Genomic DNA, 55878 nt, shown 5'->3' on the forward strand with positions numbered 1-55878 from the left:
TAGGTGAAGGAGAGTTTTTTTCATCTTATTTACATCGGAAGACCATTTTGACCATTTGAACTAACATCAAAATCAAAATCATTAAAAAAAGCTTGTAGAGGAACCGGGGGTTCCTCTACAAGCTGAGAGCTGCCGACAATCGGCAGCTCTTTCCAGTGCTTGAAGCTTACTTCGCGATGGCTTCTAGCTCCACTTCCATATTACCGCGCGTTGCTCTTGAGTAAGGGCACGTTTGGTGCGCAGCTTCAACAAGTTCCTCAGCAGTGGCTTGGTCAACGCCAGGGATCGTCACATGTAGTTTTGCGCTAAGGCCAAATGCGCCATCTTCTTCTTTTCCGATCGAAATGTGGGCTTCTACGACCGTATCTTTGATTTTAATACGTTTCATGCGTGCAACCATATTTAAGGCACTATCGAAACAAGCAGCATAACCTGCTGCAAACAGTTGTTCAGGGTTTGTTGCTTCTCCACCCTGACCACCAAGTTCTTTTGGCATACGAAGATCCATGTTGATCACGCCGTCTGAAGATTCTACTTTACCTTGTCTGCCGCCGTGAGCGGATGCTTTTGCTGTGTATAACGAATTCATAATTAATTCCTCCTTCGAATATTAGGTTGTGCACAATTTAATTTTACAAGATCAAATATAACTCATCACTTTTTATCTGTCAACAAAGACGATCGCGCTCTTTTTGTCAATCTTTAGGAAGCACTCATATTGACAATATGCCAAAATCGGGATAAGTTGATTGTGCACAACTTATTGTAAAGAAGGGGTTACCATGGACCATAATGAACAATTAAAACTAGAGAATCAGCTCTGTTTTTCGGTATATGCCTGCTCAAGAGAAATTACGAAGATGTATCGTCCTTATTTAGATCAGTTAGGTCTTACGTATCCACAATATCTTGTCTTACTCGTACTTTGGGAACACCACGAAACCACAGTAAAAGCGCTCGGGGCCGAGCTTTATTTAGATTCCGGTACATTAACGCCGCTTTTAAAGCGGATGGAAGAAGCGGGTCTGGTGAAAAGAGAACGTTCAAAAGAAGATGAGCGGAGGGTGATGGTTCATTTAACATCAGAAGGGGAAGAGTTAAGAGAGAAAGCATCGATTATTCCCGATGCGATGGCGGCCAATAGTGGTTTATCAAAGGAAGAATTCAAGAAAGCACTAACAGGATTTCAACAACTACTTGATCATATCCATTCTGTAAACGAAAAATAGTTACCTCTTATTAGAAAGAGTTGACAGAGGGAAATGGGTACAAGTATAATTATCTCGAATTCAAGATATTAGAAGTTAAGGGTGAACGTGATGAATGAAAAAGATCGGGAGCTTTCGTTAAAGCTATTTATTGTTCTTGCAAGGGCCAGTCGCTCCGTGACAGATCATATTAAAACAGATATTCAACGATACGGACTAAATCCAACGGAATTTGCTGTGCTTGAATTGCTTTACCACAAAGGCAATCAACCGCTTCAGCAAATTGGTGAGAAAATTCTACTCGCAAGTGGAAGCATTACGTATGTGGTCGATAAGCTTGAAGGGAAAGGCTATTTAAAACGTAATCCATGTCCAAATGACCGCCGTATCACACATGCTGTGATTACCGATGAAGGAAAAGAATTAATGGATCGCATCTTCCCTGAACACGAAATCCAAGTGCAATCGATTTTTGCTGGATTAGAGGAACAGGAGAAAGAAACGGCCATTACTTTATTGAAAAAGCTAGGTCATTATGCGGAGGAGCTGTAAAAGCTTCTCTTTTTTTTATCCAATTTTACCCTTTGTAATGTTTGAAAAACGAAGAAAAGGGTATATCTCGAAATAGAGATAAATGAATTCGAAGTAAATGGCATCCCTTACTAAAAAAGGAGTGGAAAAAATGAGTACAAAGATTTTAATTCCGTATTATAGCGCGTATGGTCATATTTATGAAATGGTGCAGTCTGTAGCTGAAGGTGCAAAAAGTGCTGGAGATGTAGAAGTGAAAATTGTGAAGATACCTGAATTTGATGTCGTAAAACAGGCAATGTCAGAGCAGCCACCTTACGTCAAAGCGCAAGAAGCACAGGACAATATTCCTGAAGCAACGCTTGATGACTTACGCTGGGCTGATGGGATTGTTTGGGGTGTTCCAACTCGCTATGGTTCCATGCCTGCTCAAATGAAACAATACCTTGATTCGGCGGGATCACTTTGGATGAATGGTGAATTAGAAGGAAAAGCGACGGCGGTGGTGACAAGTACCGCTTCGATTCATGGGGGACAAGAGACGACCGCACTTACAACGTTTGTGCCGCTCATGCACTTTGGTTTGATCTATGTTGGACTGCCCTACGGTGAAAATCCAGAGCAGCTCACAACAGATGGAATTGGAGGCTCTCCTTATGCAGCTTCAACTCTTGCCGGAGCCGATGGCTCCCGAACGCCAGTTGAAGCTGAATTAACGATGGCTTCCCGACTTGGTGCGCGCGTAGCAAAGGTTGCAGGCGCCTTAAAAAATATAAAATAGGCGTAAAACCAGCTTCTCACATGGAGAGGCTGGTTTTTTTTACTTGTTTCGTCTCCTGCATTGCTGTTACGCCAAGTAACCCAAAGAGTGAGAAGCCAAATGTATTAATAAACCCATGAAAAAAGACCATTAAAGGAATGCCGAGGATGACGGTTTCGTTAATGTGAGCAAAACCATAGATCATCGCAGAGCTCATTGAAAATAGGAGAGAGGCAAAAGAAATCGATAACAGCATTTGTACCGAATACTCAAGAGTTGGGACGAAGTAAACAAGACAAAGAATAGAAAAGACAATGAGCGGCGTCACAAATTCAACGACTGAAATAAACTCAAGGACGGGTAATGAATCCGATAGTGTAATGCCAGTTGCGATAAATGGAGGTCCAAATAAGACAAGAATGGCGATCAGTTTAAACCAGGACTTCAACGCTGGCACTTTTGCAAGCAGACGTTTTCCGATAAACGCCATCGTGATTGGTGTAATAAATGCAGCATAATGAAAATGAATGGATGTAAGGAGCACAATGACGTCGCTAAAATGTAAAATTTGCATTCCCGATCGATGCAAAACGAGCCAGAGGCCACCGATGCTAATATACATTAATCCAAGTTGAATTAAGACATCGAAAACCGTGCTTTTTTTCCACGTTTGTAAGAGGCGGGTTAGACCGTATAGAGCAATTAAAATGGTCGTGAGAAACCATGGAACAGCTAACAATACCGCGATGGTTCCTTGTTCGAGAAAGAAGGAAATGCCCGCTAGCACCGCTGACATAAGCTGTAAACGAGTAGCATATCGGAAGAAAGCATTCTTATTTTGCGTTACAAGATTTAGTGTCAACGGTACGAGTACCAGGTAAGCGAACATTAATAAAATCATGACATACTGAAGGGTATCGATCGGCGTTGTGATTAATTTTGTCACAACGAACGCGATCCAAAGAAATAGACCAGCAAAACTACTTGTTTTCATTAGGATTTCACCTCTCTTTTAGTGTACGATGAAGAGAAGGGATAGAAAAGGAAATTCTGGGAAGAGAGGCGATTGATATGGAGAAGAAGCCAGTACTAGGATTTATTGGAATCGGTGTTATGGGAGAAAGCATGGTGCGAAACTTGATTAACGCCGGGTATCGTACGCTTATTTCGACACGAACGAAAAGGAAAGCTGAAGCACTTATTCAAGAAGGGGCAGAATGGTACGACGAAGTGAAGGATGTGGCAGCAAACGCTGACGTCATTCTCACCATGGTCGGCTATCCGAAAGATGTGGAAGAGGTTTACATAGGCGAGAATGGACTGCTCGAACACGCACGAGCCCATTCGATTTTAATTGATATGACAACCTCAAGCCCAGCGCTAGCGGAAGAAATCTATCAGTATGCTTTATCAAAGCAGCTATATGCGCTAGATGCCCCTGTATCGGGAGGAGACGTGGGTGCCAAAGAAGGCAAGCTATCGATTATGGTCGGTGGCGAATTAGAAGTCTTTGAAAAAGTTCAGCCTATCTTTGAAGTGATGGGACAAAATATCGTGCTTCAAGGACCGGCTGGAGCGGGTCAGCATACGAAAATGTGTAACCAAATTGCCATTGCAAGCAACATGATTGGTGTTTCAGAAGCGATCGTTTATGCCGAAAAAGCTGGATTGAACCCGACTACGGTCCTAGAGAGCATTGAATTTGGTGCTGCTGGAAGCTGGTCGCTAAGCAATTTAGCGCCAAGAATGATTTCGAATCGCTTTGAGCCAGGATTTTATGTGAAACATTTTATTAAGGATATGACGATTGCTCTTGAGTCCGCCAAACAAATGGGGATGCTAACGCCAGGACTTGAGCTTTCGAAGCAGTTATATGAAGATCTTGCTGAGCGCGGAGAAGAAGATAGCGGTACGCAGGCGCTTGTGAAGTTATTTCGCGACGCAAACTAAACGAAGACCCGGGGCGCTAGCCCCGGGTCTTCGCTAATGATAAAAGGGAAGTTTCCATCTTCTATCGAATAAACTCTATAAAACGATCATTTCTCTTTTTTTGAACGTTTTTCAACTTCTTCTGATACGACAAAAGCAAGATCATCATTTCCAAATAGGGAAAGAACGCCGATGACCGTTTGATCTGGAATATGCTCTGATTCCTCTTTCGGTACAACGAGTTCGATGCTTTGTTTCAGTGCAGGGTTATGGATTTGATCTGGATAAGCTTTCTCGTATAGCGTCTCAGGATTCAGGTCATTGTTCACGCACCACTGGGCAAATACAAGAATCATCATGTTTTCATCACGCTGATAGTTTTCGATTACTTTATTTTGAATGTCATTTTGGTCCATAGGACGACCTCCGTTTCATCACTCTACCGCTAGTGTACTCGCAGCAAGAATGTGTGGCAAGTGTGCACGTTGTAAAAGGTTAATGAAGAATCTTCCAGTCAGCGGAATGATGCGTTAAGACCTGCTATGCTGAAAGAAAACGAACTTCATGGGGGCAAAAAGATGAGGAAAAAAGAGATTCGTAGCTGGATGATGTATGACTTTGCAAACTCTGCATTCGCAACAACGATGATGGCGGCTGTTCTACCTGTTTTTTACTATGATGTTGCTGCTAAAAATATTGATCGAAGTCTTGCTACTTCTTATTGGGGCTATTCCCAATCCATTGCTGTTTTGATCGTCGCCATTCTAGCCCCAGTTCTTGGCGCAATAGCCGATTACTCCAATTCGAAAAAAACATTTCTGCGCTTTTTTGCTTATATGGGCATGATGGCAAGTCTGTTAATGGCGTTTGTTGGAGAGGGTGGCTATCTTTTTGCTTCGATTCTATTAATCTTCGGAACCATCGGTTTCTCGGGTAGCAACGTCTTTTACGATGCCTTCTTGCCGGAAATTGCAAAAGGAGAAGAAATCGATCGCATTTCAGCACGGGGCTATGCGTTTGGTTATATTGGTGGCGGACTACTTCTTCTGGTGAATCTGATGATGATTCTGAATCCTACCTGGTTTTTCCTTCCGAACACGCTTGTTGCGACACAATTATCATTCGCAAGCGTCGGCGTATGGTGGTTTGTTTTCTCAATTCCAATGTTCAAAAACGTGAAAGAAGTGTCGCATCCCCAGCCAAAATTAAGCGGGTCATACGCAGCGATCGGGTTTAAGAGGCTTCGCACAACCTTCAAGGAGCTAAACCAATACAAGCAGCTTCTTCTGTTCCTTATCGCCTTCTGGTTATTTAACGATGGCATTTCTACCATCATTAAAATGGCAACAATTTATGGGAGAGATATCGGAATTGATGCGAATGATCTAATCGCCGCACTCCTCATTACGCAATTTGTCGGGATTCCGTTTGCATTTTTGTTTGGTTACCTAGCGAAAAAAATCCGACCAAAGCGAGCGCTGATGCTTGCACTATGGATTTATGTTGGAATCGTCCTTCTCGGTTATTTTATGACAACGGCTACCCATTTCTATCTACTGGCCATTCTCGTTGGTTTTGTTCAGGGTGGCGCTCAAGCCTTAAGTCGATCGATCTTTGGAAGCATGGTGCCCGATCACAGACACGCAGAGTTTTACGGTTTCTACGGCATTTCAGCCAAGTTTTCAGCAATTTTTGGGCCGTTTCTCTTCGCCTTTGTGGGTCAAGTAACCGGATCAAGCCGTCTCGGTATCGTTTCGCTCGTCGTCTTTTTCTTAGCGGGCATCTATTTACTTAGCAAAGTAAACATTGATCAAGGGAAAGAGCAGGCGAAAGTGGTGATGGCGAATGAAGGTGTGGATGTGTAGGGAAGGTATTGATGGAATCGAGGAAATCATGATAAATTCGCGGAATTATCAAGAAAATCGCGGAATTCCACGATTTTCGAACGTAATAGTTAGTACCCAGGCCTAAAATGAGGCTCAGAGCAGTATATCCATCTGCTATGAGCCTATTTATATGATGAAAACCCTTACACAATTGGATCGAAATGCTTTAGTTCAAGAGGAAGTGTGCAATCTTTTCCTGTGTCATAGGAGCGGTTGCCAATTTGTGTTTTTAGTTCAGTAATACAATTTTCTTCGTTATGCCAGTAGTCATGAATCAGAGGCAGGATCGTGGTTGCTTCTTCTTCCGCTTGTTCAAGCAGCTCCTCAAAAGTCGCAGTTGATTCCTCGTCTTTAATAGCGGGGTGAATCCATGTTGTGCCTTCTCTATTTAAATAATCTTCATCGCCGATTTGTTTGCGATAGGAAAAGGAAGAGACTTGTTTTTTTAAAAGCTGATTCTTCCATCCGTGCGGATCGAATAAAATTTTGAGCGCAAGCACCATATCACGATAAGATTGATTGATAAAGTCCTCGGGCATGCGTTCAGCCGTCTCTGGATAGAACGACTGAATCAATTCATAGAGCATGAGTTCAATGGGGGGATAAAGCGATTTTCCAATTTGAATTTCGGCATAGACGGGGGTTTTCCACGTTTCCACATCTTTATATTCTTTCATTAAAATGGTATCGATGATGATTTCTAATTGCTGATGACGATTGCCCTCAAGTCCGGAACGGTAGTGAATATAGGGATGGGTGTTTCGATCAAGGATATGGTGCGTGACGAACCCAAGGATATAGGCGCGAAGCATCGGATCGTCTTGTTTTCCATATTCAATCATTTCCATGAGGAATGGGCCGCAATGATCTTGATGGAGTACAGATCCTACTTCTTGAACCGGCTTATTCTTTTTCCACGGCCAGAAATGATGATAAAAGAAAGGGTCAGGTCCCTGTGCACCAAGTCGAAAAAAAGGCAGGTCACCTTTGATCGTGTTCCATATGCCGGCTTCCATCGCAGCTTCTTCACCGAATAAAATATGTGTCCAGACATTTGGCATCGATTGATCCCCTCCTTATGTGTCTTTCTATTAGTATACCTGATCAGAACCTGTCTTCTTGCCACTTTCTTATGAAAAGAAAATCTCCTTCTACTCTATTTCCCTTATTCGTGTAAAGATAAGCAAAAAAGCCCGGCGTTAGCCGAGCTTTTCCAACATCTTATTCACTTAAGAAGACTTTCTTAATATCATCAAGCATTAAATTGGCTGATAAAACGCCGCCGGATGTATTCCAAATGGCGTCACTTACTTCATGGACATTTCCGTCTTTTACAACCTGTAAATTGTTCCAAAGCGGATCATTCGTCCAATCTTCAGCAGTGGAATTTGCTTCACCGTCTCCAGCTTCATACGTGAAGTAGAAGAGGACGTCGCCATCCATTTCGGGGATGCGTTCTTTGGTTACTTCTGCTGCAAAGTCATCTTTCTGCTGGGACTCTGGACGGTCGAAGCCGAGCTGCTCAAGAATAACTCCTGAGAAAGAATCTTTGTAGTAAATTCTCGTTTGGCCCGCTAGGAAACGTACAACGGAAACCTTCTTGTCCAGCTGATCACCAAGCTCTTCGCTCATGGAATCAATGCGATCACTATAAGCATTCATTACTTCTTCGCCTTTATCTTCTTTGTTTAGTGCCTTCGCATAAAATTCGAAGTTTTCCTGCCAGTCGCCTTTTAACGTTTCAGAATAAACCGTTGGAGCGATCGCGCTAAGCTGATCATAAATATCTTCCTGACGAAGCTTATTTCCGATAATGAGGTCAGGTTTTAGAGCGGCAACCGCTTCAAGATTCACTTCACTTTCCGTTCCAACCACTTCAACATCTTTCATGTCGTCTGAAATATGGTCATACCAAGGATCCCCGAGCCAGGACTGCACAGCACCAACCGGTGTTACATCCATGGCAAGTAATGCTTCTGTTCCTTCGTTTGTTAAGATGACAACTTTTTCAGGATTTTCTGGTACTTCCGTTTCTCCCATGGCATGGGTTACTGTACGAGTACCTTCCTCTTCTTGTTTATCATCTGAGCCGCTGTTTCCGTTATTTCCGCTCGTTCCGCAAGCAGCTAGAATCATGAATGCTGCTAGGCAAATGATAAGCCAGCTTTTTTTAATCATATGTAAACCCTCCCTGTTAGTGATAATCGTTTTCATTTACGATGTAATCATACTGAATTGTCACACAAGAGTCAACCATTAAATGAGATTGATTCTCAAAATCATTGACACGTTTTCATTCTTTTTTTACACTTAAAAAGGATGATTAGGAAAGGGATTAACCTTTATGACGCATAAATTACATTCATTGAATAGAAAATGGTTTGGAATCGTGATTGGGCTGCTTCTCGTTATGATGTTAATGGTAGCGAGCGTTGTGTATGGGCTAACGAGTATTACATGGGCAACAGCATGGCGGGCGTTTACACAATATGATGGAAGTAATGCTCATATTATTATTATTGAAAACCGGGTTCCGCGCGCGCTAATTGGCGCGGCTGTTGGGGCGAGTCTCGCTGTCGCTGGTGCACTGATGCAGGCGATTACGCGAAATCCTCTCGCCTCACCGTCGATTTTGGGCGTAAATGCAGGGGCGAGCTTTGTGATTGTGATCGCAGTGACGTTTTTTTCGGTATCTTCACTTGTCACTTTTAGCTGGTTAGCGTTTCTTGGAGCGGCACTTGCATCAATCCTTGTATACGTCCTCGGTTCACTTGGAAGAGAAGGGCTGACGCCGATGAAGCTCACACTTGCCGGTGCAGCGATGGCAGCGATGTTTTCCTCGTTAACGCAAGGAATGCTTGTGTTAAATGAGAAGGCGCTAGAAGATGTCCTTTTCTGGCTTGCTGGGTCGATTGAAGGCCGCAGTCTCGCCATGCTCTACGCAGTGCTTCCGTATATTGGCGTCGGTTTAGTCGGGGCGCTTCTGATTAGCAGGAAAATTAATACGCTTGTCATAGGAGAAGACGTCGCCAAAGGCCTTGGTCAACGTACACTTCTTGTGAAAGCTGGCGCTGCACTATTGATTGTTTTTCTTGCCGGTGGCTCGGTGGCGGTTGCTGGTCCAATTGGTTTTATTGGCATAGTGGTTCCCCATGTAGCTCGCTACTTTACGGGCCCAGATTATCGCTGGGTGATACCATATAGCGCGATACTAGGGGCTATCCTGCTCCTATCGGCAGATATTGCGGCCCGCTATGTCATCATGCCGCTCGAAGCGCCTGTTGGGGTATTAACCGCTGTCATTGGAACGCCGTTCTTTATTTACATTGCTCGAAGGGAGTTTAAACAGCTATGACGAAATATACTTCCTTTCGAATGAAAGCTATTTCTTTTTTACTTGATCGCCGTGCGCTTTGGGTAATCGTTGGTCTTATTGGGGCGGTTCTTTTAACCGCGCTTCTTAGCATTGGTCTAGGTGAGATTTTTATGACGCCTGATCAAGTGGTAAAGGCGCTATTCGGCTACGGTGATGAGATGAATGAGCTGGTTGTGAAGCAGTTTCGCTTCCCGCGAATTGCCATGGCGGTGTTAGCAGGTGCAGCCCTCGCTGTTTCAGGAGCGATTCTGCAGGGAATGATACGAAACCCGCTGGCATCACCTGATATTTTAGGGATAACGTGGGGTGGTGCTCTAGCGACAATTGGCTTTTTAACGGTATTTAGTGATAAGGCGAATGCCCTAACCGTCCGCATTCAGTGGATGCCGCTTGCGTCGTTTGCTGGAGCCGTTTTGGCAGGGTTTCTTGTGTTTATTTTATCCTGGAAAAATGGGATTTCTCCGATTCGGTTAGTGCTGATTGGAATTGGCTTAACGGCTTTGCTGCAGGCGCTAACGACACTCTTAATGATTGTAGGCCCAATTTATCGAGCATCTGAAGCAAACATATGGATTACAGGAAGTGTTCACGGCACGAATGGACAGGACGTGTTGACGCTTTTGCCGTGGGTAGTGATCTTACTGATCGTGCTGATGGTTTACTCGAGAAGAGTGAATTTACAAGAGCTTGGGGATGATGTTGCAAGAGGAGCAGGGGCTATGCTTTTAAAAGACCGCATCGTGCTGCTTTTAATTAGTACGGCCCTTGCAGGAGGCGCTGTCGCATTCGCCGGGGGAGTTGGCTTTGTTGGATTAATGGCTCCTCATATTGCAAGGAAATTAGTAGGTTCTTCTTTTGGTGTACTTGTTCCCGTCTCTGCTCTTGTCGGCAGCATGCTCGTCATGGTTGCGGACTTAATTGGACGTACGGTTTTTTCACCGCTTGAAGTTCCGGCAGGTGTGTTTACGGCAGCGATTGGTGCTCCGTATTTTATCTATTTATTGTATCGCTCAAGAAACAAATAAGGAGTTGGCGACATGTATGCACTGCAAACGAAAGACCTAACGCTTGGATATGGAGAACAAACGGTCATCGATCAGCTGAACTTACTTATTCCAAAAGGAGAGATGAGTGTCCTAATCGGTGGCAACGGCTGTGGCAAGTCAACACTTTTACGAAGCCTTGCCCGTCTATTAAAGCCACATTCAGGTGGTATTGTATTAGACGGAGAGGCGATTTCGAATAAGCCAACGAAAGAAATCGCTCGGAAAATGGCCATTCTACCTCAATCTCCTGTCGCTCCTGAAGGCCTCACGGTGCTGCAGCTTGTTAAACAGGGACGCTACCCGTATCAATCGTGGTTTAGTCAGTGGTCAGAGGACGATGAAATTGCCGTGCAAAAAGCGCTTAAGGCAACGCACATGGAAGAATATGCTGAGAGAAATGTTGACTCCCTTTCAGGAGGTCAGCGCCAACGTGCATGGATTGCGCTTACCCTTGCTCAGGATACGGACATTATATTACTAGATGAGCCGACAACCTATTTGGATCTTGCGCATCAAGTGGAGGTGCTCGATCTCCTTTTTGAATTAAATAAAGAAGATAACCGGACCATTTTAATGGTTCTGCACGATTTAAATCTGGCCTGCCGCTATGCCGATCATGTTATTGCTGTAAAAGATAAAGGCATTTACGATCAAGGGAAACCTGAAGACATTGTCAATGTTGAACTAGTAGAGCGTGTATTTGGCCTTCAGTGTGATATTATCCAAGATCCGCTATTTGGGACGCCACTATGTGTCCCGCATGGCAAAGGGAGGAGGGTACATCTTGCAGGAACAAAGGATGTTTAACGAAAAGGAGAAAGAAAAACTGGAGCAGCTTCGCCTTACCCTTGCTGGAAAAGGCGAGTATACTGTTCAACAACTTCTGGATCCGGATCAATTAAAAGGAGTACTTGAACGACTAGTTTCGGAAGGACATTTTCCATCGGTCATCGTCGCAGGGTCCCAGTTTATGAAGCGATATGGTTTTATGACATTAGCACCGATCTTATATGCGTTTACGATGTGGGAGAAACCGGTTCTTGCAGGACCTGACGAACTTGAGATCGATCTAAATACGCAGGCAGCCCCCTTCATGATGCAATTAATAACGCCGAATTCGTATATGAAAAACAAGCAGGATCGTGAGGCCACGAGAGCAGAACTTGCGAATAAGCTCATTAATGAAAACCTTGCCCCTTTCGTGGAGACAATGGTAAAAGCTACGAAACTATCTGCAGCGATACTATGGGAGAACGCGGCAATCTACCTTTTTTGGGTCTATGAAACCCTTATTCCTACCGAAGGAAATGCGGAGCAAGTGAGTCGAGCGAAAGAAGACTTTCATTACTTACTCAGAGAGTTTAACTGCACAAGCTTTACTTGCGGGGCAAACCCGTTTATGCCGTATTACTCAGACAAAGTGGAGCGAGAAGCAGGGGCAATCCGGTTCCGTCGCACGTGCTGCTTATATGATCAAGTCTCTGAAGGCGGCGCGTGCTGTAAAACGTGTCCAAAAGCTCGCGGGTGACAGGCACCACCCGGTTTAAATCGAATGATGTCGAAACAGCGAGGCGCACCCTTAAGGGTGCGCCTCGCTGTTTTTTGGTTTTCTTTTGTATGCGTAGCTTCGGATAAAGAGATAAAGCCCCGTAATGATAACTCCGCCGCCGATCCACTGCATCACATGTAACGTCTCGCCAAGGATAAAGTATGCGAGAATACTAGCCCCAATTGGTTCAAACAGAATACTCATCGAAATCACATTCACGCTCACCCACTTTACCGCCCAATTAAGGAGGGAATGTCCGAGCAACGTAGGGAAAATGGCGAGTAAAAGGAAATATCCCCAGTCTGACCCCGGGTAGGAAAAGAAAGGATAGCGAAGAACAAGGTTATAGATCACAAGCGTTAGCGCTGCGATTCCGTAAACGATAAAGGTATAGGGGATCAGATCCAATCGCTTGCGAATGTTTTGTCCAAAGAGAAGATAGCCGGTAACCATGGCACAGGCAGTAAGGGCCAGAAGGTCTCCCCATAAAGCCATACCACTAATGCGAAAATCCCCCCAGCTAATCACGATCGATCCTGCAACGGCTGTCACCCCTCCAGCTATTGCTAGAAGGGTGAGCTTTTCTTTAAAGAATAAGTAAGTGCCAATGAAAGCAAAGAGCGGTTGCAGTGTAACGAGAACGACTGAGCTCGCAACAGAAGTGTAATTAAGTGACTCAAACCAGAGAATAAAGTGAAACGCAAGACTGATGCCTGCAAGACTACCAAATCCCCAATCTGACTTTTTGATGTGCCTAAAGGAACCGCGATAATTTCGAATAACAATCGGTACCATAATAAGAATTGCAAACGCAAGACGGTACATCGCAATGACCGCAGCGGGTGCTGAAGCGAGCTTAACAATGACAGCGGAGGTTGAAATAAATAGAATGGCGATCATAATCGCGAGATAGGGCTTCGTATGTTGATTCGTAAACAATTCGTAGTCAATCCTCCTGTTAGCTTAGACGAGTTCTACCTCAACTTTTTCGTTTTTAACATCATGTTGAAGACAGCGCTGATAACCACCGATTCGCTGCTCAATCTGTTCACCTAGTTGAAAGAGTGCTTCTTCATGACCAACCCGGCTAACGAGCTGGACACCAATTGGAAGGCCTTCCTTACTCGTTCCAATTGGAATGGTCAGAGAAGGAAGTCCCCACACATTGGCATAGGCAATGTATGGCATATAGTTTAAGAACGTTTTCCGAATCGAGAACAGCTCTTGATATAGTTCGCCATGCCGCGGGGCTGGAGAATGATAAACAGGCAGAATTAAAATACGGTCATCCAGGTAGTCGTCTAACATTTCATCTCCACGTTTTAGTGAAGCGTGAAGTTGCTTGATTTGTTTTTGATTCGGTTTAAAAAGTCGTGTGCCGATGAGAGCCCAGGAGAGATAAGGATGAACATCTGAACTTCGGAAGAGCTTCTCTTTCATATATTCTCCGAGAGGACTCGCTTTCTCATTGTCTGACATGAGTTTTGCCATATCAGCTCCGCCATCAACCGACATCATTTGTTGCCACATAAGGGCGGCTTCTTCAAAAAAAGGAGGATTCGCCTGTTCTTCACCAAGCTCTCCATCAAACGCGTCTCTTATCCCTGCGATCAGTTGAAAGGTTTCTCGGTTTATCGGATAGCGATGATGAGGGACGGGATAGACGAGTTTGAAATCATCCAGCTTTCGTGCGGAAGGCGGCTCATGAGCGATAATCTCGTTCATTAACCGCGCATCCTGAACAGTCTTACTCATCGCGCCAATGCCTAGCATACGTTCTTGCTCCGGCTTATCGACGTAAGGGAAATTTCCCTCTTGTGACACCTGTCGATTACCAGATTTAAAGCCGACAATGCCATTAAAATGAGAAGGGAAGCGAATGGAGCCGCCAATATCAGCTCCAAGGCCTACAGCAGCACCACCTGAAGCAATTAAAGCCCCTTCACCTCCACTTGATCCCCCGGAGGTTCTTGTGACATCCCAAGGATTGTTCGTTCTACCATAATGCTTATTATCGGTTTCCTGACAAAAACAAAGGGCTGGTGTATTGGTTTTGCCGAGTATAATGGCCCCTTCTGCACGAAGGCGTCTCACTACTTCAGCATCTTCTTTTTCCCGTGTAGACGCGCGGTAACTCAGTCCTCCGGTTGTTTTCATGTTTGTCACATGAAAACACTCTTTCACACTAATTGGAACACCGAACAATCGACCTTTTGCATCTCCAGTCGTAAGGGTATAATCGGCTTTTCTCGCTTCTTCAATCGCTTCGTTAAAACGATCTTCGACAAGGCAATTCAGGACAGGATTAATTGCATTCAAATGATTCATGTACGTTCGAACGGCATGGTACGATGAAATTTCTCGGTTGGAAATCTTCTTCGACAGGGACAGGGCATCCATTTCTAATAATCTCATGCTATCCCTCCATAGGTTACCGGCCTATCCTCCGGTATTGGTTAATTATCCTATTCGTCTTGAAGACACAAAATCCTCTAAATAATGAATCCGCTCATTAGAAAAGGCATTTCGCGTCCATCGAAATGCCTTCAACTATTCTTACATCGCAACAGACGTTTCTGAAGGAAGTTGGCCATGAAAGAGGTGACGCTCATTTGTTTTAGGATGATAGTAAACGAGTAAAAGGGTTTGCGCAGCCTGACCGTTTTCAGCGTCTGGTAACAGTTCTATGACAGTATGTTTATGAAGTTCTCGTTCTGATAACTGTAAGGATTGATAGTCCTCCCCAAGCAAATCAGGCTGTTCGTTGATCAATTTTAAAAGCGTTCCTTCTTTTTCTTTGTCTAAGCGATCGCTCCACCAAACCGTCCGTGGTTTTTTCTTTGACTTTGCTAAATAGTCGATTTTCATAAGTGTGGATACACGTGCATGGTGATCAGGCGCATGTATTTTAATAAAATCAGCGAGACGACTGAAAAGATCTTCAAGCTGATGGCCGATGCGTGACCATCCTTTGCCTTCCCAATAGCTACCGAAAGCCTGGAAGAAATCAAATGGCGATGGAAACACTTCTGTTACGAGATACTCAATTGTTGGATCCATTCGGTGATCATTCCAGTATTTTTCGAGCACATCTTCTACCTGTTTAATGCGAATAACGTCATCAAATGAAAGCACGTTATTGCCGAGAATTTCATAAGGAGCATTGTCCATGTACAGATAGCCATGCTTTTCCGCACTTAGCCTTACCCCGGTTCCGCGAAGCATTTTTAGAAAACCGAGCTGCAGCTCTTCGGGACGAAACGAGAAAACGTCGTTAAACGTTTTGCGGAACGACGCATAATCTTCTTCAGGAAGCCCGGCTATTAAATCGAGATGCTGATCAATTTTTCCACCGTCTTTTACCATTGTCACCGTTCGGGCGAGCTTTTCGTAATTTTGTTTACGCATCACGAGCTCATTTGTTGCATCGTTCGTTGACTGTATCCCAATTTCAAAGCGGAAAAGACCTGGTGGTGCTTCGCGATTCAGAAACTCAAGCACTTCCGGGCGCATGATGTCCGCAGTAATTTCAAATTGAAAAACGCAACCAGGGCGATGCTCATCAATTAGGAATTGGAACATATCAATGGCATAATTGCGTCGAATGTTAAACGTTCGATCGACGAATTTAATCGTTTTTGCACCATTGTCCATCAAGTAACGGAGCTCATCCTTCATTCGCTCTGCTGGAAAATACCTTACGCCAACTTCGATAGAAGAGAGGCAGAACTGGCAGGAATAAGGACAGCCTCGACTCGTTTCAACATAAGTCACACGGCGACCAAGATCAGCCCGATCTTCCTCAAAACGAAACGGGGATGGAATGTCGCTTAAGCTCAGCTTCGGTGCTGGTGGATTGATGTGGTTTTCCCCACCTTTTCGGTATGCAATGCCTTTGACATCCTCTACAGATTCGCCTGTTTCAATGGAATGAAGAAGCTCTTTAAATGTATGCTCTCCTTCTCCCATTACAATGTAGTCAGCCTGTGGAATGCGGTCGAGCCACTCATACACATCATATGACACTTCTGGTCCCCCAAGTACAATTCTGAGGGATGGGTTTACTTTTTTTAACATTTCGATAACGGGAATGGTTTCTTCAATGTTCCAGATGTAGCAGCTAAAGCCAATCACATCAGCTTTCATGCTGTGTAGGTCACTTACAATATTCATAACTGGATCTTTAATCGTATATTCTGCCATCTTGATCTCATAGTCAGGGGCAGCGGAGGCTTTTAAATAACGTAATGCGAGACAAGTATGAATAAACTTCGCATTTAACGTACTAACAACAATCTTCATTCTTTTCCAACTCCTGCTTTTGTTAATCTTTTCATTATATCACCAGAATGGTTGATTTCCCTAAAAAAAATACGTCTGATTATTCGGAAAAACATTTGTAATGTAAGCGTTATCATGAGAAAATAAACAAAAACTGGGGAGTGACGTAATTGGAACTTGCTTCAATAACGCCTGAACACCCTTTCACTGAACAGGATTTTGAGTATACTGCGCTAATGCCAAGCTATCGTGTTGATTTAAGAAACCCTCGAAATGAACAGATGGATCGTTTTGTGAATGCGAATGTTGTGAGTGACTGGTCAGCGCTTTCGTGGAAACAAGTCGGAAGGCCGTTTGAAGTAAAGAAGCTTGCGAAAGAACGACGGGACTGGGAAGCGGAGCATCAGCAGGACATGCCTGTCAAAACGTCGTGGGAGTACTTTAACCGTTCGTTTCATCAGCTCTTTATGCAGGACGTACCAGCGGAACAACAGCGAGTGAAGTCTTCACTAAAAGATAGTTTTAAAGGCTTTCATATACGTGATGTGAAGCATGGACTGGGGGAGATGGTACGTCTGTCACTATGGAACTATGTGCACCGCATTGAAGATGGTATCTGGGATCCAAGAGGGAAGCGGGCTCTCTTTGAAGGGCTGGATGTGAAAAATCCTCGTATTCTCTTTCTGGGCGCGGCGGAAGGTTATGAAGCCATGCAGCTTCATGCGATGTATCCTGGTGGAGAAGTCGTTATGGTCGATTATGATGCGTTCTGTAAAACGGATCGCTTTGGGCATTTTCCAAATACGTATCCTTTTCTTGGGACAAATCCACAAACTGGTGGACCAAAAGTTTGGTACAAAGATCAAATGAATATTAGCTATCTCGTAAAAGATATCCGGGATCTCGATTTTCATAAAGAATTTGATATTGTCTTGAGCGTGGGTTTGCTTGAGCATGTTCCAGATGAGCACAAGCCAGCGATACTCGACTGGCATCGAAAGTTTGTGAAGGATCATGGGTATGTGATTATGACCACGCCTCGTAACCAGATGAAGTCACGTCTTTATTATCACGTCATGGCCGATATGATGAACCACACGTATCGAGAGCTGATGGATATCCGTCAGATGGGGCTTTATGCCTATGAGAACGGGATGGATATTGTCAGACACGGCTATATCAAGGTGCATAATGGCATCATTGCACGAGCGCGCTAAATGCTAGCACTTGATTCAGAACTATGATAAAAGTGAAGGGAGACAATGACTAGGAGGGATAACATGAGTGTACATTCATTCACTGCAGAAACGCTTCAAGGGAAAGAAATCCCGCTTTCAGAATATAGCGGAAAGGTACTTCTGATCGTCAATACGGCAAGTAAATGTGGATTAACACCGCAATACGAAGGGCTTCAGGAATTATATACGTCACTTGAAGACAAGCCGTTTGAAATTCTTGGTTTTCCTTGTAATCAGTTTGGTGAGCAGGAGCCTGGATCCAAGGAAGATATTGAGGAATTTTGTTCGATCAATTATGGTGTCAGTTTTCCAATGTTCGCTAAAATTGATGTAAATGGTGAAAATGCTCATCCTCTTTACAAGTATTTAACTAAGGAAGCGCCAGGCGTTGAACATGCCGAAATTCCATGGAACTTTACGAAATTTCTTGTAAATCAAAAAGGGGAAGTTGTGAAACGCTATGAACCTACAACTGAACCGGCTGATGTAAAGACAGATATTGAAGAAATGCTCTAAAAAAGGTTCAGGTATTGTCGAAACGGGGTATATCATTTCTGAGGTGATGATTCAAAATGAAATGGTGGATTCCGTTTTGCTATATGATTGGCACGTTTTCAGGAGCGATGCTCAGTGGGTGGAGCATGGACCGTGAATGGGATGTGTTTCCTTCATTTGCGATGGCAATTACAGCATTTTTTATAGGGATATGTTATATTGTCGTTCGCGACGTCGTTCCAAAAGTCTTTGATGAGACCCTACGTAACTAATACGCAGGGTTTTTTTGTATGGTTATGTGTTAACAGCTCAAATCAAAGGGGTGAAACGGAGGTTCCGCTTGATAGAGAAACTTCGATTTTCCTTGCTGCCATTTCCAGGCGGCATACGCAGCAAGACAAGCATCAAAAGAGTGTGAAGACTTAAGTGCTTTGTTTGGAATGCCGATCACACCCTCACTCTCGAGAAAGGTTTTGAGCTCCTCGCGTAATTCCATATTTGTTTTATAGCCGAGAACAGCTTCCAAATGTGGCGCACGCAAACCAATTGCTGCTCCAGGGTGAACCTCGACGATATGTGCGTGACCAAGACCTCTCGAGAGTGAAATACCTCTTAACGTTAAATACACCATCCGCGTCATCGTGGGTGTCATAATTGAGCTACTTCGCATTCCTGCTTTTACAATACGCCGTCGAAGAGAACGGTCTGAAGGACGATCCCCGCCACCCGGCTGATATGATAGGGGCGCATCCATGCCGATGAAAGTCTCCTTTTTATCTTGGAAACGTTCATAGATTTCTTCATCTGTAACGCCTTCCAATAGCTGAACAAACGTAAGGTGCGTATCGCTCCCCTCAAAAATCGCTAAAGAAGTATCCTTCGTATTTGATGGACCAGATAAGTCAATACCCGCATACTGTTTCATCACTGCCGCTCCTTCTATCCGAATTAAGTAAACAATAAGTGGAAAATGGGTTCATGTAAACCCCCTGTGTACGTTATAATGAAGGAATAGAAACGGACTGATACGAATGATAGACATAAGGCATAAAGTATTTAAATTTGTTGGTGGACGTATTTTAAAAACAGGACTGGCGGCGTTTCTGACCGCCTGGATTTGTGATGCGCTTGGATTACCTGTCCTTTTTGCGGTGATTACGGCAATTGTAACGGTTGAACCGACCGCATCTGATTCCATTAAAAAAGGACTAGTGCGCTTTCCTGCTGCGGCAATCGGTGCCGGATTTGCGATGCTGTTTGAAGCTTTTCTACATCAATCGCCCTTCACGTATGCATTAGCCGCAACCTTCACGCTAATCGCCTGTCATAAGCTTGGTCTTGATGACGGGATGCTCGTCGCAACCCTTACGGCAGTGGCGATGATTCCAGATACAACTGGTGATTACATGACCTCTTTTGTTGGACGACTTAGTACGACGTTAATCGGAATTGTCGTTTCAACTGCTGTGAACTACTTTGTGATGCCACCGAAATTTCATACAATGATTAATCAAGGCGTTAAGAGACTGTACCGCAATGCTGGTGATTTATTAGATCAGATTATCATTGATCTTCCTCATGCGAAAAAACAAACGCTCGTTTACCAGCGACTCAGTCGCGATCTGGAACGAACGTATAAATTAATTGCTTACCAGCGTGAGGAATGGAAATACCGCAGACACAGCATCAATGAAGTACGTAGCTTCTCAGTTGTACTTAAAAAGCTCGAATACCTTCAAAAGATCCTTTATCACCTTGGAAATATGTTGTTCACCGAGACGAAAAACACCATTGATCAAGAAGACCATCGCATTATTATTGAAGCAGGGCGTTCGATTTCAAAAGCGTTTCATAACCCTTCCACACAGAACTCGAAAGCTCATCTAGAGAGTATTGAAAAGCTTGATCAGCTCTTTCATGACTTGGACGACATAAGAGATGAAACGACAGATCCGCGCCATCATTTTACCGGGAAAATGATTGTTATTTTTGAATTGCTTTCTTTAAATGATGTGATTGATGATCTCTATATCTTAGAACAGAAAGAAAAAAGGTACAAAAGCAGGGGGAATAAGCGTGACGCTGATCTTTGAGGAAAAATGGGATCGAACGATTGCGGAACGTGATCGTCAAATGTATGAGGAGATCTACGCAAAAAATCCGATTCAAGAAGGTAAGATCCAGTTTATTCCAGTTCGAATTGCTTTCAACCATCGAAATGATTTGCTTGCTTCAGTGTGCATCGTTAATGGGACGGATGACTGGATCCTAGAAAACCGTTTGCTGTCTTATTATGAAGACCGTGTACTCGTAGCCGAGAAACGTTTTACGCACAAGCTCACCGTTCCAGCCAACACGGCTGTACCATGGACATTTATTTTTACGCCTGACTCGATGATTCGACAGGCAACGCTAAAAAACTGGGAAGTCTCGAACTAATTTGATAAAAATGCACAAATTGAAATCCATGTTTTTACGACATTTCGCTTTCTTTCGACAGCATTTTGGCCAAGAGCCTTAGTCGAAAAAAAGCGAATGAAGTAAAAACGTGGTTTTTTTTGTATTAGTACAGTTCGGGTATTTTGACAGCTAATTGAACAGCCTGTACCAATTGCAGGAACAATATGGTATAGTAAATTTGAAATTTTCTAATAATTGAAGGGGGCGAAAGTCGTGGGAAAGAAAAAAATTAGCTTATTCGTCATCGTGTTATCGATGGCTATGATCCTCGGTGCGTGTGGAGGAGGATCGGAATCAGGGGGAGAAGCGAACGGCTCACCTTCAGAACTTAGTTTATTAACGGGTGGTACAGGAGGAACGTACTTTCCTCTTGGCGGGGAACTAGCCAATATTATTCAAGACGAAACGGATATTGAAAGTGCAAATGCACAATCCTCTGGTGCTTCCGTAGAAAACATGCAGATTCTCCAGGATGGAGACGCGGACATTGCGTTTACGCAAACAGACATAGCGGCTTATGCGACAAATGGGGAGCTCATGTTTGAAGATGGAAAAGTGGACAATATCCAGGCAATTGGAACGCTATATCCTGAAACGATTCAAATCGTAACGCTTGAGGAAAGCGGGATTGCTTCGGTTGATGAATTAAAAGGAAAGAAAGTATCGGTTGGAGCTCCCGGGAGTGGGACATATGCGAATGCGGAGCAAGTGCTCGCAGCTCATGACATTACGATGGATGATATTGACGCACAGCACCTGGCCTTCGATGAATCTACGGAAGGCATCCAGGACGGCACAATTGATGCGGCCTTCATTACATCTGGTACGCCAACAGGAGCGGTAGAAGGACTTTCTGCTCAAAAGCAAGTTCGCATCCTTCCAATCGAACAGGATAAAATTGATAAGCTCATTGAAGAGCATCCTTACTATGCAGAAGATACGGTGAAAAGTGGAACGTATAAAATTGAAAGTGACGTTAAAACCGTGGCGGTTCTAGCGATGCTTGTGGCTCGTTCTGATCTCGATGAAGATTATGTGTATCAAGTAACGAAAGCGATCTTTGATAACTCTGATAAAATTACCCATGCCAAAGGAGAGTTCATTACGGCAGACTCTGCACTTGATGGTGTAGGTATTGATCTTCACCCTGGTGCAAAGAAATACTTTGATGAAAAAGGTGTCGAGTAAGTAGGAATCTACAAAAAAAGGATGTGATGGACGCAGGTGAAAAGCCTGCGTCTTCTTACGATGAAACCTTCTGATTCAACAAAACAGTTCATTTATCAAACGTCAATTGCCCTTGTCCTGATCTTAGTTGTTTTTCTTTATCCATTTTTTCCTGTTGTGGCACTTGAGAAAGGGGAGTCAGGAAAAGTCCTTGCTTATGTACCATTCGAAGATGATGCAGCGAACTTTGACATTCGCTATACGCATTCTGTTCACAAAACCCCCGTACAGGAATCTTATTATGTATCGGAGTCAGGTGAAATCGTGCAGTATGAGCTCGCTTATGAGAATTTTGCGATTGGCATGCCTTCTAATGCAGATGCAGGAGAGCGCTTTGTGCAGGATAAGGATGGATATAAAATCAAGGACATGAACCGAAAATTCCCGTTTATTGACCTTAGGACCGGACAAGTTGTCGCGAACCACGTACTCCTTGTGCAAGATAAAGAAATTGAATTAAGTCGGATTATCGAACCCGGGTCCTGGCTCCATCTAGAATCAGAAAACATTAGCTTATGGCAGTGGATGAAAGGAGTGAACGTACTTGAGTGAGAAAAATCAGCCTCCGAAAACAAAGGAAGACAAAGAGCAGATGACAGACGAAGAAACGCAGGAATTAATGGCAAAATTTGATCCTGAAGCAGGCCATCGAAGGCTGACAGGAATAATTGGATGGATCGCTCTTGCCGGGCTCGTTGGATTTTCTGTTTTTCAGCTGTATACGGCGATATTTGGTGTTTTTACAGCCCAGCTGCAGCGTTCCATTCACTTAGCGTTTGCCCTCGGACTTATTTTTCTTTTATTTCCGGCTTCCAAAAAGAAGCTTCGTGATAAAACAAAGGGTAAATTTCAAGTCGCTTGGTATGATGCACTACTTGCGCTAATCGGAGTTTATGTTGGAATGTACTGGCCGCTTAACTTCGATGAATTAGTTTTTAGAGTGGGACGGTTAACTACGCTCGATTTAATTGTTGGTCTTCTGGCGATATTGCTTGTACTAGAAGCGACTCGTCGCGTTGTAGGCTTACCGATTACTGTGATTACATCGATCTTTTTGCTTTATGCTTACCTTGGTCCCTACATGCCGGGCTTCTTACAGCACCGAGGGTTAAGTATTGACCGAATTATTCGCTCGATGTATTACACGACAGAAGGGATTCTTGGAACGCCACTCGGGGTGTCTTCCACCTTTATTTTTCTCTTCCTTCTCTTCGGAGCCTTTCTCGTTAAAACAGGGGTTGGGCAGTATTTCAATGACCTCGCTCTTGTGATTGCAGGGAAACGCGTGGGTGGTCCTGCAAAAGTAGCGATCTTCTCAAGTGCTCTTCAAGGAACGATTAGCGGAAGTTCAGTTGCGAACGTCGTGACGTCAGGTTCCTTTACCATTCCGATGATGAAGCGCCTTGGATACCGAAAAGAATTTGCGGGTGGTGTAGAAGCAGCCGCTTCCACTGGAGGCCAGCTAATGCCACCAATCATGGGCGCAGCTGCATTCTTGATGGTGGAATTTATCGGAGGGATTACGTATTGGGAAATCGCCAAAGCCGCTGCGATCCCCGCCGTTCTTTACTTTACCGGAATCTGGATTATGACGCATTTTGAAGCAAAGCGAATTGGCTTACGTGGATTAACAGAGGATGAGATGCCAAATCGTAAAGCGGTACTGGCAAAAATTTATCTCTTATTTCCTATCGTTGCCGTTATCTTTTTTTTAATGTCCGGGACATCGGTTACCCGTGCGGCGCTGTACGCCATTTTATCAGCGATTGTCGTCGGCGCGATCAATAAGGAGACGCGTATGGGCATTAGAGACTTTATTGATGCTCTGGCAAATGGGGCGAGAACGGCGCTTGGTGTTGCGGCTGCGACAGCTGCTGCTGGGATGATTGTTGGTGTTGTAACATTGACGGGACTTGGGTTAAAGCTTGCCAATAGTCTTGTTTCTCTTTCCGGAGAAAATTTACTGCTAACGCTTTTCTTTACCATGATTGCATCCTTAATTCTTGGGATGGGGTCACCGACAACCGCCAACTATGTCATTACTTCAACCATTGCGGCACCAGCATTAATCGTGCTATCCGTGCCAGAACTTTCTGCGCATATGTTTGTGTTTTATTTCGGAATTGTGGCTGACATTACGCCCCCAGTTGCGCTCGCTGCCTTTGCGGCGGCTGGTGTGTCTGGTGGTGAGCCTCTGAAAACAGGGGTACAATCGGCCAAGCTTGCGATTGCCGCGTTTATCATTCCCTACATTTTTGTCCTCTCACCAGAGCTCATGATGATTGATACAACGTGGCAAAGTCTGCTTTGGGTTCTTTTTACATCCTTAACGGGTATGATTAGCATTGGCGCAGGTATGATTGGTTACTGGTACCGCCGTACGTACCTTATTGAACGAATTGCTGCCGTAGCGGCAGGTGTCATGCTGATTTATCCAGAGGGATCAACCGATCTATTTGGACTGGGTCTATTTATCGGGCTACTTACGCTACAGTTTATGATTAAGCTAGATGATCAGAAAAAACAGTATATAAATGCCTAGAGAACCGCTCCAACAGGAGCGGTTTTTTTATGGAAAAATAGAGCAATCTCCTGATTCCCGCTAGAAGGAGAGTGTGTTATGATGAAAGCGTCGTCATAAAAAGAATGATTAAGAAGAGAAAGGACTTCTCTTCTTTTTATCGAAGTGGAACCTGTTAGCTTATACTCTGAAGGAGGATCACAATGGATTATCGAATTGAACGAGATACAATTGGAGAAATCAAAGTACCAGCAGATAAAATGTGGGGTGCTCAAACGCAGCGAAGCAAGCAGAACTTCAAAATCGGCAATGAGCAAATGCCGCTTGAAGTCGTAAAAGCATTTGCGATTTTGAAAAAGAGCGCAGCGCTCGCAAACCAGCGTCTTGGTAAGCTTGAAGATGTAAAAGCGGAAGCCATTGTGAAAGCAGCGGACGAAGTGATTAACGGCGATCATAACGAACACTTCCCACTTGTGGTGTGGCAGACAGGAAGCGGCACGCAGTCTAATATGAACATGAATGAAGTGCTCGCATTTCGTGCGAATGAACTTTTACAAGAACAGGGAAGTGAAGAGCGTATTCATCCTAATGATGATGTGAACAAATCTCAATCTTCCAATGATACATTCCCGACAGCTCTGCATGTTGCGGCGGTTCTTTCTGTTGAGGATCACCTCTACCCTGCTCTAATTGAGCTTAAGGAAACCCTCTATCAAAAAATGCAGGACAATGAACATATTATTAAAATCGGACGTACGCATCTTCAGGATGCAACGCCACTAACGCTTGGTCAGGAAATTAGCGGCTGGCATCGCATGCTTGTGAAGTGCGAGAATATGCTTCTTGAAAGTGTAAAATACATGAAGGAACTTGCGATTGGTGGAACAGCGGTTGGAACGGGGCTAAATGCTCATCCGAAGTTCGGAGACATGGTCGCTGAAGAAATTAGCAAAATGACGGACAAGACGTTCGCATCTGCACAAAATAAATTCCACGCGCTCACAAGCCATGATGAAATTGTTCACGTCCATGGCACGTTAAAGGCGCTTGCGGCAGATCTTATGAAAATTGCAAATGATGTGCGCTGGCTTGCGAGTGGACCACGCTGTGGCATTGGTGAACTGACGATTCCTGCGAATGAGCCGGGAAGCTCGATCATGCCAGGTAAAGTTAACCCTACGCAGAGCGAGGCACTTACGATGGTAGCGGCACAAGTGATGGGAAATGACGCAACAATTGGTTTCTCAGCAAGTCAGGGGAACTTTGAGCTTAACGTCTTTAAACCTGTCATTATTTATAACTTCCTTCAATCTTCTCGCTTGCTCGCAGACGGCATGAAGTCATTTAACGATAACTGTGCAGTCGGCATCGAGCCGAACGAAGAAGTGATTCAAGATTACTTGAAAAACTCCCTCATGCTTGTTACAGCATTGAACCCGCATATCGGTTATGAAAATGCGGCGAAAATCGCGAAAAAAGCACATGAAGATGGCACAACGCTGCGCGAATCTGCTCTTGAGAGCGGCCTCCTGACAGCGGAACAGTTCGATGAAATCGTTCGTCCAGAAGATATGATTGCACCAAAAGAATAACGCAAAAAGCGGGATCATAGCGATCCCGCTTTTCGTTTCTTTCAGGAGTGGAAAGCGTTTACACTTTCCGAGGTATGATAGCCATGATGCCTTTGTAGATCAAGACAAGTGCAAATAGCAGCGCTGCTAGAAAGCCAACAACTTCGAAGACCGGATTAAGACTCTCGAGGAATGAATCTGCTTCAGACAAACGAAGTAATGCAAACCCAGCAATCATAGCGGCTACGAAAAGCAATGTTCGATCCAACATATCAGCACTCCCTTTGAAAGAAATATTTTTATTGCCCTACAAATATATGCGGTGAGAGACGAGCGAAGAACAAGTTTTTTTGAGGGGGGTCTGGCTCCTCTCTGACCCCCATTGCATACATTTGTCCTTCTACAAAAGACAACGCCACTTAGACGAAATTTTTTTGTTTTCTTGACGGAATGAGCGGGCGAGAAGCGTCTATATCAGTGAAAGCTCTTGTGAGGTGAGACAGGTTGAAGCAATCGACTTTAGAGTGGCAAACAGAAGAAGGTTTTCGTGAGGTGATAAACAGGTATTCGAACGCGCTCTATGCCGTTTCCTATAGCGTTCTTGGGGACTACCATCTTGCCCAAGATGTAGCGCAGGAAGCGTTTATAAAATCCTACTTAAAGCGACACACCCTTGAAGATCCCGAGAAGGTAGGGAGCTGGTTAACGAGTATTGCGCGGAATTTAAGCTTAGATTTAAAAAGAAAGCGTAAGCGAATGGTGCAGGTAATGGAGAGTGCTTTTCACGAAAAAACGCATCAGCTGCTTGAGATGAGGGATAGTGAAACAAGCGAACTTGTTTGGCTAGCGCTGTACGAATTGAAGGAAGAAACTCGAACCTCTGTTGTTCTTTACTACATGGGCGGCTATTCCATGAACGAAATTGCTTCCATGTTAGCCTGCTCCACCTCTGCCGTTGAAAGTCGGATTCGAAGAGCTAGAACAAAGTTGAAAAAGGAGATGAGTGAGTTGGTTGAGAAAAATTTGAAAGAACAAAATGTTGGGGAAGAATTTGAGCGGAGAGTATTCAAGGAACTGCGTCTTCGCAGTGCATTATTTGATCAAGTTGAGTTAACGAACGCGAATTTCCTGAATTCGAACTTAGCGCAGTCCATCTTTTCGGATGCCTACATGGTGGAAGCAACATTTAAAAATATGAACATGAGTGGGATTTCGTTCCGTGATATTGATCTGAGTGATCTTAAAATTGAGGATGCGCAAATGGGTGGGGCAGTTTTTCGAAATATTGGATTGCCGCCTGAAGATCATCTCGCAGCCGGACGAAGAGAGGAGCACATGCCGCTTCTTTTTGAAAAATGTGACCTACATGGAAGCACGCTGACTGATTGTAACCTAAAAGGTGTGAAGATTGAGAAGTCAGAGATGGAAGGCATGACGATTGACGGAGTTTCTGTGGAAGAATTGTTGAAAGTTTATAAGGAGAAAAAGAGTGAGTGAGCTTAAAGTCTCAATTGAGTCTTATCGTGGCTGTTCCTTTGAGATCGGTGAAGGCGTGGGTGCTCATCAACAAATGAAAGTCGTACAGAAGCGTTGTCAGCATTTTGTTCAGCCGATTGATATCGAGAAAGCCCGAACGGTCTATCAACGCTTTGCCCCACATCTATTGGATGAAATCGAAGGAATAAGTAAACCATTAGGAATTACGCCGAGTGATGCGCTCTCTCTATTTAGTGGGTATGATTTGCCCAAACTCGAAGGATTAGGTTGTACAGCAGTGATGAAAGAGGAAGGATATGTGAGGAATTATGATTTTGGTCCTGACTATTATGATGGAAGATTCATTTTAAGACAGTCCTCCGAATGCTATGCAACGTGTGGTCATAGTTTATTTGGAATCGGGCTACATGAGGGGATGAATGAACATGGTCTTACGGCAGGACTCCATTTTGTATCAACACGCTATCATCAAAAAGGATTAATGGCAGGAATCATAGTCAGAATCGTACTCGACACATGTCGAACGGTTGAAGAAGCCATTTCGTTAATAAACGTTTTGCCCCACGCTGACGAGTATAATTACTCTTTAACAGATCGTTCAGGCCAATCAGCGATTGTTGAAGCTGGCCCATTGGATAGCGAAGTGAAACGTAGCAAAACACTGTATTGCACCAATCATTTTCAAGTCTCTAACACCTTCAAAGCAACTGAAAACTCACTTCAAAGACTAACCTATCTAGAAAGCCATACTGTCGTTGAGTTAGCGAACTGGTTTGATGAATTTAGAAATCCGGATTCCCCGGTATTTTTCAACGATTATGGCAACCTGTTTGGTACGCTTCATACGGTCATGATGAAGCCAAAGGAAGGAATACTTAAAACAGTGATAGCAGGTAGCGACGAGGTCATTACGGTCGATTTTAAGGAATGGCTAAATGGCGTCGCAGTAAACAATCGTTCCATTAGTGCAGCACTTTAAAGCAGTGGGGGTCAAATCAGTGGGGGTCAGGTACGTACCTGACCCCCCACGGCTCTTTGTCAGTCTATCATTTATTTAATCCTTACTTCCAATTCGTTACTTTATCTGTATCTGTTACAAACATGAAAATCTTACCTTTATCCATTTCTTCTTCATAACGCTCAGATTCTTCTTTTGAGAATCCGATTTCCTGCATCTTGCTGCGCAGTTCGTCACCTTTTTTACTAAAGACGTTCTTCAGGCTGCTAATTCCCATTTCTTTTTTGCCGATCGTGTTTGCATCAACGCCGTCTGCAACGCGCTCTGTGCGGTCGTCATCATGGGAAAGGACGTAGATGTCATCTTTTGAGACGCCGATATTGCTTAGCTCCTCGATATCACTTTTTAGTTTCTCATCATTTTGATATTCACGTACAACTGGTCTACTCACAATATTGCCTCCTTCAAAGATTAAAATCCTGTTTTTTTTGATCACAGAAGTACTATTCACGCTTTATGAATGATCTAAACGAGAAATTTGCACATCAATGTGCTGCTTTTTTCACACATTGTCAGGCATAATAAGTTCAAGTGGAGGAATGAGAGGGTATAGAAAGAATAGAAACATGATAACAGGAGGCGATTGACGTGAGTTCAGAACAATTAGGTGTAAAAGAAGGGAAGCTTGCTCCCTGTCCAGATAAACCAAACTGCGTATTGAGTCAAAGCAATGACGAAAAGCACGGCATGGACCCGATCCCGTATAAAGGTACGGCTGAAGAGGCTCTCGCTAAATTAAAAACGATACTAACGAATCGGAAACGAACAGAAATTGTCGAAGAGGGAGCGCACTATCTACGAGCAGAGGAGAAGTCAAAGCTGTTTAAATTTGTGGATGATATTGAATTTTACATTGATACCGCAAGCCAAGTGGTGCATTTTCGGTCCGCCTCTCGTACTGGGTATTCGGATATGGGCGTTAATAAAAAGCGAATGAATGAGATGAAAGAAGAGTTTCAGAAAGCATAACGAAGAACAGGTGCCTTGATTGGCACCTGTTCTTCGTTATGAAAAATCATTCGCTTCATCATTTTCCTCTTCAAGCATATCTTCGTTCTCGTCTTCTCGTTCTGTTTCCTTTCGTTCTGAAGATAAAAACCACCCGCCAAGGGCAATGGCAACAAGGACGCCCCAGAACGTGATTTTCCACGCAGGTTCTTTCGGAAAATCTTCTGCCAGGATGCCGAGGTTTGGATGCGCAAGAGTGTAAATGGCAAGCTTCACCCCAACCCAACCAACGATAACGAATGCAGCCGTTTCTAAACCAGGCTTACGATGGAGAAGCTTCACAAAATAATTAGCTGCAAAACGCATGATGATTAGCCCAACGATTCCCCCTGTTAGGATGACAAGGAATTGTCCGCCATCCATTCCCCCGATTTTCGGTAATGTTGTATTCGGGAGCGTTAGCGCTAACGCAACAGCGGCTAATATTGAATCGACCGCAAACGCAATATCAGCAAGCTCAACTTTTAAAACAGTTGTCCAAAAACCAGCCCCTTGCTGTGGCTCTTTTTCCTTTTTGCTTTCTTTACGATCGCTAAGGAAAAACTTCTTCACTAGATGATTTAAACTAAGAAACAGCAGGTAAATAGCCCCAATCGCCTGAACCTGCCAAATATCGACGAGAAAGGAAATGATAAAGAGAGATCCAAAGCGAAAAACAAAGGCTCCGCCAAGTCCATAAAACAACGCTTTTTTACGTTTTTGTGGGTCAAGGTGCTTTACCATAATGGCCATGACGAGCGCGTTATCTGCAGCTAGCACCCCTTCAAGACCGATTAATACGAGAAGCACCCAACCATATTCCAGTAAAAGACCAACATCCATGGTTATCTCTCCTTTACCTTCTTATTAGTATTCCCATACGGACAGGACCATACTAGAAAATACATGCTTCAAAAGGGAGTTCTATCCTGAAATAGGTGATTCGTTTTGATTTGAACGAAAAATGGGTTAAGGTAAGAAGTGGAGGTGGAAGGATGCGTTTAGAAAATAAGAAAGTCATTAGTCTCGTTCATCATGAATTTGAAGATCTCGAGCTCACATACCCTTACTATCGTTTAATTGAAGAAGGCGCAACGGTTCATTACGTTGGGGAAAAAGCAGGAGAAAAATATGTTGGGAAATACGGCGTGCCAGTCGTTTCCGATTATGCTTATGAAGACATTAATCCTGCTGATTACGATGCGATTCTTGTACCGGGTGGATGGGCGCCCGACAAAATTCGTCGTTTCCCTGAAGTGCTGAAAATGGTCCAGCATATGGAAGAAAACAAAAAACCAATCGGTCAGATTTGCCACGCCGGATGGGTGCTGATTTCTGCGAAAGTGCTAGAAGGAAAGAAAGTAACGAGCACGCCTGGAATCCGTGATGACATGGAAAATGCCGGGGCTACTTGGATTGATGAACCCGTTGTTGTTGACGGACATCTCGTATCTGCTCGTCGGCCACCGGATCTTCCACAGTACGGAAAAGCTTTTGCTGATGTGTTGGCAAAATAGCCTAAAAAAAGCGCTCTCCTCAATGAGGAGCGCGCTTTTAATGTTATTCTGTTACTTGATCTAGTTTTCCAGTCGCAGGATCAATCACAAGTCCATGAACCGGTAGATCTTTTGGAAGAAGAGGATGATTTTGAATCATCGAAACGCTATCGCGTACGCCATCTTGTACAGTGGTAAATCCTTGGAGCCAAGAATGAAGATCGATTCCAACGTGTTTCATGGAAGCAACCACTTCTTTTGTGACGCTATCTTCTATTTTATGAAGAAGCTCATCCGGATTGACTTTCCCCATGCCACAATCGTGGTGGCCAATAACCCATACTTCTTCAGCTTGAAGTTCGTACACCGCTACGACGATACTGCGCATAATACTTCCGAATGGGTGACTGACAACGGCGCCGGCGTTTTTAACAATTTTCACATCACCATTTTTTAAATTCATCGCGCGTGGAAGAAGTTCAACAAGACGTGTATCCATGCAGGAAAGAATGACGATTTTTTTATCTGGAAGGCCAGTGGTTTCAAAAGGAACATACTCCTTGTTTTTCACAAATTCCTCATTAAATTTCAGAGCTTCTTGAAGAGTATCCATTGTTTAATCTCCTTCTCATTTAATTTTTTTCATTTGGTTTGTAGTTTGGTACACTAGGGACAAAAGATCCTTCACTAAAGGAGTTAACTGAAATGAAAGATATCCCAATTGATCAGCTGATTCAGCAAATGAATGCACGAATGAAGCAGCTTACGTATAATGTTGAAGAAAATGATGCCGACGTTGACGGCATTCGGGAAGAGCTAATAGCCATTAAAACCTATTGCGACATGCTACTTCAGGCATCAGGAAGCAGTCGATCGAAGCCCATAGCCCCATCAGCCAGGCCGCTTCAACAACCGGTGGCAGCTCCCGTTCAACAATCTCTGTCTTCCAAACCGATGAAAGACGATGATGCGAACGAAGATTCCATTTTTGACTTTTAACAAAGAGCCGCAGGGGCGGCTTTTTGTATGCCGTTTTTACACGCCAAACGCTTTCGGATAAACCACTTCTCCGCTAATCTCTTTCAGCGCGTCTTCTTTAAGTTCTTTCACCATGAAGGCATCTCCTGCATCAAATGGGCCAGAAAGGTTTTGCTCAGAAGCAGGAACGAAACCGAATCGCGGGTAAAAGTCTTTGTGACCCAGGACCACGACGTGTCGATAGCCAAGCGAAGTCGCTCTCATCATGCCATCTTTGATCAACATACTCCCAATGCCTTCTCCCTGTAATTCGGGAACAACTGCGACAGGAGCTAGCGCAAGAGAAGTAAGGTTTTCTTTTTCTGTTGAAATGGTGATTTCACTTAAAAGAATGTAACCGACTGGATCACGTCGATTATGTAGCGCCACAAGAGAGAGTTCAGGGACAAAGTGGTCAGACTTCCGAATCTCTTTAACCAGCGTAACCTCATCTTCTCCACCAAACGCTTTTTGTAAAATGGTTAAGATTTCCTCATGATCCTGTGCCTTCTCTTCACGAACTTCAATCATGCTTCCATCTCCTTCTCCCTATCTATTTTTTCAAAAATGAAAATAAAAAGCAACAAAATAGCCGTTTCAGTATTCTCCCACTATTTCCCGGGTAACCAATTCGGCTAGCACACTAAAAAAAGCCCTCGAACGAATCGAGGGCTTTCAACTATTTATTGGAAAAATGGATACTGACGACGTTCTTGTTGAACGGAAATCCATTTCACCATTGTAAATTTATCGAGTGCCCATTCGCCACCAAAGCGGCCAAGACCAGACTCTTTTTCCCCGCCAAAGGCCATGTGTGCTTCATCGTTTACTGGCTGGTCATTAATGTGGACCATGCCTGTTTCGATTTGCTGAGCAACCTGTACTCCGCGGTTTAAGTCGCGAGAGTGAACGGAGCCACTAAGCCCATAAGGAGAGCCATTTGCAATTTCGATTGCTTCTTCTACTGTGCTAAATTTAATGATTGGGGCAACAGCACCGAAAATTTCGTCTTTTGCAATCGGCATGTCGTTCGTCACATTCGTTAAGATAACCGGATGCATGACGTTTCCTTCCACTTCGCCGCCGAAAATTTTCTCAGCACCTTGCTCAAGTGAAGCGTTAAGTGATTCTTGAATACGTTCAACAGCATCTTTATTGATCAATGGACCAACGGCTGTTTTCGCGTCAGATGGATCGCCAACTTGAAGGGAAGCCACTTTTTCTTTAAATGCTTCCACAAATTTATCGTGAATGCTTTCATGCACGATAATGCGGTTAATCGCCATACAAATTTGACCTTGGTGCAAGAATTTACCGAACGCCGCTGATTCAGCTGCCTGATCGATATCCGCATCATCAAGCACGATAAACACGTTGTTACCGCCGAGCTCGAGCGCTGTTTCTTTAATGTTCTTACCGGCAAGCTCGCCGATATGCTGGCCAACTTCGGTTGAACCTGTAAAGGAAATCAATTTTGGAATTGGGTGCGTGACGAACGCATCGCCAATTTCAGAACCGCGTCCGGCTACGACGTTAAGGACGCCTTTCGGAAGTCCTGCTTCTTCAAATAGCTCAGCGATGAGGAACCCTGCTGTGACAGGCGTTTCAGATGCTGGTTTTAGAACGACCGTGTTACCAGTTGCGATAGCAGGTGCAACCGAACGCATGGAAAGGTGAAGTGGAAAGTTCCACGGTCCGATCACGCCGATGACACCTTTTGCACTTTTATAAATGCGGTTTTCTTTCCCTGGCGTATCAGAAGGCGCAATTTGTCCTTTCATGCGATAAGGGAACGATGCCGATTCTTTTACAACACGAGTGGCGGCGGCCCATTCAACATTTGCTTTAATTTTCGTGCTACCTGATTCTTTCACAAGCCAATCGATGATTTCTTCTTTTCGTTCGGTCATAAGCGCCGCTACTTTATCAAGAATTTGCTGACGCTTGCCTGGCGTTGTTTGTGCCCAGGATTTTTGTGCTTCTTTTGCCGTTTTGTAAGCTTTATCAAGATCTTCTTCCGATGCAGAGTTTAATGTAAAAATTTCCTCGCCGGAAAATGGATTATAATTTGTTACAGTTTTGTCACTAGAACCTTTAACCCATTCACCGTTAATAAATTGCTTCGTATATGTGTTAGCCATGAGTCATCCTCCTTTAGTGTACGTTAAAGAAGGTTCCCGATCGTTCAAAGGATTAAACACACTTTCGCACATGCATGTTTTTCCAACATAAAATCGGAAAGGAAGGACAAATTGATAGTAATCCCTAAAGAAAGGAGGGAGACAGAATGCCGGAACCAATCCCGTTTTTTAATCAAGAGCAAGAGATGAAAAATGCACATACGTATAACGTTTATGTGAATGACGATTATGTGGGCAATAAAATTTTGTTCTCTCAGTGTGAAAAGATTGAAGATCTGAGCGACTATTTAAATAGTAAAGGCTTTTACAATTTCCAAGCTGAGGCGGAAGGCGATCACTATCACCTGCAGCTGACGGAACAGGATCAGGGAGAAGTTGTGAAGGATGAGCTCCACAGCTATCTCCGATTGCATTAGCGGGTGAACCGCTCCCAGATCCGTAGCTTTTGTTCTTCTTGCTTCGCCGCCTCTTGTGCTTCTTCCACGGATACTTCTTTAAAGCGGATCTTACCTCCGGGAGGAAGCTGGGCAACGAGTGGCAAATCAGGGCCAATAACCGTTCCAATCCGCGTGTATCCACCTGTCGTTTGACGATCTGCAAGTAGGATGATCGGCTGACCGTTCCCAGGTAGCTGGATGCCGCCAAGCGGAACCCCGTCTGAAATCACGTTTGCTTCATGATTTGTTGCAAGATCTGATTGTAGGCGATAGCCCATCCGATTTGATTGCGGTGACACGTCATGAGTCATAGCGAAAAAGTCCGAAACGACCTTATCCGAAATTTGCTCATGATGAGGTCCTTTCACAACGCGTACGTCAACATCACGATCATAATCAGGAATCTCGGTGAAAAAGAGCCCGGTTCCTGCTTTTTGTTGTCTAGGCTCACCAACCAGCTCATCGCCTTTTTCAAGCTTTCGTCCAAGTCCAGCTGGTTCATATACCGAGCGGCTGCCCATGTATTTTTTTGCATGAAAGCCACCTGAAACGGTGAGGTAGGCACGAACGCCCTGGCGAGGCTGTCCAAACTCGAGCACCTGCCCTTTTTTAATCAGGACGGATTTCCAGAGTGGAATGCGCCGTCCATTAATCATTGGAGACAAATCGCCTCCTGTTACAGCCATCACAAACGTTTCTTCTGCAAGCAGTTCTGGCCCCTGCATCGTCACCTCAAGACCTGCCGCCCCTCGTTCATTTCCAACTAGAATATTGCCAACCTGAAGAGCGAAGCGGTCAAGCGCTCCAGATGCAGGCACCCCATATTTTAAATATCCGACACGGCCTAAATCCTGATAAGTTGTATATAATCCTGGCTTTTCAACTGAAAATAATTTCACCGGTTTCCGACCCTTTCCATTTCAATGTTTTCTTCATCAAACCGTTTCCGAAGCGCTTTAATAAATGCCAGCGCCGACGGCTCATCTCCGTGCACGCAAACCGTATCGGCTTCAATCGCAATGATCGAGCCATCCACAGCCGTTACCGTCCCTTCTTTCACCATTTGAATCACCTGTTCAATCGCCGCTTGCTCATCACGAATCATCGCATGTTTTTCTACCCGTGGCGTAAGCGATCCGTCAGGCTGATACGTTCTGTCGGCAAACACTTCTGAGGCATAAGGTAGTGCGGCGTCCTGCGCGGCGCGAATGAGCTCTGAATTGGCAAGTCCAAATAAAATCAACTCTGAATCAAAGTCCTTCACAGCCTGAGCAATCGCGTTGGCAAGTTCAGGATCCTTCGACGCCATATTGTAAAGCGCCCCATGTGGTTTGACGTGCTGTAGCGGCACTTCATGCGCCCTGCAGAACCCGTGCAGTGCTCCGATTTGATAAAGAACAAGGGAGTAGGCATCTTCGGGCGTAATGTTCATATTTCTTCGCCCAAATCCAACTAAGTCCGGAAAGCCTGGATGCGCGCCAATACCGACATGATGCTCTTTCGCCAATTCCACCGTTTTGTTCATAATGTGCGGATCACCGGCATGGTAGCCGCACGCCACGTTTGCTGAAGACACGAGCTCAAGCACCTGCTCATCCTGACCAACGACATAAGTGCCGAAGCTTTCGCCAAGATCACTGTTTAAATCAATACGAAACGTCATTCAGATTCCTCCCTGCGTTCAAGTTTGTACGTACCCTTTTCAATTTCACGCTGAATCTGTTTGTATTCGTCTTCCGAAATGGCTGTGAACTGTAAATAATCGCCCTGCTCAAACAGAAACGGCTCTTCCTTTTCAGCATCAAAAAGCTTAAGCGGCGTGCGGCCGATAATATTCCAGCCTCCAGGGGAATCGAGCGGGTAAATGCCCGTTTGACTCTCGGCGATGCCAACCGATCCAGCTGGCACAGACTGTCTTGGGCTTTCAAGGCGCGGCATCGCGATGCGTTCATCTAAGCCGCTTAAGTAAGGAAAACCAGGCAAAAAGCCGATCATGTTGATGAGGTAGTGGCGCTTTGTATGTAAGTTGATGACTTTTTTAGTGGAAAGTTTGTTGGCAGCTGCGAGATTTTCAAGATCCGGACCATAGTCGCTTCCGTAAACAGTTGGAATTGTGATTACCGTTTTCGTCTTCTTTTCATGCGCGTCCATTTCGTTCGCGATTGGTACAAGCACGTTCGTGATTTCTTCATATGAAAGCTTCCATGGATCATAGTAAACGGCCACAGAATCATAGGCAGGCACCCATTCGCTGATCCCGACATGCTTTTGATGAACGAGCTTTTTACAAAATGCTTGAATGTTATAAGTAAGAGCAGTTGATATGTCTTCATGAAAACAGCATTTCACAGCTGCTTCCCCGAGCGGATAAAAGGTGATCTTCATGACGTTTTCTCCTTTCATGTTGATCGTTAGGATAGTAAGAATAGAACTTCGACAAGATTCTTCTTTTTAAGCGGTTCTCTGTTTCTTTAAGTTTACCGAAATTTCAAAAAGACAACAAATTATCCATGGAAAAAAGCGCTATAGGCCTTATAATGAGGGTACACACTGATCAACAAAGGAGATCGCTATGAAATTACATACTGCACGCTTTGGAGAAATGGATGTTACCGAAGAACGTCTCGTTACGTTTGAAAGTGGCATCCCTGGCCTTGAGCACTTTACAACTTACTGTCTATTACCCGCCGACGATCAAGATGAGTCTCCTTTTTACTTTTTACAATCAACGGAAGAAAGCGGTCTTTGCTTTTTCCTGGCGGATCCGTTTTCCTTTTATCCAAATTATGAAGTAAACCTTGATGACAGCACGCTTGCACAGCTTAACGTAACCGATCCATCGCATGCGCTCGTGCTCTCGATTCTTACCGTTCAGGGTTCCTTAAAAGAAGCGACAATGAATCTAAAAGCACCGCTTATTTTTAACACAGAAGAACGCACTGGAAAACAGCTCGTCCTAAAACAGGAGTATGGCATCAAAGAACCTCTCTTAAAGCAAGTGAACACAGAGGAGGCGGAGTAAATGCTCGTACTTGGACGAAAAAAAGGCGAATCAATTGTCATTAATGATGAGATTGAACTAAAGATCATTAGCATTGACGGTGATACAGTGAAGCTTGGTGTTGAAGCACCGAAGAACATCGCGATTCATCGAAAAGAAGTATATGAAGCCATTCAATCCGAAAATAAGCTTGCCGCAATGCAGGAATTTAGCCTGGAGGACCTAAAAGAATTCAGGAGAAAAACGAGTTCATAGGAGGGACTTGATGAGTTTCTTTAAAGGCGTTTATCAAGTGAACATTCGTGTGCGGAATATAAAGAACGCAGTGAACTGGTATGAAGAAATGCTCGGTCTTCACGTGACGAAGGACTACGGCGGTACCGTGGTACTTGGCGTTGGAGAAGGGCAGACGGCGATTTGTTTGATTGAGCTGAAGGAAGGGGAAGAGCTTCCTTCGGCTGATGTGAGCGGGTCGTATCCGGTGCTTCATTTAGCAGAGAAGCATGCGGAGACGTTTAAGAATGAGCTGCGAGAGCGTTGCGTTTCAGTTGATGAAGAGGCTGGAGTGGCGCATTTTAAGTTTTATGATCCGGAAGGGAATAAGCTTGAAGCTTATTTGCCGGGGCTGTATGAGAAGGAAGAGTATGCACATTTAAGATAAATTCTTATTAGGAATGGAACCGCTATCTTTGGAATGCGGTTCTTTTTTGAATGTTTTTCAAAAAGTATTAAACATCCTAAAATGCCTGCCGATAATAGTGGTGTTAGGAAGTCCAAACGGATGTGGATTTTCTTGATAAAACCAATTACATGGAGGTAGATTTAGGGATGATTATTAATCACAACTTAGCAGCAATGAACACTTACAATCAGATGGGTGCTAACCAATTGAATGCATCTAAGAACATGGAGAAACTTTCTTCAGGTCTTCGTATTAACCGTGCTGGGGACGATGCAGCGGGTCTTTCGATTTCTGAGAAAATGCGTGGGCAAATTCGTGGACTTGAACAGGCAAGTAGAAATGCGCAAGATGGTATTTCATTGATTCAAACTGCTGAAGGTGGGCTTAATGAAACTCATAGCATTCTTCAGAGAATGAATGAACTAGCTACTCAAGCAGCAAGTGAGACACTTTCCGCTAACGATAGAAGTGCGGTTCAAGAAGAAATGAAAGCTTTATCAACAGAAGTGGACAGAATTTCTTCAGCTACGAAATTTAACGGTGAAAAATTGCTCGATGGACAATTTGGAGCGAAATTAAACGCATCGGGGTCTGGACTAGCTGCAGGAAATAATGGCCTCTTGTCTATTGATGTAGCTGGCGCTTCCTCTAACACTACCTTTAAAATTGCTGCATCTGGAACAGTTACAGATGGCATTACACTAAGTGATGACAAAGGAAACTCACAAACTGTAGTTCTAGCAGATAATACAGCAGGAACGTTAGACTTTGAAAAGCTAGGTGTAAAGCTAACGGTAGACTCTACTTGGACTGCAACTGGTTTGGGCGGAGCTACGGCTGGAGGTGGAACAGCTGGTGAACTAGTAACAGACTCTACAGCTACAAAATTTATTCAGATTGGTTCTGAAAATTCAACTGACCAACAATTAGGGTTATCTATTGGCAGTATGACAGCTACAGATTTAGGTGTGTCTGGTTTAAGTGTAAATGATGTTTCGGGCGCTAGAACAGCAATGACCCAAATTCAAACTGCAATAGATACGGTTTCTCTAGAAAGATCTAAACTTGGTGCAAATCAAAATAGACTAGAGCATACAATCAACAACCTTGGAACTACTGCACAAAACCTAACAGCCGCAGAATCACGTATACGCGACGTAGACATGGCAAAAGAAATGATGGATTTCACTAAGAACAATATCCTTAATCAGGCATCACAAGCAATGTTGGCTCAAGCCAATCAAAGTTCTTCTGCAGTGCTTCAGCTGCTAAGATAATTGATTGAACAGGGCGTCTTATCTGGTAACGGGTAAGAGCATAACCGGGTGAATTGCTGGAACTTCCTTAAGCTTGATTCCCCACAACGTGACTGGAAACGGTGAGCGTGATGGGTTGAAAAGAATTAAGATTGGATAATCAGCAGCCAAGCTCCTGTCTCGAAAGAGTGGAGAAGGTTCAACGACTAGGATAAACCATCTAAGGCGAAAGCGATGGTGATGAAATCCGTAGGGTGGCACACGCCATTCGAAGTGCCCGGCCCTTTCGAACACGAGAGGTGAAGATATAGTCTATTCTGTATCCGAAAGGAACAGCGGCAAAGCAAGCCAACCAACAGCCACAAGCTGTACTACAACTTCTACGTTAATTTACTTACAAGGTGGTCTTCAACTGAAGGCCACCTTTTTTAACAACAAATTGATCGGGAAAATTGGAGATTAGCTGATGGAACTAAAAGACGTTTCAATCAAACCTATTGGACCAACTAAATTAACTCAAACAACGAATACAGAAATGAATAAGACGATCGAAAAGCGTGAGGTAGAAGCAAAAGTTTTATCAAAAGACACCATCAATCACCACATCAACACCCTCAACACCTATCTCGAACCAACCAAAACCTCACTGAAATTCCAACTCCACGACAAACTAAACGAATACTACGTCCAGATCATCGATACTCAAACCGACGAAGTAATCAAAGAAATCCCTTCAAAAAAGTTCCTTGATCGCTATGCAGCAACGGCTGAGCTGCTCGGCTTTATGGTGGATCAGAAAATTTAACTGCTGAACTCTCGATCGAGGGTTCTTTTTTAGGTCTTTTTACACCTTAAACAATCACCTCCCCCTGCCGATAGTATCAATAGAAGGTATGAACGGAGGAGATGTTCATGAGGGTTTCCGGATTAGCGACGGGGATGGATACAGATCAGATGGTTAAGGATCTCATGAGGGCGGAGCGAATTCCGCTCGATAAATTGTCTCAAAAGAAGCAAACGATTGAATGGCAGAAGGAATCGTATCGTGAATTGAATACGATGATGTCCGATATGCGAAGCACGGCTTCGTCAATGCGGTTACAGTCTGGTTATAACGCTTATCAGACGACCTCCTCTAACACAGGCGCCATTACGTCGGCGACGACATCAGCTTCTGTACCGGGTTCATATTCAGTTATCGTTAACGAACTCGCACAAAGCGCCAAGTTCACATCTGGACAGGCCATTCAAAATGAAGCGGGTACTGCCGCAAAGGGAACAGATAAAGTACTTCAAACAGGTGAAGCGGATACGACGCTTCAACTTACAAATAGCAAAGGCCAATCAGCCTCCATTACCATCACTGCGTCAGATACATTTAAAAGTATCGCAGAAAAAATTGCGGGTGCGACAGACGGTACGACAGGTGAATCACTTGGCTTACGAGCAAGCTTTGATAACACCACCTCTCGTTTTTTTATTTCATCAAAAGCGATGGGCGGGGATGAGTCATTCACGCTTGGCTTAACTGATCCGACGGTGGAAAGTCGTATTCTCGGCGGTGCAGCCAATACAGCACAGGGGAAATATGGTTCTGTCACGTTTGATGGAATTGTTGTCGATAATCTAAAAACAAACACTACGACGATCAATAATTTAAAACTGGATCTCGTCCAAAAAGGGACTTCCACTGTATCTGTTCAAAGTGATACCCAGGCTCCCTTTGACATGATTAAGAATTTTGTTGAAAAGTACAACGAGTTCATTGATAAAGCGCAGGGGATGCTGACTGAAAAGCGCAACCGCGATTTTCCGCCGCTTACCGATGCGCAAAGAGAAGATCTTACTGAGAAAGAAATCGAACTTTGGGAAGAGAAAGCGAAAAGCGGGATGCTTCAAAGTGACGCGACGGTTCGTGGAATTGTAAGTGATCTCCGCAGAGCCTGGATGTCGCCGGTTAGCGGAATTCCTGCAGGTGAGCTTAGCATGCTTTCACAAGTTGGGATTAACACGGGTTCTTATCAGGATGGAGGAAAGCTCTTTATTGATGACGTGAAATTAAAGAGCGCTCTGGAACAAAAGCCTGAAGAGGTCATGAACCTGTTTACGAGCGGAACAGGCGGGATTGGTGATCGTCTGTATGACTCGGTCAATAAAGGCATCGATCAGCTTGGTGAAAAAGCAGGAACGCCGGGCACGCTCGTAGACAGTAGTTTTCTATCCACGAGATTAAAAGATTTAGATGAGCAGATGCAAAACTGGGAAGATAAGCTTGTTACCGTTGAAGATCGGTATTGGAAACAATTTTCGGCGCTTGAAACGGCGATGAGTCAGCTCAATCAGCAAAGCGCCTGGGTTCAACAAAACTTACTTGGTGGGATGTAAAATGAGAAGAATTGACGCGTTAAATCAACTGCATGTTGTGACAAATCAAATCGCGAAATCACTTGAAATCGTAAACCCTTCTATGGATGAGCAAGGCTCTGACCAACTCGAAGGCATTAATCACATGATTACACGTCGGGAAGAGACGATTAAACTTTTAGATGAAGCAATGGAAAAGGAAGGCAAGAATTGGACGGAAGACGAGCAAGGACTTCTTCAACAATTGAATCTACTTGAAGAAACGATTCAACCGAAACTTTCTGAGCTTTATGCCGCTTTCTCTGATCAGATGAGACGCCTGCAGAATGGCAAGGCGACTGCAAACAAATACAAGCCTCAAGCCTCATACACGGACGGCGCTTTTTTCGATCAGCGTAAATAGGAGGGATTTTTTATGGCCATGCAAAATCCATATCAAACGTATCAAAATAACGCAGTCACGACTTCCTCACCACAAGAATTAACGTTAATGTTGTATAACGGCTGTATCAAATTCATTCGCCTTTCTTCCATGGCAATGGAAAAAGGAAACATGGAAGCGAAGAATACCAATATCATTAAAGCACAAAACATTCTATATGAATTGCGTTCATCATTAAATATGGAGATGGAGCTCTCTCAAACGATGGATGCGCTCTATGAGTATATGATTTCACAGCTTGTGACGGCGAATATCCAAAACGACGCTAGCATTTTAAAAGAAGTCGAGAACTTAGCTGAAGAGTTCCGGAATACGTGGAAACAAGCGATGGAACAGGCAAAGAAGTAAGTTAAACAAAGAGGGTGAAAGCAATGGAAAAAACATCTCTGTTCGGTGTGCTCCTCGGTTTCTTCGTCCTTGTTGGCGGATTAATCTTGAAGGGAGCGAATCCGGCTGCTCTATTAAATCCCGCTGCCCTCGTTATTATTTTTGTTGGAACAGCGGCAGCGTTATTAATCGCATTTCCTTTTAACGAGATTAAGAAATTCCCAATTTTATTAAAGATTATTTTTTCTAATCAGAAGCTTCTTACGGAAAAAGAGCTGATTCCGATGTTTCGTGAATGGGCGACGGTTGCTCGTCGTGAAGGTCTCCTTTCCCTTGAAAATAATCTTGAGGGAATTGATGATGATTTTCTAAAAGGCGGCTTCCAGATGGTGATTGATGGTCATTCGCATGAAGCCATTGAAGAAATTTTAGTAGAAGACATTGAAGCGATGAAAGAACGTCATAGGATGGGAGCGGGGATCTTTACGCAGGCTGGTACGTATGCCCCGACACTCGGAGTTCTTGGAGCGGTTGTTGGTCTTGTTGCGGCACTCAGTCATCTTGGTGATATGGAGCTCCTTGGAAAATCCATTGCGGCTGCTTTTATTGCGACGCTGTTTGGGATTTTCACAGGGTATGTTCTCTGGCACCCATTCGCGAATAAACTGAAGCGAAAATCACAAGCCGAAGCTCGTATTAAGATGATTATGCTGGAAGGTCTTTTGGCTGTTCAAGCTGGTGCTTCTCCACGTATGGTCGAGGATAAACTGCTAGTCTATCTTCCTAGTAAAGAACGAAATTTGGTAGATGAAAAGAAAGCTAGTCAATCAGAAGTAGGTGAAGGAGTAGGCGCTGATGCGTAAGAAGAGACATGAAGAGCATGAGGATCACGTCGACGAAAGCTGGCTCATTCCATATGCCGATATGTTAACGCTTCTACTTGCTCTATTTATCGTTCTTTTTGCGGCAAGCACGGTTGATGTAAAAAAGTATGAAGCCATTACACAGTCCTTTCAAGATGTGCTAAGTGGGGGAACCGGCATTTTAGAAGGCGAACCTGCGATGCTCGATCCAGAAGATGGATCATTTGTTGGTATGACGGATGAGCCAGAAAAAGAAGAGCCAAAAAAAGAGGAAGCAGAAGAAAAAGCGATCGAACAAGATCAAAACAAGCTGGAGGAATTACAGGGGCGGATTGATGAATATATCGCGGATGAAGATCTCGATTCTTATTTAAAAACAAAGCTAACAGAAGAGGGGCTTTTAATTACAATTAAAGAAGCCGCGTTGTTTCAAAGTGGTAAAGCCGTGTTAACAGGAGATGCAAAACCACTGGCAAAGCAAATTTCAGCGCTTCTCGTTACGGATCCACCGCGCCGAATTACGGTAACCGGTCATACCGATGATCGCCCAATTAAAACGTCGCAGTATCCCTCAAACTGGCATTTAAGTTCTGAGCGCGCACTGAATTTTATGACTGAGCTCTTGAATAACAAAAAGCTTGATCCAAAACTATTTAGTTTTACAGGATACGGAGAATACCGCCCAGTAGATTCAAATAAAACGGAAGAAGGCAGAGCTAAGAACCGAAGAGTTGAGGTACTGATTCTTCCATACAACGTTGAAAACTAGAACAGAGGTGACAAAATGAAACGGATCTTAATCATCCTCCTTACGGCTCTTGGGATCGTAGGTGCCGGGGCTGCCGCAGCCGTATTTTTCCTCGATATTGATTTGAAGAAAGTGATGGCGCAGGAAGAGAAAGAACCAACCGCTGAAGAGCTAGCGGCAAGAAGCTATAGCATGGAATCGTTGACAACCAATTTATCGTCAGACCATTTTGCGGTTGTGCAGATTAACTTGCTGGCTGATCAGGAAAAAAGTTATAAAGAACTTGAAGTTCGTAATCCCGAATTAAAAGCAATCGTGATCTCAACGTTGGCTGGTCTAACAAAAGAGGATTTAAAAGGCTCTGAAGGATTGAAGACGTTTGAAGACACCATTAAAAATGAAGTGAATCAAGTGCTGGATGATGGAAAAGTCGAACGCGTCCTCGTGACGGATTTTAAAATTCAGTAAGCGGTTAACTTTTTTCAATGAATTTCCGATAATAACGGTAGAATCCTCAAATTCTGGTACGAATAATAGAATAGGAGTAGTTTGATAAATTGTCGGAAAGAGGTGACCGGATATGAACGTCAATAAACCATCAGCACCACCTATTGTGAACCCTTATCAGAAGCATAATCCTGTTACGAAGGTCGAGCAGGTGAAAAAGGCTCCACGAGAAGATGAACTTCAAATCTCAAACAAAGCGAGAGAACTGTACGACATGAAGACGGAACAAGAGCGCGAAGCGAAAGTAACGGCCATCAAGAAGCAGATTGAAGAAGGTACGTATCGTGTCGACAGTCAGAAAACAGCGGAAAAGCTGTTTGATCAGTGGTTTTAACAGGAGGCGGCACGATGGGACAGGAACTATTAGCGGTTATGGGTGAAATGATTCTCCTTCATGAGAAATTAATCGATCTATCTGAAACGAAACAGGAAGTCTTATTAGAGCGAGAAGTGAAGCGATTAACGGAAGTCATCAACAAAGAAAAAGATCTTCTTCAAGAACTTCGGGATCGTGAAGAGAAACGGCAGCAAATTACAGAAAAGCTTGCAGGTCGAACAGACCAAACGCTTAAAGACGTTTTAGGATTGCTGAGTCCCCCTGTTAAACGAATGGTCGAAAATCGAGCTGCTGATTTAAAAGAAAAGGCAGAGAAACTTCAGCGTATGAATGACTTAAACGAAGAGTTGTTAAGGGATGGAATGGCTTTCGTCCATCATATGATTGGGCATTTAACGACAACAAATCAATCGATCACTTACGGCAGGCCCAACCAGAAACCATTGCAAACACCGCGAGGATATTTTGATACGAAAGCCTGAGTGATCAGGTTGAGAAAGGAACGGATTTGAATGACGTCTACGTTTCATGGATTAGAAGTCGGTAAGAGAAGTCTCTATACACAACAGACCGCTCTCACGACTACAGGAAATAATATCTCAAATGCGAATACTCCCGGATACTCGAGGCAGCGAGTGGACATGCAAGCAACGTCTTCCATCCCTTATCCTTATCAAACTGGTAGCTCATCCTCGCAGCTTGGGACTGGTGTAAGTGTTGAATCGATTGAACGCGTTCGTTCAGACTATCTCGATGGCCAGTATCGAGAGCGGAATGGTCAATTAGGATCTGAGTCAACAAAGCTTGAAACCCTTCAACAAATAGAGGCATTAACAGGGGAACCAGGAGAGAATGGCATCAGTGCTTCCTTAGATCGCTTCTTCTCAGCATGGGAAGACCTTGCTTCAAATCCTGATAGTCTTGCGGCTCGATCTGTTCTTGTCGAACGTTCGGAAGAATTGCTTTCCCAGGGGAAAACCTTAAATGAGGGATTAACGAGTCTATCAACAAGCTTAAATCAACAAGTAACAGCCGTGAATGGCCAAATCAATGAATTAACGAAACAAATTGATAGTTTAAACAAGGAGATCGCATTAAAACCTGAAGCGAACGAGTTAAAAGACCGGCGTGATCTTTTAATGGATGAGATGTCAGGACTTACAAATGCAAAGAATACCGGAAAGCTTGAAGGTCTTAAACAGTCAGTTAGTGAAGTGGAAAGCTTTCAAAACGATTTAAATGAAATGTTTAATCAATTTATTACTGGCTCGGTGAAGACTGAGGTAAACGGGACATCGAAAGAGTTTGCCGGTTTAAATGACTTGATGACCTCGGGATATTCACTAGCAAAAGATGCGAACGGTTCGATGAAGCAAGGGGAAGCGATGTTTGATACAAACGGAACGGGATCGACATTTCTTGAAAGTGTAAGCATGAATCAAGAAGTGAAAGCGAATCCTGCGACTATTGCGGCATCCTCCATTGCTGGTTCAGTTAGCAACGGAGATATTGCATCCGCTATAAGCAACCTAAAAAACGAAACGTTTTCGTTTAATGTAGCTGATTCAAACGTCAATGCTGATGCTAGCGCAAGCGATTTTTATGGCATGCTTATTTCAAAGATTGGTGCCAAAACACAGTCAACAGAACGGTCGGTTGACAATCACCAAGCAGTGCTAAAGTCAATTGATCAAAACCGAATGTCCGTGAGTGGCGTCTCTCTTGATGAAGAGATGGCGAACCTCATTCAATTTCAACATGCCTATAATGCGGCAGCTCGCTATGTAAGCACCACTGATGAGCTTCTTGACGTCATTATTAATCGCATGGGCGTTTAGTAGAAAGGAGATCATCCTATGAGAATTACACAGCAAATGCTTAGCTCAAACACGACCTCTCAGTTACAACAAAATCTCTCACGCTATGAGAAAGCGAATGAACAAGTCTCAACAGGAAAACGAATTAATAGGCCTTCTGATGACCCAATTGGTGTACAAAAATCTTTGAAGCTAGCCTCTCAGTTAGCTGATAACGAGCAGTATGAACGAAATACGGATTACGCTCTTTCTTGGATGGAGACAACGGATCAGGCACTAAATAGCATTTCTAATGCGCTTCAGCGTGCCAACGAGCTAGGTTTGCAGGCATCGAACGGGACTAACTCGCCAGAAGATCAGCAAACGATTGCGAAAGAAATTGAGCAACTACGCGATGAGATACAGGATATTGCCAATACAAAGTTTGATGGAAAGTACATCTTTAATGGACAGAAAACGGATCAACCAATGCAAGTCGCAGCGAATGGCGACCTTACTTATGACAATCAGTCAATGTTGCAGAGGATGTCTTCTAGTAATGCGATTGAAATGAATGTTACGGGAGAAGTCTTTGATGGGAATGTAAACCTATTTAAGACGCTAGATCAGCTCTCAGCCGCATTAGAGAATGGAGACAAAGATGGCATAAGCAGTACACTGGAACAGCTTGAAAGAGGCAAGGATCAAGTGTTAAACAGTTGGACAAGCCTTGGAGCAAAGCAGTCGAGAGTCGAAGGGATGAATCAACGTTTAAAGGAAGAAAATCTTTCTCTGCAAACGCTCGTTTCTAAAAATGATGACGTTGACTTTGCCGAAGCCATCATGAAACTTAAAACCGAAGAAAGTGTCTACCAGGCATCACTTGCAGCAAGTGCGAAGATTATTCAACCATCACTATTAGATTTTCTTAGATAGAGCAAGCTTAATGCATGTGAAATTTTACGACAAAGCAAACAGTGTTTTCTGCTTTGTTTTTTTATTTTACGTTAGCGAAATGAGAGGGAGAATTTACATAGAGAAAGCTAAAATTCAAAAAACACGCTCTCACCTATACAAAAATTTAACGTAGAAAAAAGCTTGGAGGCCTCCAAGCTTTTTAATTTAGTATTCGATGAGACGAGAACTTACCGCTTAATCGTATTCGCTAACCCCATCATTTCATCCGCCATTTTAATCGCCTGGCTTTGAAATTGGAGAAGGCGCTGAGTCGAAATCATCTCTGTTGTTTCTTTCGTTAGGTCTACGTTCGACATTTCAAGAAAACCCTGTCTTGTTTTAAATTCTTCGCCATCAAGCGCGACAAGTTCAAGCTCACCGTTTTGAAGAGAAAATTCGTTTCCTCCAACGTTCACGAGCGCCTGAGGGCGATCGATTTTAGCAATGCTGAGCTGAGACGTTTGTTCATTTCCGTTGGCATCCGTCGCAACCATTTCTCCTGTGGCAGAGATCGACACTTCAGAAGGGTTCGTTTCAAACGTAAATGCGTTGCCGTTCTGATCCAACACGGCATTCCCTCGGCTTGTCACGAGTGAAATGACTCCATTCTGATTCTGAATGTCAAAAGATCCGTCTCTTGTATAGTTGATGGCATCCCCATTTTGAACGCGAAAATAGACGTTCTCTCCTTCAAGCATCACATCCAAATCACGACCGGTTTCCTGTGCGGATCCTTGCTCGTTTCGCAGAGTCGTTAAACCAACCTTTGATCCAAAACCAACGCGAAGGTTTTCAGGTGTTATTCTCCCAGGCTCAGTTTCCTCCCCAGTTTGATTCGCATACGTTTGAGTCAAGAGGTTTTGAAACGTTGCTTCACGGCTTTTATAGCCTACCGTGTTCACGTTTGCTATATTGTTAGCGATTGTATCCATCTTTTTTTGGGTCTGACTAAGTGAAGAAGATGCGGTTGCCATTTGAATATTCAATCGTAGCCCTCCTAGTAAACGCGACCAATATCATTGACGGCTTTGTCGATGCTTTGGTCATACGTTTGTAGTACTTTTTGGTTCGCTTCATAGAGGCGATAAGTGTTTAGCATATCCGTCATCGTTGTCGTCATGTCCACGTTCGAACCTTCAAGAAATCCTTGCTTCACAGCATACTGTGTATAGTCAGTCGTTTGAATGCTCCTTGGCGCATCCTCTTCATTGCCTTCCCAGGTAAAAACGCCGTTTCCCTGCTGAGTAAGCTTGGCTGGATCACCCGTATAGCCAATCCACAGCTGTTGCTCATTGCCATTTTCCTCACGAAGCGTGCCTTCATCTGTCATGGTAAATGAATCGCTCGTCAGCTGAATCGGCTGAAGATCTTCGTCAACCACTTGATAACCTTCACTTGTTGTCAGAAATCCGTCCTCATTAACAGAGAAATTTCCATTTCTAGTATAACGAATCGCATTATCATCAAGTCGAACGCCGAATAAAGCTAGGCCTTTTTTACCGGTTTCTGAATCAATAGGAAGATTTTCATCGATAAGAGCCAGGTCCGTTTGTTTACTCGTTTCCTTGAGAGATCCACTTGAAAAGTTAGGGATGCCTTCTTGGGAATAGACGCCGGTTTGGAGAGTACCAATGGAAGAATGAGGGGTAGGTGTGTTCGTATTTCTTTCTTTCATTAAGTATTCAGGGAAGGAACGGAACGTTGCTTCATCCTGTTTGAAGCCTGGTGTTTCAGCATTTGAAAGATTATTCGTAAGAAACTGTTGCTTCCGCTCACTTGCCATCATGCCGGATGTAGCCGTATACAAACCTTTAAACATGTTTTCGCTCCCATCGTAGTACGATCGTACGTGTACCTAGAAAAATATACCTCTATTATAACGCTAAGATGTGGGAAAATTAAGTGAAAAAAGTCGTTTTTTAGGTGAAAACACTCATTTACTATTATTTTTGACAATGCTATGCTAACACTATCGAAAATATTGTCGAATAAGTATACTTATGTATACGGTTCCAATATTTACCTATAAAAACACATTTATACAAGGAGTGTGGAAGGCTTCGTGAATGTTTTTCAATCGATCAAGCCGCTTGAACAAGCATTAAATGCGTCAATGGTGCAGCAGCGTACGATTACGTCAAATATATCAAATGTGGATACCCCTCATTACAAACGTCAAACCGTTTCATTTCAAGATAACCTGCAGGAAGCTACTAAAAATCTGCAAAGCTACAAATCAAACCCCAAACACGTCCCTTTTAGTAACGAAAAAAATGGAGTACAACCCGTTGTTAAAACGGATCAAAATACAATTAATCAATCGAATGGAAACAATGTTGACATGGATGTTGAAATGGCAGAGCTTGCGAAAAACCAGCTCTGGTACAATGCGATGGTTGAAAAGACAAATAGCCAATTCCGTGATTTACAAACCGCAATTCGAGGGAGCTAACTAGAATGAATTTATTTAATGGATTCAATACGAGCGCTTCTGCGTTAACAGCAAACCGGCTTCGAATGGACGTCGTCTCTTCCAATATTGCCAATGCTGAGACAACACGTTCTGAACTCGTTGATGGTGAGTGGCAGCCTTATAAGCGTAAAGTGGTAGAACTAGAGGAAAACTCATTTGAAAGCAAGCTTCAACAAGCGATGGGAAACGAATCGACTTCTACTGGAGTGAAGGTATCGAACATACAAGAAGATAACGCTCCAAATAAGCTCGTGTATAATCCCGGGCATCCTGATGCGAATGAAGAAGGATACGTCGAGATGCCGAATGTGGATATGGTGAAGGAAATGGTTGATTTAATGTCAGCTTCTCGTTCCTATGAAGCAAACGTGACGGCGTTAAACGCGACCAAGAGTATGTACATGAAGGCACTCGAGCTTGGAAAATAAGACTCGAGCATAGGAGGATTATATGAACACAATTAGTGCACTTCAGCAGCTTCCCGCTCAAGCGAAGCCTCAAGCTTCATCTGGTGAAGCGACAGCTGAATTTGGTCAAATGCTTCAAGATGCAATAAAACAAGTGAACGACAATCAAGTAGCCTCAGAACAAATGACCAATAAACTTGTCACCGGGCAAGTCCAGGACGTTCATGAAGTGATGCTTGCAGCACAAAAAGCCTCACTATCTCTTAATCTAACAGTTGAAGTGAGAAATAAAGTGATTGAGTCATATCAGGAAATCATGCGTATGCAAATGTAGCATGTCAGGGATGGATAAGAAATGAACCAACAACTATTGAAATTGAAAAGTCGCTGGAATGAAACATGGGGTAGTTATACTACCAAAACGAAATGGCTGATTGGAGGGACGTTTCTCGTCACTCTTCTTCTGCTTGTATTCCTCGTTTTTTGGATGTCTAAACCTAATTTAACACCTATTTATTCAAATCTTACACCGACAGAAGCTGGGGAGATTAAAGGGGCAATTGAACAGAAAGGCATTCCTGTAGAAGTTTCAGCTGATGGAACGACAATTAGCGTGCCAAAAGATCAAGCCTCTGATTTAAAAGTAAGCTTAGCTGCTGAAGGGATTCCAAAAAGCGGTAATGTGAATTACAGCGTTTTTAGTGAAAACATGGGAATGGGCATGACCGATCGTCAATTTGACGTCGTTGAACGTGATGCGATGCAAAATGAGCTAAGCTATCTCATTGAACAAATTGGTGGCATCAAGGAATCCAAAGTCATGATTACCTTACCTGCAGAAAGCGTTTGGCTTGATGAAACAGGTGAAACAGCTTCCGCTTCCGTTGTACTAACGCGAGATCCTGGCGTGCAGCTTGATCAAGGTCAAATCACCGGTCTTTATCATCTCATCAGTAAAAGTGTCCCGAATCTTCCTGTTGAAAACATCGTGATCATGGATCAAAACGGTACGGCGTTTGACTATGGTGAAGGCGGCGCTGATCCAACGTTATCCGCTTACCAACAGCAAGAAGATATCCGTAGCGACATTGAAAAAGACATGCAGCAGGAACTCCAACAAATGCTTGGCATGATCCTTGGCCAGGACAAAGTGGTTGTCTCCGTCATGGCTAGCGTTGATTTTACAAAAGAAAAACGTACGGAAGATCTCGTTGAACCTGTTGATGAAGAAACAGGCGAAGGCATTGATATAAGCGTTGAGAAAATCATGGAATCGTATTCTGGCGACCAAGCAGCTGCGCAAGATGGCACAGGAACAGATGAAGGCGAAATACCAAACTATAACGCAGATGATCCGAATGCCGATGGCGACGGTTCTTACGAAAAAGTAGAAGACCGCATCAACCGTGAAGTGAATCGTATCCATAAAGAGATCGAGGAAAGTCCTTATCTCATTGATGATATGACGATTAACGTCGGTGTAGAGCCACCTGTGGCTGATGATATGACAACATTAACTGCTGCTGATATAGAAGATATTCGTACTGTGCTAAAAAATGTTGTCCGTACCTCATTAAGTGAAAGTGATGTTCCTTTGGATGATGCTGCTCTGGAAGAACGGATTTCGGTTTTTGCCAATGAATTTAAGGGGCGTGCCGACTATGAAGAGCCGTCAAAAGGCCTCTTTTCAACAATGATGGACAGCGTTCCAGCCTGGGTGCTCTATGCGGTTGCAGGTGGCGTTGGCATTCTTCTTATAGGTGGAATTTTGCTATTTTTCCGACGTAAAGGAAGCAAAGAAGAAGATGACTTCATGGAGTTTGAACAGTCTTATAGCGCACCTGAAGATCATTATTTGCCACGTGAAGAACAGGAAGTTGATATGACACCAGAGACGCTCGTCGGGAAAGACGAGATTGAAAGTCTTGCAAAAAATGACCCAGAAGAATTTGTGAAACTACTACGACTATGGATGAAAGAAGAATAGGAGGGGTTGGATGACTGGCACAGATGAATTAACAGGAACTCAGAAAGCGGCGATCCTTCTTACTTCTTTAGGACCTGATTTATCCGTACAAACATTTAAGCATTTATCAGAGAAAGAAATCGATCAGCTGGCGCTCGGTATCTCAGAGCTTCGCAAAGTCGAGCCCGATGAGCGAGAGGCGGTTGTAGATGAGTTTATTCAAATGGTAAAAGCGAAAGATTATATTGCGGTTGGTGGCATTGATTATGCTAGGAATGTTCTTGAGCAGGCGCTTGGTGCGAAGAAGGCTGAAGAAATCCTGACACGTCTGAAAGCCAATTTAAAAGTAAAGCCGTTTGCGTTTGCTAGAAAAGCAGATCCAGATCAGATTCTAAACATTTTACAGCAGGAGCACCCACAGACGATTGCGCTCGTTCTTTCCTATCTTGATGCAAAGCAGTCCTCGCAAATTTTATCTTCGCTACCTCAAGAAAGCCAGGCAGACGTTGCGCGTCGCATTGCGCTAATGGATAGCACGTCACCAGAGGTGATTAGTCAACTTGAAACGATTATTGAGGGAAAGCTTAACGCAACCGGTTCTCAAGATTACACGTTTACAGGTGGGGTAGAAGCGATTGTTCAGGTGCTAAGCAGCGTAGATCGAAGCACTGAACGTACCATTCTCAGTTCACTAGAAAAGGATGATCCGAATCTAGCAGAAGAAATTAAGAAGCGGATGTTTGTATTTGAAGATATCGTGACGCTTGATGATCGCTCGATTCGCCTCGTGATTAGCGAAGTGAAAGATGAAGATCTATCGATTGCGTTGAAAGTTGCAAGTGACGAAGTGAAAGACACCATTTTCCGAAATATGTCCAACCGACGCGTTGATACCGTGAAAGAAGAGATCGAGCTAATGGGACCACTTCGCCTTCGTGAAGTAGAAGAGGCGCAAACGCGCATCGTTTCCGTTATCCGCTATCTTGAAGAAACAGGAGATGTCATGATTGCGCGCGGTGGAGGAGATGATTTGATTGTCTAACATCATCCGAAAAACCTCTGGAGAGAAACGAGCTGTTCCAAAGGTACTTGAACAACGTACTGTAACAGAGCCGAAGCGTAGCCGTATTCTTCCGACGCGAACGATGACGATAGAAGAAAAGAAATCTCAGCTTCTCGAAATGATGATTCGCCTTGAAGATCTCTACCATACAATTCGAACGAGGCTAGGTGAAGAAGAAGCAAACGTGCACCATAATTTAGAGATGAAGCAGCAGGAAAAAGAGCTTGAGTGGGAAGAAATCACGAAAAAAACAGTGCGAGAAGCGGAAGAAACCGGCTATGCAGCCGGATATGAAGCGGGCTTGCAGCAAATCCATTTTGAGTTCGATCAACAAAAGAAAGAAATGGAACAAATGGTGAAAGCCGCTTATGACAAAAAAGAAGAGCTCATTCAAAGCGCTGAGCCGTTTCTTCTGTCACTAAGCACAGCTATTGCGAAAAAAATTGTTTTAAAAGAATTGGAACAAAGTCCTGAGACGTTACTTGGTATGGTCCAATCAACGCTTAAAAAAGTTCAGGATCGGGGCGAAGTGGTTGTCCAAGTGTCAACAGAAGACTATCAACTTGTCATGCCGATGGTAGACGAACTAGAAAAACAATTGGATGTTAACGCAAGTTTGAAACTTGTTCCGATGGTCGATTTAGAAGTTGGTTCTGGTCTTGTTCATACGCCAAGTGGATCGTACGATATCTCGATTAATAGCCAGCTTTCTGAAATGAAAAAGCAGCTACTAGCGATGTTTGAGGAGCGAACAATCGATGAGCATGAACGTTGAGACGTATCTTTCGCAAATTCAGGCAATGGAAACGGTGCAGAAATACGGCAAAGTGACGCAAGTCATCGGACTTACGATAGAATCGCTTGGACCTGAAGTGAAGATTGGTGAGGTTTGCTATTTGTATCCAGGACCATTAAAAGAACCGATCGAAGCCGAAGTCGTTGGATTTCGTGAAAATCGTGTTCTGCTTATGCCAATGCATGACTTATCAGAGATTGGTCCAGGTTGCCTTGTTGTGGCTACCGGTCAACCTCTTGAAGTAAAAGTAGGCTATTCGCTGTTAGGTGCGATTCTTGACGGACGCGGCAGACCACTTGATCAAACGGACCTTCCTGGTGGACTTAGAGCTGTTTCTACGAACCGGAAGCCACCTAATCCAATGACGAGGCCGCGTATTACAACGCCATTTCAACTTGGCGTTCGCGCCATCGACGGGCTGTTAACAGTCGGTCAAGGTCAACGAATCGGTATTTTTGCCGGAAGCGGTGTTGGAAAAAGTACGTTAATGGGCATGGCCGCACGAAACTCAGAAGCGGATGTAAACGTGATTGCGCTAATTGGTGAGCGTGGACGAGAAGTAAGAGATTTTATTGAACGTGATCTTGGCGAAGAGGGATTAAAGAAATCGGTAGTCGTTGTGGCAACGTCTGACCAGCCGCCACTGCAGCGAATCAAAGGAGCACTCACGGCCACGGCGATCGCCGAATTTTTCCGAGATCAGGGAAAAAACGTCATGCTGATGATGGACTCGGTGACGCGATTTGCGATGGCTCAGCGAGAAGTAGGGCTTGCGATTGGCGAGCCGCCCACAAGTAAAGGCTATACCCCGAGCGTCTTTGCACTTTTGCCTAAACTCTTAGAGCGATCTGGAACGGCGGAGACGGGATCGATTACAGCTTTTTATACCGTCCTCGTTGATGGCGATGACATGAATGAGCCAATTGCAGATGCAGTCCGAGGCATATTGGACGGGCACATCGTTCTCGATCGGAAGCTCGCGCAAAAAGGACAGTATCCGGCCATTAACGTGCCGCAAAGCGTGAGTCGGGTGATGAAAGAAATCGTAACGCCCGCGCATATGAAATCAGCGGAAGAATTTAAGCGGCTGCTTGCTGTCTACGTGTCATCGGAAGATTTGATTAACATTGGCGCCTATAAAGCAGGAACAAACAGCAACATCGATAAAGCAATTTCGATCCATCCTGAAATTGAAAAGTACATAAAGCAGGGCATTGATGAT

General features: G+C 43.9%; 66 protein-coding genes (1 of these 66 only partly in view). 46 read left to right on the plus strand and 20 right to left on the minus strand.

Translation table 11 applies throughout. The features are described from left to right. Positions 1-166: 166 nt before the first annotated feature. A complete protein-coding gene (locus PQ511_RS08940; protein WP_273851558.1) occupies positions 167-589 on the minus strand; it encodes an organic hydroperoxide resistance protein in 423 nt (140 codons plus the stop codon). A gap of 193 nt (positions 590-782) precedes the next feature. Here PQ511_RS08940 and PQ511_RS08945 point away from each other — a divergent pair, with 193 nt between their 5' ends. The 3 genes from PQ511_RS08945 (at position 783) to wrbA (ending at position 2520) form a co-directional block, all read left to right on the plus strand. Continuing rightward, a complete protein-coding gene (locus PQ511_RS08945; RefSeq protein ID WP_273851559.1) occupies positions 783-1229 on the plus strand; it encodes a MarR family winged helix-turn-helix transcriptional regulator in 447 nt (148 codons plus the stop codon). Positions 1230-1319: 90 nt separating this feature from the next. Then, the gene (locus PQ511_RS08950) at positions 1320-1760 is read left to right on the plus strand and encodes a MarR family winged helix-turn-helix transcriptional regulator (protein WP_273851560.1); all 441 of its coding nucleotides are present in this window, start codon (positions 1320-1322) and stop codon (positions 1758-1760) included. A 130-nt stretch (positions 1761-1890) separates the two neighbouring features. Next, positions 1891-2520: an NAD(P)H:quinone oxidoreductase gene (wrbA, locus tag PQ511_RS08955; RefSeq protein ID WP_273851561.1), complete on the plus strand. Its 630-nt coding sequence runs from the start codon at positions 1891-1893 to the stop codon at positions 2518-2520. A gap of 16 nt (positions 2521-2536) precedes the next feature. Here the strand turns inward: wrbA and PQ511_RS08960 are convergent, their stop codons facing one another. Then, positions 2537-3493, minus strand: a complete 957-nt coding sequence (locus tag PQ511_RS08960) for a YndJ family protein (RefSeq protein ID WP_273851562.1) — start codon at positions 3491-3493, stop codon at positions 2537-2539. A gap of 77 nt (positions 3494-3570) precedes the next feature. Between PQ511_RS08960 and PQ511_RS08965 the strand changes: the two genes are divergently transcribed. Then, positions 3571-4449 (plus strand): NAD(P)-dependent oxidoreductase, encoded by an 879-nt coding sequence (locus PQ511_RS08965; protein ID WP_273851563.1) that lies wholly within the window; start codon positions 3571-3573, stop codon positions 4447-4449. A gap of 86 nt (positions 4450-4535) precedes the next feature. On the opposite strand, the gene PQ511_RS08970 is transcribed toward PQ511_RS08965, so the two are convergent. After that, positions 4536-4844, minus strand: coding sequence for a protein YxiS (locus PQ511_RS08970; protein ID WP_273851564.1), 309 nt, complete (start codon positions 4842-4844; stop codon positions 4536-4538). A 162-nt stretch (positions 4845-5006) separates the two neighbouring features. Between PQ511_RS08970 and PQ511_RS08975 the strand changes: the two genes are divergently transcribed. After that, on the plus strand, positions 5007-6293 hold the full coding sequence (locus tag PQ511_RS08975) for an MFS transporter (RefSeq protein ID WP_273851565.1): 1287 nt from the start codon (positions 5007-5009) through the stop codon (positions 6291-6293). A 164-nt stretch (positions 6294-6457) separates the two neighbouring features. Here PQ511_RS08975 and PQ511_RS08980 read toward each other — a convergent pair whose 3' ends face one another. Both PQ511_RS08980 and PQ511_RS08985 read right to left on the minus strand, forming a co-directional pair. Further along, on the minus strand, positions 6458-7375 hold the full coding sequence (locus PQ511_RS08980) for a zinc dependent phospholipase C family protein (protein ID WP_273851566.1): 918 nt from the start codon (positions 7373-7375) through the stop codon (positions 6458-6460). A gap of 160 nt (positions 7376-7535) precedes the next feature. Further along, complete coding sequence (locus PQ511_RS08985; RefSeq protein ID WP_273851567.1) at positions 7536-8492, minus strand: ABC transporter substrate-binding protein; 957 nt, start codon at positions 8490-8492, stop codon at positions 7536-7538. A gap of 166 nt (positions 8493-8658) precedes the next feature. On the opposite strand from PQ511_RS08985, the gene PQ511_RS08990 reads away from it, so the two are divergent. From PQ511_RS08990 to fhuF, 4 genes are read left to right on the plus strand one after another with little or no spacing between them, the layout of a single operon-like run. Then, positions 8659-9669 (plus strand): FecCD family ABC transporter permease, encoded by a 1011-nt coding sequence (locus tag PQ511_RS08990; RefSeq protein ID WP_273851568.1) that lies wholly within the window; start codon positions 8659-8661, stop codon positions 9667-9669. Continuing rightward, positions 9666-10715 (plus strand): FecCD family ABC transporter permease, encoded by a 1050-nt coding sequence (locus PQ511_RS08995; protein ID WP_273851569.1) that lies wholly within the window; start codon positions 9666-9668, stop codon positions 10713-10715. Before PQ511_RS08990 ends, PQ511_RS08995 begins: the two co-directional genes overlap by 4 nt. A 12-nt stretch (positions 10716-10727) precedes the next feature. Next, positions 10728-11543: an ABC transporter ATP-binding protein gene (locus PQ511_RS09000; RefSeq protein ID WP_273851570.1), complete on the plus strand. Its 816-nt coding sequence runs from the start codon at positions 10728-10730 to the stop codon at positions 11541-11543. After that, entirely contained in the window at positions 11521-12264 is a 744-nt protein-coding gene (fhuF, locus tag PQ511_RS09005) for a siderophore-iron reductase FhuF (protein ID WP_273851571.1), read from the plus strand. The genes PQ511_RS09000 and fhuF overlap by 23 nt, the downstream gene beginning before the upstream one ends. 51 nt (positions 12265-12315) lie before the next feature. Here fhuF and PQ511_RS09010 read toward each other — a convergent pair whose 3' ends face one another. The 3 genes from PQ511_RS09010 to PQ511_RS09020 all read right to left on the minus strand — a co-directional run bounded on the left by PQ511_RS09010 (position 12316) and on the right by PQ511_RS09020 (position 16587). Beyond that, positions 12316-13224 (minus strand): DMT family transporter, encoded by a 909-nt coding sequence (locus PQ511_RS09010; RefSeq protein ID WP_273851572.1) that lies wholly within the window; start codon positions 13222-13224, stop codon positions 12316-12318. A 24-nt stretch (positions 13225-13248) separates the two neighbouring features. Continuing rightward, entirely contained in the window at positions 13249-14700 is a 1452-nt protein-coding gene (locus PQ511_RS09015) for an amidase (protein WP_273851573.1), read from the minus strand. A 141-nt stretch (positions 14701-14841) separates the two neighbouring features. Beyond that, positions 14842-16587: a B12-binding domain-containing radical SAM protein gene (locus PQ511_RS09020; protein ID WP_273851574.1), complete on the minus strand. Its 1746-nt coding sequence runs from the start codon at positions 16585-16587 to the stop codon at positions 14842-14844. 149 nt (positions 16588-16736) lie between these two features. Between PQ511_RS09020 and PQ511_RS09025 the strand changes: the two genes are divergently transcribed. The 3 genes from PQ511_RS09025 to PQ511_RS09035 all read left to right on the plus strand — a co-directional run bounded on the left by PQ511_RS09025 (position 16737) and on the right by PQ511_RS09035 (position 18571). Next, on the plus strand, positions 16737-17783 hold the full coding sequence (locus PQ511_RS09025) for a class I SAM-dependent methyltransferase (RefSeq protein ID WP_273851575.1): 1047 nt from the start codon (positions 16737-16739) through the stop codon (positions 17781-17783). A 63-nt stretch (positions 17784-17846) separates the two neighbouring features. Continuing rightward, positions 17847-18320 (plus strand): glutathione peroxidase, encoded by a 474-nt coding sequence (locus PQ511_RS09030; protein ID WP_273851576.1) that lies wholly within the window; start codon positions 17847-17849, stop codon positions 18318-18320. Positions 18321-18376: 56 nt separating this feature from the next. Further along, a complete protein-coding gene (locus PQ511_RS09035; RefSeq protein WP_273851578.1) occupies positions 18377-18571 on the plus strand; it encodes a hypothetical protein in 195 nt (64 codons plus the stop codon). A 29-nt stretch (positions 18572-18600) separates the two neighbouring features. On the opposite strand, the gene PQ511_RS09040 is transcribed toward PQ511_RS09035, so the two are convergent. Then, positions 18601-19224: a DUF429 domain-containing protein gene (locus PQ511_RS09040; protein WP_273851579.1), complete on the minus strand. Its 624-nt coding sequence runs from the start codon at positions 19222-19224 to the stop codon at positions 18601-18603. Positions 19225-19330: 106 nt separating this feature from the next. On the opposite strand from PQ511_RS09040, the gene PQ511_RS09045 reads away from it, so the two are divergent. The 6 genes from PQ511_RS09045 (at position 19331) to fumC (ending at position 26099) form a co-directional block, all read left to right on the plus strand. Further along, entirely contained in the window at positions 19331-20392 is a 1062-nt protein-coding gene (locus PQ511_RS09045) for an FUSC family protein (RefSeq protein ID WP_273851580.1), read from the plus strand. Next, entirely contained in the window at positions 20376-20738 is a 363-nt protein-coding gene (locus tag PQ511_RS09050; RefSeq protein WP_273851581.1) for an SLAP domain-containing protein, read from the plus strand. Before PQ511_RS09045 ends, PQ511_RS09050 begins: the two co-directional genes overlap by 17 nt. 234 nt (positions 20739-20972) lie before the next feature. Further along, positions 20973-21947 carry a TAXI family TRAP transporter solute-binding subunit gene (locus PQ511_RS09055; protein WP_224591016.1) on the plus strand — a complete coding sequence of 325 codons (975 nt, stop codon included), beginning with the start codon at positions 20973-20975 and terminating at the stop codon, positions 21945-21947. A 36-nt stretch (positions 21948-21983) separates the two neighbouring features. Then, entirely contained in the window at positions 21984-22538 is a 555-nt protein-coding gene (locus PQ511_RS09060; RefSeq protein WP_273851582.1) for a DUF1850 domain-containing protein, read from the plus strand. A gap of 40 nt (positions 22539-22578) precedes the next feature. Continuing rightward, the gene (locus PQ511_RS09065) at positions 22579-24528 is read left to right on the plus strand and encodes a TRAP transporter permease (protein WP_273851811.1); all 1950 of its coding nucleotides are present in this window, start codon (positions 22579-22581) and stop codon (positions 24526-24528) included. 182 nt (positions 24529-24710) lie between these two features. Continuing rightward, complete coding sequence (gene fumC, locus PQ511_RS09070) at positions 24711-26099, plus strand: class II fumarate hydratase (protein WP_273851583.1); 1389 nt, start codon at positions 24711-24713, stop codon at positions 26097-26099. Between the two features lie 58 nt (positions 26100-26157). Here fumC and PQ511_RS09075 read toward each other — a convergent pair whose 3' ends face one another. Then, a complete protein-coding gene (locus tag PQ511_RS09075) occupies positions 26158-26349 on the minus strand; it encodes a hypothetical protein (protein ID WP_273851584.1) in 192 nt (63 codons plus the stop codon). A 233-nt stretch (positions 26350-26582) separates the two neighbouring features. On the opposite strand from PQ511_RS09075, the gene PQ511_RS09080 reads away from it, so the two are divergent. Continuing rightward, on the plus strand, positions 26583-27575 hold the full coding sequence (locus PQ511_RS09080; protein ID WP_273851585.1) for a sigma-70 family RNA polymerase sigma factor: 993 nt from the start codon (positions 26583-26585) through the stop codon (positions 27573-27575). After that, positions 27568-28554: a C45 family autoproteolytic acyltransferase/hydrolase gene (locus tag PQ511_RS09085; protein ID WP_273851586.1), complete on the plus strand. Its 987-nt coding sequence runs from the start codon at positions 27568-27570 to the stop codon at positions 28552-28554. The genes PQ511_RS09080 and PQ511_RS09085 overlap by 8 nt, the downstream gene beginning before the upstream one ends. Before the next feature lie 82 nt (positions 28555-28636). On the opposite strand, the gene PQ511_RS09090 is transcribed toward PQ511_RS09085, so the two are convergent. Further along, positions 28637-28984, minus strand: a complete 348-nt coding sequence (locus PQ511_RS09090) for a YflT domain-containing protein (protein WP_273851587.1) — start codon at positions 28982-28984, stop codon at positions 28637-28639. Between the two features lie 197 nt (positions 28985-29181). On the opposite strand from PQ511_RS09090, the gene PQ511_RS09095 reads away from it, so the two are divergent. After that, the gene (locus PQ511_RS09095) at positions 29182-29562 is read left to right on the plus strand and encodes a DUF1499 domain-containing protein (RefSeq protein WP_273851588.1); all 381 of its coding nucleotides are present in this window, start codon (positions 29182-29184) and stop codon (positions 29560-29562) included. Positions 29563-29598: 36 nt separating this feature from the next. On the opposite strand, the gene PQ511_RS09100 is transcribed toward PQ511_RS09095, so the two are convergent. Then, positions 29599-30423 carry a TerC family protein gene (locus PQ511_RS09100; RefSeq protein ID WP_273851589.1) on the minus strand — a complete coding sequence of 275 codons (825 nt, stop codon included), beginning with the start codon at positions 30421-30423 and terminating at the stop codon, positions 29599-29601. A 152-nt stretch (positions 30424-30575) separates the two neighbouring features. Here PQ511_RS09100 and PQ511_RS09105 point away from each other — a divergent pair, with 152 nt between their 5' ends. Next, positions 30576-31097 (plus strand): type 1 glutamine amidotransferase domain-containing protein, encoded by a 522-nt coding sequence (locus PQ511_RS09105; protein WP_224591004.1) that lies wholly within the window; start codon positions 30576-30578, stop codon positions 31095-31097. A 43-nt stretch (positions 31098-31140) separates the two neighbouring features. Here PQ511_RS09105 and PQ511_RS09110 read toward each other — a convergent pair whose 3' ends face one another. Then, positions 31141-31689, minus strand: a complete 549-nt coding sequence (locus PQ511_RS09110) for a beta-class carbonic anhydrase (RefSeq protein ID WP_226654347.1) — start codon at positions 31687-31689, stop codon at positions 31141-31143. Positions 31690-31781: 92 nt separating this feature from the next. Between PQ511_RS09110 and PQ511_RS09115 the strand changes: the two genes are divergently transcribed. Then, on the plus strand, positions 31782-32075 hold the full coding sequence (locus PQ511_RS09115) for a YwdI family protein (RefSeq protein ID WP_273851591.1): 294 nt from the start codon (positions 31782-31784) through the stop codon (positions 32073-32075). A gap of 36 nt (positions 32076-32111) precedes the next feature. Here PQ511_RS09115 and PQ511_RS09120 read toward each other — a convergent pair whose 3' ends face one another. Together PQ511_RS09120 and PQ511_RS09125 are read right to left on the minus strand one after the other, a co-directional pair. Next, entirely contained in the window at positions 32112-32624 is a 513-nt protein-coding gene (locus tag PQ511_RS09120; protein ID WP_273851592.1) for a GNAT family N-acetyltransferase, read from the minus strand. Positions 32625-32776: 152 nt separating this feature from the next. Further along, positions 32777-34234: an aldehyde dehydrogenase family protein gene (locus PQ511_RS09125; protein ID WP_273851593.1), complete on the minus strand. Its 1458-nt coding sequence runs from the start codon at positions 34232-34234 to the stop codon at positions 32777-32779. Between the two features lie 146 nt (positions 34235-34380). Here PQ511_RS09125 and PQ511_RS09130 point away from each other — a divergent pair, with 146 nt between their 5' ends. Then, positions 34381-34650, plus strand: coding sequence for a hypothetical protein (locus tag PQ511_RS09130; RefSeq protein WP_273851594.1), 270 nt, complete (start codon positions 34381-34383; stop codon positions 34648-34650). Here PQ511_RS09130 and PQ511_RS09135 read toward each other — a convergent pair. Genes PQ511_RS09135 through pxpB form a run of 3 tightly spaced genes read right to left on the minus strand, consistent with a single transcriptional unit; the run spans position 34647 to position 37056 of the window. Beyond that, positions 34647-35570, minus strand: a complete 924-nt coding sequence (locus tag PQ511_RS09135) for a 5-oxoprolinase subunit C family protein (protein WP_273851595.1) — start codon at positions 35568-35570, stop codon at positions 34647-34649. The two genes, PQ511_RS09130 and PQ511_RS09135, sit on opposite strands and share 4 nt — an antisense overlap. Further along, complete coding sequence (locus PQ511_RS09140; RefSeq protein ID WP_273851596.1) at positions 35567-36334, minus strand: LamB/YcsF family protein; 768 nt, start codon at positions 36332-36334, stop codon at positions 35567-35569. Before PQ511_RS09140 ends, PQ511_RS09135 begins: the two co-directional genes overlap by 4 nt. Beyond that, complete coding sequence (gene pxpB, locus PQ511_RS09145) at positions 36331-37056, minus strand: 5-oxoprolinase subunit PxpB (protein ID WP_273851597.1); 726 nt, start codon at positions 37054-37056, stop codon at positions 36331-36333. Before pxpB ends, PQ511_RS09140 begins: the two co-directional genes overlap by 4 nt. 187 nt (positions 37057-37243) lie before the next feature. On the opposite strand from pxpB, the gene fliW reads away from it, so the two are divergent. The 15 genes from fliW (at position 37244) to flgL (ending at position 47930) form a co-directional block, all read left to right on the plus strand. Continuing rightward, positions 37244-37693 carry a flagellar assembly protein FliW gene (gene fliW / locus PQ511_RS09150; RefSeq protein ID WP_273851598.1) on the plus strand — a complete coding sequence of 150 codons (450 nt, stop codon included), beginning with the start codon at positions 37244-37246 and terminating at the stop codon, positions 37691-37693. Next, positions 37694-37927, plus strand: coding sequence for a carbon storage regulator CsrA (csrA, locus tag PQ511_RS09155; protein WP_226654366.1), 234 nt, complete (start codon positions 37694-37696; stop codon positions 37925-37927). Between the two features lie 10 nt (positions 37928-37937). Continuing rightward, complete coding sequence (locus PQ511_RS09160) at positions 37938-38333, plus strand: VOC family protein (RefSeq protein ID WP_273851599.1); 396 nt, start codon at positions 37938-37940, stop codon at positions 38331-38333. A gap of 167 nt (positions 38334-38500) precedes the next feature. Continuing rightward, positions 38501-39631 carry a flagellin N-terminal helical domain-containing protein gene (locus PQ511_RS09165; protein WP_273851600.1) on the plus strand — a complete coding sequence of 377 codons (1131 nt, stop codon included), beginning with the start codon at positions 38501-38503 and terminating at the stop codon, positions 39629-39631. A 445-nt stretch (positions 39632-40076) separates the two neighbouring features. Continuing rightward, complete coding sequence (gene flaG, locus PQ511_RS09170; RefSeq protein ID WP_273851601.1) at positions 40077-40415, plus strand: flagellar protein FlaG; 339 nt, start codon at positions 40077-40079, stop codon at positions 40413-40415. A gap of 107 nt (positions 40416-40522) precedes the next feature. Then, positions 40523-41995, plus strand: coding sequence for a flagellar filament capping protein FliD (gene fliD, locus PQ511_RS09175; RefSeq protein WP_273851602.1), 1473 nt, complete (start codon positions 40523-40525; stop codon positions 41993-41995). Position 41996: 1 nt separating this feature from the next. After that, entirely contained in the window at positions 41997-42377 is a 381-nt protein-coding gene (fliT, locus tag PQ511_RS09180; RefSeq protein WP_273851603.1) for a flagellar protein FliT, read from the plus strand. A gap of 12 nt (positions 42378-42389) precedes the next feature. Then, positions 42390-42764 (plus strand): flagellar export chaperone FliS, encoded by a 375-nt coding sequence (gene fliS, locus PQ511_RS09185; protein ID WP_273851604.1) that lies wholly within the window; start codon positions 42390-42392, stop codon positions 42762-42764. 23 nt (positions 42765-42787) lie between these two features. Next, positions 42788-43606: a flagellar motor stator protein MotA gene (motA, locus tag PQ511_RS09190; RefSeq protein WP_273851605.1), complete on the plus strand. Its 819-nt coding sequence runs from the start codon at positions 42788-42790 to the stop codon at positions 43604-43606. Continuing rightward, entirely contained in the window at positions 43596-44375 is a 780-nt protein-coding gene (gene motB, locus PQ511_RS09195; RefSeq protein ID WP_273851812.1) for a flagellar motor protein MotB, read from the plus strand. The genes motA and motB overlap by 11 nt, the downstream gene beginning before the upstream one ends. Before the next feature lie 15 nt (positions 44376-44390). After that, entirely contained in the window at positions 44391-44822 is a 432-nt protein-coding gene (locus tag PQ511_RS09200; RefSeq protein WP_273851606.1) for a flagellar basal body-associated FliL family protein, read from the plus strand. Positions 44823-44934: 112 nt separating this feature from the next. Continuing rightward, positions 44935-45195: a flagellar biosynthesis anti-sigma factor FlgM gene (gene flgM / locus PQ511_RS09205; protein WP_194218296.1), complete on the plus strand. Its 261-nt coding sequence runs from the start codon at positions 44935-44937 to the stop codon at positions 45193-45195. Between the two features lie 14 nt (positions 45196-45209). Continuing rightward, the gene (locus PQ511_RS09210) at positions 45210-45680 is read left to right on the plus strand and encodes a flagellar protein FlgN (RefSeq protein WP_273851607.1); all 471 of its coding nucleotides are present in this window, start codon (positions 45210-45212) and stop codon (positions 45678-45680) included. A gap of 30 nt (positions 45681-45710) precedes the next feature. Continuing rightward, the gene (flgK, locus tag PQ511_RS09215) at positions 45711-47036 is read left to right on the plus strand and encodes a flagellar hook-associated protein FlgK (RefSeq protein ID WP_273851608.1); all 1326 of its coding nucleotides are present in this window, start codon (positions 45711-45713) and stop codon (positions 47034-47036) included. Between the two features lie 18 nt (positions 47037-47054). Beyond that, on the plus strand, positions 47055-47930 hold the full coding sequence (flgL, locus tag PQ511_RS09220; protein WP_273851609.1) for a flagellar hook-associated protein FlgL: 876 nt from the start codon (positions 47055-47057) through the stop codon (positions 47928-47930). Positions 47931-48139: 209 nt separating this feature from the next. Here flgL and PQ511_RS09225 read toward each other — a convergent pair whose 3' ends face one another. Both PQ511_RS09225 and PQ511_RS09230 read right to left on the minus strand, forming a co-directional pair. Then, positions 48140-48937, minus strand: a complete 798-nt coding sequence (locus PQ511_RS09225) for a flagellar hook-basal body protein (protein WP_273851610.1) — start codon at positions 48935-48937, stop codon at positions 48140-48142. 11 nt (positions 48938-48948) lie between these two features. Further along, positions 48949-49770: a flagellar hook-basal body protein gene (locus PQ511_RS09230; protein WP_273851611.1), complete on the minus strand. Its 822-nt coding sequence runs from the start codon at positions 49768-49770 to the stop codon at positions 48949-48951. A 243-nt stretch (positions 49771-50013) separates the two neighbouring features. Here PQ511_RS09230 and flgB point away from each other — a divergent pair, with 243 nt between their 5' ends. The 7 genes in view from flgB to fliI are tightly spaced (at most 22 nt apart) and all read left to right on the plus strand, a layout consistent with a single transcriptional unit that may run on beyond the window. Beyond that, complete coding sequence (gene flgB, locus PQ511_RS09235) at positions 50014-50403, plus strand: flagellar basal body rod protein FlgB (RefSeq protein WP_273851612.1); 390 nt, start codon at positions 50014-50016, stop codon at positions 50401-50403. Between the two features lie 5 nt (positions 50404-50408). Further along, positions 50409-50852: a flagellar basal body rod protein FlgC gene (gene flgC, locus PQ511_RS09240; protein ID WP_273851613.1), complete on the plus strand. Its 444-nt coding sequence runs from the start codon at positions 50409-50411 to the stop codon at positions 50850-50852. Positions 50853-50874: 22 nt separating this feature from the next. Then, on the plus strand, positions 50875-51165 hold the full coding sequence (gene fliE / locus PQ511_RS09245; RefSeq protein WP_273851614.1) for a flagellar hook-basal body complex protein FliE: 291 nt from the start codon (positions 50875-50877) through the stop codon (positions 51163-51165). Between the two features lie 21 nt (positions 51166-51186). Beyond that, a complete protein-coding gene (gene fliF / locus PQ511_RS09250) occupies positions 51187-52818 on the plus strand; it encodes a flagellar basal-body MS-ring/collar protein FliF (RefSeq protein ID WP_273851615.1) in 1632 nt (543 codons plus the stop codon). A gap of 10 nt (positions 52819-52828) precedes the next feature. Next, positions 52829-53839 (plus strand): flagellar motor switch protein FliG, encoded by a 1011-nt coding sequence (gene fliG, locus PQ511_RS09255; protein ID WP_273851616.1) that lies wholly within the window; start codon positions 52829-52831, stop codon positions 53837-53839. Beyond that, a complete protein-coding gene (locus PQ511_RS09260; RefSeq protein WP_273851617.1) occupies positions 53832-54635 on the plus strand; it encodes a FliH/SctL family protein in 804 nt (267 codons plus the stop codon). The genes fliG and PQ511_RS09260 overlap by 8 nt, the downstream gene beginning before the upstream one ends. Beyond that, positions 54619-55878: the 5' portion of a flagellar protein export ATPase FliI gene (fliI, locus tag PQ511_RS09265; RefSeq protein ID WP_273851618.1), read on the plus strand. Its footprint extends 60 nt past the window's final position; the window shows 1260 of its 1320 coding nt (coding positions 1-1260); the start codon lies at positions 54619-54621; its stop codon lies beyond the right edge, outside the window. The genes PQ511_RS09260 and fliI overlap by 17 nt, the downstream gene beginning before the upstream one ends.

Source organism: Guptibacillus spartinae (genome assembly GCF_028610625.1).
GTDB lineage: Bacteria > Bacillota > Bacilli > Bacillales > Guptibacillaceae > Guptibacillus > Guptibacillus spartinae.

Bases quoted from the DNA above. Each gene is read 5' to 3' on its own strand.
- PQ511_RS08940 (WP_273851558.1), bottom strand. From the start codon at position 589: ATGAATTCGTTATACACAGCAAAAGCATCCGCTCACGGCGGCAGACAA.
- PQ511_RS08945 (WP_273851559.1), top strand. From the start codon at position 783: ATGGACCATAATGAACAATTAAAACTAGAGAATCAGCTCTGTTTTTCG.
- PQ511_RS08950 (WP_273851560.1), top strand. From the start codon at position 1,320: ATGAATGAAAAAGATCGGGAGCTTTCGTTAAAGCTATTTATTGTTCTT.
- wrbA (WP_273851561.1), top strand. From the start codon at position 1,891: ATGAGTACAAAGATTTTAATTCCGTATTATAGCGCGTATGGTCATATT.
- PQ511_RS08960 (WP_273851562.1), bottom strand. From the start codon at position 3,493: ATGAAAACAAGTAGTTTTGCTGGTCTATTTCTTTGGATCGCGTTCGTT.
- PQ511_RS08965 (WP_273851563.1), top strand. From the start codon at position 3,571: ATGGAGAAGAAGCCAGTACTAGGATTTATTGGAATCGGTGTTATGGGA.
- PQ511_RS08970 (WP_273851564.1), bottom strand. From the start codon at position 4,844: ATGGACCAAAATGACATTCAAAATAAAGTAATCGAAAACTATCAGCGT.
- PQ511_RS08975 (WP_273851565.1), top strand. From the start codon at position 5,007: ATGAGGAAAAAAGAGATTCGTAGCTGGATGATGTATGACTTTGCAAAC.
- PQ511_RS08980 (WP_273851566.1), bottom strand. From the start codon at position 7,375: ATGCCAAATGTCTGGACACATATTTTATTCGGTGAAGAAGCTGCGATG.
- PQ511_RS08985 (WP_273851567.1), bottom strand. From the start codon at position 8,492: ATGATTAAAAAAAGCTGGCTTATCATTTGCCTAGCAGCATTCATGATT.
- PQ511_RS08990 (WP_273851568.1), top strand. From the start codon at position 8,659: ATGACGCATAAATTACATTCATTGAATAGAAAATGGTTTGGAATCGTG.
- PQ511_RS08995 (WP_273851569.1), top strand. From the start codon at position 9,666: ATGACGAAATATACTTCCTTTCGAATGAAAGCTATTTCTTTTTTACTT.
- PQ511_RS09000 (WP_273851570.1), top strand. From the start codon at position 10,728: ATGTATGCACTGCAAACGAAAGACCTAACGCTTGGATATGGAGAACAA.
- PQ511_RS09015 (WP_273851573.1), bottom strand. From the start codon at position 14,700: ATGAGATTATTAGAAATGGATGCCCTGTCCCTGTCGAAGAAGATTTCC.
- PQ511_RS09020 (WP_273851574.1), bottom strand. From the start codon at position 16,587: ATGAAGATTGTTGTTAGTACGTTAAATGCGAAGTTTATTCATACTTGT.
- PQ511_RS09030 (WP_273851576.1), top strand. From the start codon at position 17,847: ATGAGTGTACATTCATTCACTGCAGAAACGCTTCAAGGGAAAGAAATC.
- PQ511_RS09035 (WP_273851578.1), top strand. From the start codon at position 18,377: ATGAAATGGTGGATTCCGTTTTGCTATATGATTGGCACGTTTTCAGGA.
- PQ511_RS09040 (WP_273851579.1), bottom strand. From the start codon at position 19,224: ATGAAACAGTATGCGGGTATTGACTTATCTGGTCCATCAAATACGAAG.
- PQ511_RS09045 (WP_273851580.1), top strand. From the start codon at position 19,331: ATGATAGACATAAGGCATAAAGTATTTAAATTTGTTGGTGGACGTATT.
- PQ511_RS09065 (WP_273851811.1), top strand. From the start codon at position 22,579: ATGACAGACGAAGAAACGCAGGAATTAATGGCAAAATTTGATCCTGAA.
- fumC (WP_273851583.1), top strand. From the start codon at position 24,711: ATGGATTATCGAATTGAACGAGATACAATTGGAGAAATCAAAGTACCA.
- PQ511_RS09075 (WP_273851584.1), bottom strand. From the start codon at position 26,349: ATGTTGGATCGAACATTGCTTTTCGTAGCCGCTATGATTGCTGGGTTT.
- PQ511_RS09100 (WP_273851589.1), bottom strand. From the start codon at position 30,423: ATGGATGTTGGTCTTTTACTGGAATATGGTTGGGTGCTTCTCGTATTA.
- PQ511_RS09105 (WP_224591004.1), top strand. From the start codon at position 30,576: ATGCGTTTAGAAAATAAGAAAGTCATTAGTCTCGTTCATCATGAATTT.
- PQ511_RS09110 (WP_226654347.1), bottom strand. From the start codon at position 31,689: ATGGATACTCTTCAAGAAGCTCTGAAATTTAATGAGGAATTTGTGAAA.
- PQ511_RS09115 (WP_273851591.1), top strand. From the start codon at position 31,782: ATGAAAGATATCCCAATTGATCAGCTGATTCAGCAAATGAATGCACGA.
- PQ511_RS09120 (WP_273851592.1), bottom strand. From the start codon at position 32,624: ATGATTGAAGTTCGTGAAGAGAAGGCACAGGATCATGAGGAAATCTTA.
- PQ511_RS09125 (WP_273851593.1), bottom strand. From the start codon at position 34,234: ATGGCTAACACATATACGAAGCAATTTATTAACGGTGAATGGGTTAAA.
- PQ511_RS09130 (WP_273851594.1), top strand. From the start codon at position 34,381: ATGCCGGAACCAATCCCGTTTTTTAATCAAGAGCAAGAGATGAAAAAT.
- PQ511_RS09140 (WP_273851596.1), bottom strand. From the start codon at position 36,334: ATGACGTTTCGTATTGATTTAAACAGTGATCTTGGCGAAAGCTTCGGC.
- pxpB (WP_273851597.1), bottom strand. From the start codon at position 37,056: ATGAAGATCACCTTTTATCCGCTCGGGGAAGCAGCTGTGAAATGCTGT.
- fliW (WP_273851598.1), top strand. From the start codon at position 37,244: ATGAAATTACATACTGCACGCTTTGGAGAAATGGATGTTACCGAAGAA.
- csrA (WP_226654366.1), top strand. From the start codon at position 37,694: ATGCTCGTACTTGGACGAAAAAAAGGCGAATCAATTGTCATTAATGAT.
- PQ511_RS09160 (WP_273851599.1), top strand. From the start codon at position 37,938: ATGAGTTTCTTTAAAGGCGTTTATCAAGTGAACATTCGTGTGCGGAAT.
- PQ511_RS09165 (WP_273851600.1), top strand. From the start codon at position 38,501: ATGATTATTAATCACAACTTAGCAGCAATGAACACTTACAATCAGATG.
- flaG (WP_273851601.1), top strand. From the start codon at position 40,077: ATGGAACTAAAAGACGTTTCAATCAAACCTATTGGACCAACTAAATTA.
- fliD (WP_273851602.1), top strand. From the start codon at position 40,523: ATGAGGGTTTCCGGATTAGCGACGGGGATGGATACAGATCAGATGGTT.
- fliT (WP_273851603.1), top strand. From the start codon at position 41,997: ATGAGAAGAATTGACGCGTTAAATCAACTGCATGTTGTGACAAATCAA.
- fliS (WP_273851604.1), top strand. From the start codon at position 42,390: ATGGCCATGCAAAATCCATATCAAACGTATCAAAATAACGCAGTCACG.
- motA (WP_273851605.1), top strand. From the start codon at position 42,788: ATGGAAAAAACATCTCTGTTCGGTGTGCTCCTCGGTTTCTTCGTCCTT.
- PQ511_RS09200 (WP_273851606.1), top strand. From the start codon at position 44,391: ATGAAACGGATCTTAATCATCCTCCTTACGGCTCTTGGGATCGTAGGT.
- flgM (WP_194218296.1), top strand. From the start codon at position 44,935: ATGAACGTCAATAAACCATCAGCACCACCTATTGTGAACCCTTATCAG.
- PQ511_RS09210 (WP_273851607.1), top strand. From the start codon at position 45,210: ATGGGACAGGAACTATTAGCGGTTATGGGTGAAATGATTCTCCTTCAT.
- flgK (WP_273851608.1), top strand. From the start codon at position 45,711: ATGACGTCTACGTTTCATGGATTAGAAGTCGGTAAGAGAAGTCTCTAT.
- flgL (WP_273851609.1), top strand. From the start codon at position 47,055: ATGAGAATTACACAGCAAATGCTTAGCTCAAACACGACCTCTCAGTTA.
- PQ511_RS09230 (WP_273851611.1), bottom strand. From the start codon at position 49,770: ATGTTTAAAGGTTTGTATACGGCTACATCCGGCATGATGGCAAGTGAG.
- flgC (WP_273851613.1), top strand. From the start codon at position 50,409: ATGAATTTATTTAATGGATTCAATACGAGCGCTTCTGCGTTAACAGCA.
- fliE (WP_273851614.1), top strand. From the start codon at position 50,875: ATGAACACAATTAGTGCACTTCAGCAGCTTCCCGCTCAAGCGAAGCCT.
- fliF (WP_273851615.1), top strand. From the start codon at position 51,187: ATGAACCAACAACTATTGAAATTGAAAAGTCGCTGGAATGAAACATGG.
- fliG (WP_273851616.1), top strand. From the start codon at position 52,829: ATGACTGGCACAGATGAATTAACAGGAACTCAGAAAGCGGCGATCCTT.